Annotated in this window: 45 protein-coding genes and 2 tRNA genes; 25 read left to right on the top strand and 22 right to left on the bottom strand. The window is 71.8% G+C overall.

The features are described from left to right. Positions 1–196: 196 nt before the first annotated feature. Both ABZ312_RS25075 and ABZ312_RS25070 read right to left on the bottom strand, forming a co-directional pair. Positions 197–268, bottom strand: a tRNA-Cys gene (locus ABZ312_RS25075). 91 nt (positions 269–359) lie between these two features. Then, on the bottom strand, positions 360–1,220 hold the full coding sequence (locus ABZ312_RS25070; RefSeq protein WP_500330070.1) for an alpha/beta fold hydrolase: 861 nt from the start codon (positions 1,218–1,220) through the stop codon (positions 360–362). 145 nt (positions 1,221–1,365) lie between these two features. Here ABZ312_RS25070 and ABZ312_RS25065 point away from each other — a divergent pair, with 145 nt between their 5' ends. The 6 genes from ABZ312_RS25065 (at position 1,366) to ABZ312_RS25040 (ending at position 7,537) form a co-directional block, all read left to right on the top strand. Then, the gene (locus tag ABZ312_RS25065) at positions 1,366–2,733 is read left to right on the top strand and encodes an MFS transporter (protein WP_500438839.1); all 1,368 of its coding nucleotides are present in this window, start codon (positions 1,366–1,368) and stop codon (positions 2,731–2,733) included. A 31-nt stretch (positions 2,734–2,764) separates the two neighbouring features. After that, positions 2,765–2,965 carry a hypothetical protein gene (locus ABZ312_RS25060; protein ID WP_500330068.1) on the top strand — a complete coding sequence of 67 codons (201 nt, stop codon included), beginning with the start codon at positions 2,765–2,767 and terminating at the stop codon, positions 2,963–2,965. Between the two features lies 1 nt (position 2,966). Further along, entirely contained in the window at positions 2,967–3,353 is a 387-nt protein-coding gene (locus ABZ312_RS25055) for a type II toxin-antitoxin system death-on-curing family toxin (RefSeq protein ID WP_500438836.1), read from the top strand. 533 nt (positions 3,354–3,886) lie between these two features. Further along, positions 3,887–5,695: a DEAD/DEAH box helicase gene (locus ABZ312_RS25050; protein WP_500330064.1), complete on the top strand. Its 1,809-nt coding sequence runs from the start codon at positions 3,887–3,889 to the stop codon at positions 5,693–5,695. A 328-nt stretch (positions 5,696–6,023) separates the two neighbouring features. Continuing rightward, the gene (locus ABZ312_RS25045) at positions 6,024–6,689 is read left to right on the top strand and encodes an IclR family transcriptional regulator (protein ID WP_500330063.1); all 666 of its coding nucleotides are present in this window, start codon (positions 6,024–6,026) and stop codon (positions 6,687–6,689) included. A gap of 59 nt (positions 6,690–6,748) precedes the next feature. Beyond that, the gene (locus ABZ312_RS25040; RefSeq protein WP_500330061.1) at positions 6,749–7,537 is read left to right on the top strand and encodes a S16 family serine protease; all 789 of its coding nucleotides are present in this window, start codon (positions 6,749–6,751) and stop codon (positions 7,535–7,537) included. A gap of 7 nt (positions 7,538–7,544) precedes the next feature. Here ABZ312_RS25040 and ABZ312_RS25035 read toward each other — a convergent pair whose 3' ends face one another. From ABZ312_RS25035 to ABZ312_RS25005, 7 genes are all read right to left on the bottom strand, one after another. Further along, positions 7,545–8,834 carry an MFS transporter gene (locus ABZ312_RS25035; RefSeq protein WP_500330059.1) on the bottom strand — a complete coding sequence of 430 codons (1,290 nt, stop codon included), beginning with the start codon at positions 8,832–8,834 and terminating at the stop codon, positions 7,545–7,547. Positions 8,835–8,858: 24 nt separating this feature from the next. Next, the gene (locus ABZ312_RS25030) at positions 8,859–9,485 is read right to left on the bottom strand and encodes an ArsR/SmtB family transcription factor (protein WP_500330057.1); all 627 of its coding nucleotides are present in this window, start codon (positions 9,483–9,485) and stop codon (positions 8,859–8,861) included. A gap of 79 nt (positions 9,486–9,564) precedes the next feature. Next, the gene (locus ABZ312_RS25025) at positions 9,565–10,536 is read right to left on the bottom strand and encodes a glycine betaine ABC transporter substrate-binding protein (RefSeq protein ID WP_500330055.1); all 972 of its coding nucleotides are present in this window, start codon (positions 10,534–10,536) and stop codon (positions 9,565–9,567) included. Then, positions 10,536–11,447 (bottom strand): ABC transporter permease, encoded by a 912-nt coding sequence (locus tag ABZ312_RS25020; RefSeq protein WP_500359521.1) that lies wholly within the window; start codon positions 11,445–11,447, stop codon positions 10,536–10,538. Before ABZ312_RS25020 ends, ABZ312_RS25025 begins: the two co-directional genes overlap by 1 nt. Next, on the bottom strand, positions 11,444–12,685 hold the full coding sequence (locus ABZ312_RS25015) for a betaine/proline/choline family ABC transporter ATP-binding protein (RefSeq protein WP_500438835.1): 1,242 nt from the start codon (positions 12,683–12,685) through the stop codon (positions 11,444–11,446). Before ABZ312_RS25015 ends, ABZ312_RS25020 begins: the two co-directional genes overlap by 4 nt. Beyond that, the gene (locus tag ABZ312_RS25010) at positions 12,678–13,325 is read right to left on the bottom strand and encodes an ABC transporter permease (RefSeq protein WP_499512097.1); all 648 of its coding nucleotides are present in this window, start codon (positions 13,323–13,325) and stop codon (positions 12,678–12,680) included. The genes ABZ312_RS25015 and ABZ312_RS25010 overlap by 8 nt, the downstream gene beginning before the upstream one ends. 26 nt (positions 13,326–13,351) lie before the next feature. Next, positions 13,352–13,828 carry an Lrp/AsnC family transcriptional regulator gene (locus ABZ312_RS25005; protein ID WP_499512096.1) on the bottom strand — a complete coding sequence of 159 codons (477 nt, stop codon included), beginning with the start codon at positions 13,826–13,828 and terminating at the stop codon, positions 13,352–13,354. A 133-nt stretch (positions 13,829–13,961) separates the two neighbouring features. Between ABZ312_RS25005 and hppD the strand changes: the two genes are divergently transcribed. Beyond that, entirely contained in the window at positions 13,962–15,107 is a 1,146-nt protein-coding gene (hppD, locus tag ABZ312_RS25000) for a 4-hydroxyphenylpyruvate dioxygenase (RefSeq protein WP_500330049.1), read from the top strand. 71 nt (positions 15,108–15,178) lie between these two features. Here the strand turns inward: hppD and ABZ312_RS24995 are convergent, their stop codons facing one another. Beyond that, positions 15,179–15,505 carry a hypothetical protein gene (locus tag ABZ312_RS24995; RefSeq protein WP_500438834.1) on the bottom strand — a complete coding sequence of 109 codons (327 nt, stop codon included), beginning with the start codon at positions 15,503–15,505 and terminating at the stop codon, positions 15,179–15,181. Between the two features lie 182 nt (positions 15,506–15,687). Here ABZ312_RS24995 and ABZ312_RS24990 point away from each other — a divergent pair, with 182 nt between their 5' ends. Continuing rightward, complete coding sequence (locus ABZ312_RS24990) at positions 15,688–17,055, top strand: FAD-binding oxidoreductase (protein ID WP_500330047.1); 1,368 nt, start codon at positions 15,688–15,690, stop codon at positions 17,053–17,055. Positions 17,056–17,085: 30 nt separating this feature from the next. Here ABZ312_RS24990 and ABZ312_RS24985 read toward each other — a convergent pair whose 3' ends face one another. Further along, entirely contained in the window at positions 17,086–17,571 is a 486-nt protein-coding gene (locus ABZ312_RS24985; RefSeq protein ID WP_500330046.1) for an SsgA family sporulation/cell division regulator, read from the bottom strand. Positions 17,572–18,030: 459 nt separating this feature from the next. On the opposite strand from ABZ312_RS24985, the gene ABZ312_RS24980 reads away from it, so the two are divergent. The 3 genes from ABZ312_RS24980 (at position 18,031) to ABZ312_RS24970 (ending at position 20,788) form a co-directional block, all read left to right on the top strand. Next, positions 18,031–19,332, top strand: a complete 1,302-nt coding sequence (locus tag ABZ312_RS24980) for an RDD family protein (protein ID WP_500438833.1) — start codon at positions 18,031–18,033, stop codon at positions 19,330–19,332. Between the two features lie 56 nt (positions 19,333–19,388). Continuing rightward, positions 19,389–20,072, top strand: a complete 684-nt coding sequence (locus ABZ312_RS24975) for an RDD family protein (protein ID WP_500331276.1) — start codon at positions 19,389–19,391, stop codon at positions 20,070–20,072. Positions 20,073–20,152: 80 nt separating this feature from the next. Continuing rightward, positions 20,153–20,788 (top strand): RDD family protein, encoded by a 636-nt coding sequence (locus ABZ312_RS24970; RefSeq protein WP_499512090.1) that lies wholly within the window; start codon positions 20,153–20,155, stop codon positions 20,786–20,788. 75 nt (positions 20,789–20,863) lie between these two features. On the opposite strand, the gene ABZ312_RS24965 is transcribed toward ABZ312_RS24970, so the two are convergent. Beyond that, a complete protein-coding gene (locus tag ABZ312_RS24965) occupies positions 20,864–21,145 on the bottom strand; it encodes a hypothetical protein (RefSeq protein WP_499512089.1) in 282 nt (93 codons plus the stop codon). 356 nt (positions 21,146–21,501) lie between these two features. Between ABZ312_RS24965 and ABZ312_RS24960 the strand changes: the two genes are divergently transcribed. Both ABZ312_RS24960 and ABZ312_RS24955 read left to right on the top strand, forming a co-directional pair. Further along, the gene (locus ABZ312_RS24960) at positions 21,502–23,823 is read left to right on the top strand and encodes an immune inhibitor A domain-containing protein (RefSeq protein ID WP_500331278.1); all 2,322 of its coding nucleotides are present in this window, start codon (positions 21,502–21,504) and stop codon (positions 23,821–23,823) included. 75 nt (positions 23,824–23,898) lie between these two features. Next, positions 23,899–24,216, top strand: a complete 318-nt coding sequence (locus ABZ312_RS24955) for a hypothetical protein (RefSeq protein WP_499512087.1) — start codon at positions 23,899–23,901, stop codon at positions 24,214–24,216. A gap of 43 nt (positions 24,217–24,259) precedes the next feature. Here the strand turns inward: ABZ312_RS24955 and ABZ312_RS24950 are convergent, their stop codons facing one another. Continuing rightward, entirely contained in the window at positions 24,260–24,856 is a 597-nt protein-coding gene (locus ABZ312_RS24950) for an isochorismatase family protein (protein WP_500331281.1), read from the bottom strand. A gap of 78 nt (positions 24,857–24,934) precedes the next feature. Next, positions 24,935–26,269: a nicotinate phosphoribosyltransferase gene (locus ABZ312_RS24945; protein WP_500438832.1), complete on the bottom strand. Its 1,335-nt coding sequence runs from the start codon at positions 26,267–26,269 to the stop codon at positions 24,935–24,937. An 84-nt stretch (positions 26,270–26,353) separates the two neighbouring features. On the opposite strand from ABZ312_RS24945, the gene clpS reads away from it, so the two are divergent. The 8 genes from clpS (at position 26,354) to ABZ312_RS24905 (ending at position 31,994) form a co-directional block, all read left to right on the top strand. Further along, positions 26,354–26,665, top strand: coding sequence for an ATP-dependent Clp protease adaptor ClpS (gene clpS / locus ABZ312_RS24940; RefSeq protein WP_499512084.1), 312 nt, complete (start codon positions 26,354–26,356; stop codon positions 26,663–26,665). A 55-nt stretch (positions 26,666–26,720) separates the two neighbouring features. Beyond that, complete coding sequence (locus tag ABZ312_RS24935; protein WP_499512083.1) at positions 26,721–27,287, top strand: DUF2017 domain-containing protein; 567 nt, start codon at positions 26,721–26,723, stop codon at positions 27,285–27,287. 303 nt (positions 27,288–27,590) lie between these two features. Next, positions 27,591–29,027: an amino acid permease gene (locus ABZ312_RS24930; protein WP_500331283.1), complete on the top strand. Its 1,437-nt coding sequence runs from the start codon at positions 27,591–27,593 to the stop codon at positions 29,025–29,027. Positions 29,028–29,099: 72 nt separating this feature from the next. Then, positions 29,100–29,525, top strand: a complete 426-nt coding sequence (locus ABZ312_RS24925; protein ID WP_500331285.1) for a M67 family metallopeptidase — start codon at positions 29,100–29,102, stop codon at positions 29,523–29,525. A 66-nt stretch (positions 29,526–29,591) separates the two neighbouring features. After that, the gene (locus ABZ312_RS24920) at positions 29,592–29,696 is read left to right on the top strand and encodes a putative leader peptide (protein ID WP_500359501.1); all 105 of its coding nucleotides are present in this window, start codon (positions 29,592–29,594) and stop codon (positions 29,694–29,696) included. A gap of 61 nt (positions 29,697–29,757) precedes the next feature. Next, complete coding sequence (locus ABZ312_RS24915; RefSeq protein WP_499512079.1) at positions 29,758–30,063, top strand: MoaD/ThiS family protein; 306 nt, start codon at positions 29,758–29,760, stop codon at positions 30,061–30,063. Continuing rightward, positions 30,063–31,013, top strand: coding sequence for a PLP-dependent cysteine synthase family protein (locus tag ABZ312_RS24910; RefSeq protein ID WP_499512078.1), 951 nt, complete (start codon positions 30,063–30,065; stop codon positions 31,011–31,013). The genes ABZ312_RS24915 and ABZ312_RS24910 overlap by 1 nt, the downstream gene beginning before the upstream one ends. 228 nt (positions 31,014–31,241) lie before the next feature. Then, positions 31,242–31,994, top strand: coding sequence for an MBL fold metallo-hydrolase (locus tag ABZ312_RS24905; RefSeq protein ID WP_500331291.1), 753 nt, complete (start codon positions 31,242–31,244; stop codon positions 31,992–31,994). A gap of 79 nt (positions 31,995–32,073) precedes the next feature. Here ABZ312_RS24905 and ABZ312_RS24900 read toward each other — a convergent pair whose 3' ends face one another. Both ABZ312_RS24900 and ABZ312_RS24895 read right to left on the bottom strand, forming a co-directional pair. Continuing rightward, complete coding sequence (locus ABZ312_RS24900) at positions 32,074–33,327, bottom strand: PTS transporter subunit EIIC (protein ID WP_500331293.1); 1,254 nt, start codon at positions 33,325–33,327, stop codon at positions 32,074–32,076. A 119-nt stretch (positions 33,328–33,446) separates the two neighbouring features. Then, a complete protein-coding gene (locus ABZ312_RS24895; protein ID WP_500438831.1) occupies positions 33,447–34,778 on the bottom strand; it encodes a PTS transporter subunit EIIC in 1,332 nt (443 codons plus the stop codon). A 139-nt stretch (positions 34,779–34,917) separates the two neighbouring features. On the opposite strand from ABZ312_RS24895, the gene ABZ312_RS24890 reads away from it, so the two are divergent. From ABZ312_RS24890 to rdgB, 4 genes are all read left to right on the top strand, one after another. Further along, positions 34,918–35,151, top strand: a complete 234-nt coding sequence (locus ABZ312_RS24890; protein ID WP_499512074.1) for a PTS sugar transporter subunit IIB — start codon at positions 34,918–34,920, stop codon at positions 35,149–35,151. A gap of 99 nt (positions 35,152–35,250) precedes the next feature. Then, a complete protein-coding gene (gene rph / locus ABZ312_RS24885) occupies positions 35,251–35,997 on the top strand; it encodes a ribonuclease PH (RefSeq protein ID WP_500331297.1) in 747 nt (248 codons plus the stop codon). Between the two features lie 56 nt (positions 35,998–36,053). Continuing rightward, positions 36,054–36,449 carry a hypothetical protein gene (locus tag ABZ312_RS24880; protein ID WP_500359503.1) on the top strand — a complete coding sequence of 132 codons (396 nt, stop codon included), beginning with the start codon at positions 36,054–36,056 and terminating at the stop codon, positions 36,447–36,449. A gap of 15 nt (positions 36,450–36,464) precedes the next feature. Beyond that, complete coding sequence (gene rdgB / locus ABZ312_RS24875) at positions 36,465–37,073, top strand: RdgB/HAM1 family non-canonical purine NTP pyrophosphatase (protein ID WP_500438830.1); 609 nt, start codon at positions 36,465–36,467, stop codon at positions 37,071–37,073. Between the two features lie 46 nt (positions 37,074–37,119). Here rdgB and ABZ312_RS24870 read toward each other — a convergent pair. The 6 genes from ABZ312_RS24870 to ABZ312_RS24845 all read right to left on the bottom strand — a co-directional run bounded on the left by ABZ312_RS24870 (position 37,120) and on the right by ABZ312_RS24845 (position 40,853). Continuing rightward, positions 37,120–37,195 (bottom strand) — tRNA-Leu (locus tag ABZ312_RS24870). Positions 37,196–37,206: 11 nt separating this feature from the next. Beyond that, positions 37,207–38,085, bottom strand: a complete 879-nt coding sequence (locus tag ABZ312_RS24865; protein WP_500331303.1) for an HNH endonuclease signature motif containing protein — start codon at positions 38,083–38,085, stop codon at positions 37,207–37,209. Further along, positions 38,086–38,718, bottom strand: coding sequence for an HNH endonuclease signature motif containing protein (locus tag ABZ312_RS24860; protein WP_500438829.1), 633 nt, complete (start codon positions 38,716–38,718; stop codon positions 38,086–38,088). It abuts the gene before it with no gap. 134 nt (positions 38,719–38,852) lie between these two features. After that, positions 38,853–39,710: a fumarylacetoacetate hydrolase family protein gene (locus ABZ312_RS24855; protein WP_500359507.1), complete on the bottom strand. Its 858-nt coding sequence runs from the start codon at positions 39,708–39,710 to the stop codon at positions 38,853–38,855. Between the two features lie 55 nt (positions 39,711–39,765). Continuing rightward, a complete protein-coding gene (locus ABZ312_RS24850) occupies positions 39,766–40,437 on the bottom strand; it encodes a YidC/Oxa1 family membrane protein insertase (protein WP_500331308.1) in 672 nt (223 codons plus the stop codon). A 107-nt stretch (positions 40,438–40,544) separates the two neighbouring features. Further along, on the bottom strand, positions 40,545–40,853 hold the full coding sequence (locus tag ABZ312_RS24845; protein WP_500331351.1) for a DUF6412 domain-containing protein: 309 nt from the start codon (positions 40,851–40,853) through the stop codon (positions 40,545–40,547). Positions 40,854–40,894: the final 41 nt, after the last annotated feature.

The following is a 40,894-nucleotide window of genomic DNA, read 5'->3' as shown; positions in this document are numbered from 1 at the left end:
CACCTGTTGGAGGATCCTGACGTGGCGATTCAGGGGAACCGGGTGCTCCACCTGCGCTACCGGGTGCGCCGTTGACGAAGAAGTCCGCCGCGAACCGTGACAGCCGACGCCGATCCGCCCCAGCCCCTCCGGACGGCCATAGGGCGGCGCCTCCATCGAGGCGCCGCCCTATCGTTTTGCCTGGTCGGAAAAGTAGAGGCCGTGGCGGGAATCGAACCCACGTAACTCGATTTGCAGTCGAGCCCCTGAACCACTCGGGCACACGGCCTTGCGTCATCGACGTGACTCGACCATAGGCGCGGCCCCCGGGAGGGGGTCAACGCTTCCCGGGGACCTGCAACAGGACTGCCACACGCCGTTCACGAACCGCCGGGCGACGCGAGGAACTCCTCCACCACCGGGCGGAACAGCCCGGGTTCGTCCACCCACGGGAAGTGCCCGACGGCGTGCAGCGGACGCAGGCGGGCGTGCGGGAAGCAGGCCGCGACGACCTCGCCCGCGCGCATCCCGGTGATGGCGTCACGGTCGCCGGTGAGGACCAGCACCGGGCAGGTCACCTCGCGCAGCCGGGCCAGGACGGCGAGCCGGGCCGGTTCGTCGACGCCCTGCCAGAATCCGGCGCGGGGGACCGGGTGCAACTGGCCGCCCTCGGCGGCGGCGTGGACGCGCTGGGGCTCGTCCCAGTGGCCGTACGCCATCGGCGCGACCTGCAGCAGCAGCGTACGGACCCGGTCGAGGTCGTCGGCGGTCTCCAGCTCGGCGAGGGCGGCGACCGCCTCCGGCCACCAGGACTCGCGCACGCGGCTCTCGAAGATCTCGCGGGCGTCGTCGGGCAGCTCGCCCTGCAGCCGGGAGCCCGGGGTGACCAGCACGAGGTGCGTCAGCCGCTCCGGGTAGGCGGCGGCGTACACCTGCGCGGTCGCGGCGGCCGCGTCGTGCGCGAGCAGCGCGAAGCGCTCCAGGCCCAGGTGCGCGCGGAGCGCCTCCAGGTCCTGGGCGAGCCGAGGGAAGGAGTAGGCGAGCGGGTCGCCGGCCGGCGGGCTGGCGCCGGTGCCCCGGCTGTCCGGGACCACCAGGCGCCGGCCCCGGTCCAGGCCGCCGAGGTCGCCCAGGTAGGCGGCGTCCCGCCCCGGCCCGCCGGCGAGCGCGAGCAGTACGGGCCCCTCGCCCCGGTCCTGGTAGGCGAGCTCGGTTCCGTCGTACGAGGTGTAGTGCGGCATGGCCTACGCCTTCCCGGCCCGGGCCCGCTTCTCCCGGCCCTAGGCCGAAAGGCCGACCCGGGTGCCAGGGGCAACGAGCCGGTTGACCCCTTACCCTGTCGTGGTGACCACCGCAGACACCGAGCCGGTATCCGGCCATGCAGGCATGCCCCTCGCGGGGCCGGACACCGAAGCCGACACCGTCCTGGGCAGCCGCTACCGCGCGCTGACCCTCGCGATGGTCTCCGTCGTTCTGCTCATCGCTTTCGAGGCCACCGCCGTCGGCACCGCCATGCCCATCGCCGCCCGCGAGCTGGACGGGCTGCCGCTGTACGCCTTCGCCTTCTCCGGCTACTTCACCACCTCGCTCTTCGCGATGGTCGTCAGCGGCCAGTGGTGCGACCGCACCGGGCCGCTGGCGCCGCTCGTCACCGGCATCGGCGCCTTCGCGGCCGGCCTGGTCGTCTCCGGCACCGCCCAGTCCATGTGGCCGTTCGTGCTGGGCCGGGCCGTGCAGGGCATCGGCGGCGGGCTCGTCATCGTCGCCCTGTACGTCGTCGTCGGCCTCGCCTACCCCGAACGCCTGCGGCCCGCGGTGATGGCGGCCTTCGCCGCGTCCTGGGTGCTGCCCTCCATCGTCGGCCCGCTCGTGGCCGGCACGGTCACCGAGCAGTTCGGCTGGCGCTGGGTCTTCCTCGCCATCCCCCTGCTCGTCGTGCTCCCGCTCCTCACCGGCCTGCCCGCGCTGCGCCGCGCCTCCCTCCAGCGGCCCCCGGACGACCGCGCGGCCCCCGACGGCCGCCGGCTGCGCCTCGCGCTCGCCGTCTCCGCCGGCGCCGGGCTGCTCCAGTACGCCGGGCAGGACCTGAGGCCGCTGTCGCTGGTTTTCGCCGTGGCGGGCGCCGCGCTCGTCGTCCCGGCCGCGCTGCGGCTGCTGCCCCGCGGCACCTTCCGCGCGGCCCGCGGACTGCCGTCCGTGGTGCTGCTGCGCGGTGTGGCGTCCGGCACGTTCCTCGGCGCCGAGAGCTTCGTCCCGCTCATGCTCGTCACGCAGCGGCACATGTCCCCGACCCTCGCCGGGCTCTCCCTGGCCGGCGGCGGCGTCACCTGGGGCATCGGCTCCTGGATCCAGGGCCGTCCCCGCCTCGAACCCCACCGCGAACGCCTCGTCGTCCTCGGCATGTTCCTCATGGCCGCGGCGATCGCCGGCGCCGCCCTGCCGCTCCTGGACGCCGCCCCCGCCTGGAGCGCCGCCGCCGCGTGGGGCGTGGGCGGCCTCGGCGCGGGCCTGGTCATCTCGTCCCTGAGCGTCATCCTCTTCAAGCTCTCGGCCCCCTCCGAGGCCGGCGCCAACTCCGCCGCCCTCCAGGTCTCCGACGCGCTCTCCAGCGTCGTCCTGGTCGCCGCCGCGGGCACCGTCTTCGCCGCCCTCGGCGGCGCGGCGGGCGCCTTCACGGCCGTCCTCCTCCCCATGTCCGTCCTCGCCCTCGCGGGCGTCGCCGTCGCGGCCCGCCTCCGCCCGAAAACCGGGTGAGACGGGCGCGCCGGGGGGTTACCGTCCCGGTGTGAAAGAGCTGACCCTCGTCTTCACCGACGCCGAGTGGGAGTCCCTGGGCGACCTCGCCGACGCGCACGGCGTGCCCGTCGCGGAGTTCGTGCGCACGGCGGTGCGGGCGTACGAGGCGGCCGAGGCCGCGCGCGTCCTCGCCGCGGGGGAGGCGTACGCCGCCGCCCACGCGGACCTGCTGCGCAGGCTGGGGGAGTGACATGACCGTGCGCCACCTCACGCTCGCCGAGGTCACCGGCCTCGCCCGCCTCGCCTGCGGCGGCCAACCGCCCGCGGTGCGCGAGCCCGGGCTGCTCGCGTCGGCCGTGCACCGGCCGCGGGCGCGGATGTTCGGCGTCGAGGCGTACGGGGACGTGTACGAGCGGGCGGGTGCGCTGCTGCATGCGATCGCGGCGAACCATCCCCTGGTCGACGGGAACAAGCGGACGGCGTGGCTGGCGGCGGCGGTGTTCCTGGGCCTGAACGGGGTCGACCTGCGGTCGGCCGACCAGGACGTGGCGTACGCCCTGGTCGTCTCGGTCGCGGCGGGGGATCTTTCCGCCCCCGCGGCGATCGGGCGCGCCCTGGCGCGGCTCGCCTCCCCTTGACGCGGTCCCTCGCGGCCCGTTGTTGTGTGCGGGTTGTTTGCGCCTGCGGCAGGCATCCCCCGCCCGGGGCACCCCGCCACACCCCCTCCGGTCGTCTAGGCGACTAATGGCCGGACGGGGTTCAGAAGAGCGGTCCGGGGTTGCCGCAGGTGCCTTACTGACCCTCCACCGGGCGTCATGCGCCCACACAGCGGGAGGGGGTGTGGCGGGTGCGCCCATGGGGGTCCCCCCGGCCGAAGGCTGGGGGAGACGAGCGGGGAACCCGGCGCCGAATGACGTGGACCAGCGCCGCGAGCGCTGAGGTGGGGGTCCCCCCGGCCGAAGGCTGGGGGAGTGCGCCGGCGCGGCCCCGACCCAGGCACACGGTGCGCAGGCCCGCACTGACCGCGCCGGGCAATCGGGAGGGAGGGCGGGGGAGAAACCGCAACCGCAACCACCGCGGCGCCGCACACGACAACGGGCCGCAACCACGACCCCCCGCCGCGCGCCAGTAGGCTGTGACGGTTGTCGTACCCGACCCGTCACCGGAGACCGTGACTACCACCGCCCCGCACAGCGCAAGCAGCTCGCACTCGCACCACCTGTCGCCCGCCTTCCCCGGCCGCGCCCCCTGGGGCACGGCCGGCAAGCTGCGCGCCTGGCAGCAAGGTGCCCTGGACCGTTACGTGGCGACGCAGCCGCGTGACTTCCTGGCCGTCGCGACGCCCGGCGCAGGCAAGACGACGTTCGCGCTCACCCTGGCCTCGTACCTGCTCCACAACCACCTCGTGCAGCAGATCACCGTCGTCGCCCCCACCGAGCACCTGAAGAAGCAGTGGGCGGAGGCGGCGGCCCGGATAGGCATCAAGCTCGACCCGGAGTACAGCGCGGGGCCGGTCGGCAAGGAGTACCACGGGGTCGCGGTGACCTACGCGGGCGTCGGCGTGCGCCCGATGCTGCACCGCAACCGCTGTGAGCAGCGCAAGACGCTGGTGATCCTCGACGAGATCCACCACGCGGGCGACAGCCGGTCCTGGGGCGAGGCGTGCCTGGAGGCGTTCGAGCCGGCGGCCAGGCGGCTGGCGCTGACCGGGACGCCGTTCCGGTCGGACACGAACCCGATCCCGTTCGTGACGTACGAGGAGGGCAACGACGGCATCCGCCGGTCCTCCGCCGACTACACCTACGGCTATGGCAACGCGCTCGCCGACCACGTCGTGCGTCCTGTGATCTTCCTCTCCTACAGCGGCAACATGCGCTGGCGCACGAAGGCCGGAGACGAGATCTCCGCACGGCTCGGCGAGCCGATGACCAGGGACGCGATCGGCCAGGCCTGGCGGACCGCGCTGGCGCCGACCGGTGAGTGGATCCCGAACGTGCTGCGCGCCGCCGACCAGCGGCTGACGGAGGTCCGCAAGTCCATCCCGGACGCCGGCGCGCTGGTGATCGCCACCGACCAGGACTCGGCCCGCGCGTACGCCAAGCTGATCCGGGAGATCACCGGGCACAAGGCGACCCTGGTGCTCTCCGACGACGCCGGGGCGTCCTCGCGGATCGAGGAGTTCAGCGCGAGCCAGGACCGCTGGATGGTCGCGGTCCGCATGGTGTCGGAGGGCGTGGACGTCCCGCGGCTGGCCGTCGGGGTCTACGCGACGACCATCTCCACGCCGCTGTTCTTCGCACAGGCGGTGGGCCGTTTCGTGCGGTCCCGCCGCCGCGGTGAGACGGCCTCGGTCTTCCTGCCGACCATCCCCATGCTGCTGGGCTTCGCGGGCGAGATGGAGGTGGAGCGCGACCACGCCCTCGACAAGCCGAAGAAGGAGGGCGAGGAGGACCCGTACGCGGAGTCCGAGAAGGAGCTGGCGGAGGCGGAGAAGCAGCAGGACGAGGACACCGGCGAGCAGGACATGCTGCCCTTCGAGGCGCTGGAGTCCGACGCCGTCTTCGACCGGGTGCTGTACGACGGCGCCGAGTTCGGCATGCAGGCGCACCCGGGCAGCGAGGAGGAGCAGGACTACCTGGGCATTCCGGGCCTCCTCGAGCCGGACCAGGTGGAGTTGCTGCTGCAGAAGCGGCAGGCCCGGCAGATCGCGCACAGCCGGAAGAAGCCGGACAGTGAGGCGGACCTGCTGGAACTGCCCGCCGAGCGGCGGCCGATCGTCACGCACAAGGAGCTGCTGGAGCTGCGGAAGCGGCTGAACACGATGGTCGCCGCGTACAACCACCAGAGCGGCAAGCCGCACGGTGTCATCCACAACGAGCTGCGCCGGGTGTGCGGCGGACCGCCGAGCGCGGAGGCGACGGCGGGGCAGCTCAACGAACGCATCAAGAAGGTCCAGGAGTGGGCGACGCGGATGCGCTGAGCGGCGGCCGTCCGCTCATCCGCGGTGCCCGCGCCGGGTGCTGATGGTACGTCAGTGATGCTGTGAATCTTGCGGTGCGAGAGGTGATTCCGCGGAAGATTTACGTCGTGCGCCCCCGCTACCCCGGTCACGTGACCGGATTGTGGACGAAGTCTTCCGCTGAGCGGTACGCATCGCTACCGTTCCGGTCACGCAACGCGCCGTGGCAGAGCAGCCTCGGGGCGCCAGCCGGTACCGCCAGACCGGTGGCCTCTCCGCGCTCTGCCGCGGGACCGGCAGTGCTCCCGCCGTGAGAGATGAGCCGCCACTCACACGAGAAGGGGGCGTCGTGACCGCGGAGACCTCTCAGACGCTCGATCGGGGCCTGCGGGTCCTGAAGCTGTTGGCTGACACCGATCACGGACTGACCGTCACGGAGCTGGCGGTGAAGCTGGGCGTCAACCGTACGGTGGTCTACCGCCTCCTGGCCACGCTGGAGCAGCACTCCCTGGTCCGCCGCGACCTCGGCGGCCGCGCCCGGGTCGGGCTCGGCGTGCTGCGGCTGGCGCACCAGGTGCACCCGCTGCTGCGCGAGGCCGCGCTCCCCGCCCTGCGCTCCCTCGCCGAGGACATCGGCGCCACCGCCCACCTCACCCTGGTCGACGGTACCGAGGCGCTGGCCGTGGCGGTCGTCGAGCCGAGCTGGACCGACTACCACGTCGCCTACCGCACCGGTTTCCGGCACTCCCTCGACCGCGGCGCCGCGGGCCGGGCGATCCTCGCCGGGCGCAGCGTGCAGCCGTACGAGCCTGATTCACGGTGTTCCGAGGGCCCCGGGTACGTGCTGACGCACGGCGAGCTGGAGGCCGGGGCGAGCGGTGCGGCGGCCCCGCTGGTGGGCGTGCCGGGCATCGAGGGCAGCGTGGGCGTGGTGATGCTCGCCGACGCGATACCCGAACGGGTGGGTCCCCGGGTCGTCGAGGCGGCGCTGGAGGTCGCCGACGCCTTGCGCTAGCGGCCCCGGCGCCCCGGGCCCCGGCACGCCGGGCCGCCGCCGTGAACTACATTCACCCCATGCCTTTCGTCTCCGCCCGGAACCGGATCCTCGCCGTCTGCGCCGCGCTCGTGGCCGCGCTGCTGGCGGTGGCCCTGTTCGCGCCGCTGCCGATCTCGATCGTCGTGCCGGGGCTGACGGCCGACGTCCTCGGCGACGACCAGGGCAAGCCGGTGATCACGATCTCCGGGACCGGGACCCGCGACACCTCGGGGCAGCTGCGGATGACGACCATCGCGGCGACGAACCCGGACGCGGCCGTCCGCTTCGGTGACGTCCTCAAGGCCTGGTTCGCCACGGACCAGGCCGTGATGCCGCGCGACGCGGTCTACCCGACCGGCGGCACCGTCAAGGAGATCGAGCGGCACAACCAGGCGGAGATGACCGAGTCCCAGCAGGACGCCACCGCCGCGGCCCTGCGGCAGCTGCGGCTGTCCCCCTCGGACGTCAAGGTCACCCTCCACCTCGCGGACGTCGGCGGGCCCAGTGCGGGCCTGATGTTCAGCCTGGGCATCATCGACAAGATCGAGGGCAACGGCCGCGGCGGCGACCTCACCGGCGGCCGCAGGATCGCCGGTACGGGGACGATCACCGCCGGCGGCAAGGTGGGTCCGGTCGGCGGCGTCCCGCTCAAGGAGCAGGCCGCCCGGCGTGACGGCGCGACCGTTTTCCTCGTCCCGAAGGCCGAGTGCGCCGACGCCAGGGCCGAACTGCCCAAGGGGCTGCGTCTGGTGCCCGTCACCACCCTGGACGGCGCTATCGACGCCCTGGACGCCCTCGACAGCGGCGGCAAGGTGCCCAGCTGCTAGTGCGAGGTCAGGTGCCCCGCCGGGCGTCCATGTGGCGCCAGGAGGGGAAGACCAGCGGGCACAGCGTCGCGAGGAAGTACGCCCCGCCGGTCAGCAGCAGCGCGCCGGCCAGGCCGATGCCGTCCACCAGGTAGCCCGCGGCGAGGCCGCCCACGGGGGTGGTGAGCAGCACCCCGGCGCCCAGGGTGCCCAGGGCGCGGGTGCGCAGCTCGTCCGGGATGTTCTCGAAGGTCACCGTCGCCAGGATCGGGTTGAGCGCCCCCGCCGCGATGCCGCCGGCCACCATGGTCACCGCCAGGGCACCCCATCCGGGCACCCACGCGGCGACCAGGAACCGGGGCGCGCCGCACAGCAGGAAGCACACCGTGTAGACCGGCCATCGCGGCAGGCGGTGGCCCACCGCGCCGTACAGCAGCGCCCCGGCGAGCGCGCCGGCCCCGAAGAGCCCCGACAGCAGGCCGAGTTGGACGGAGCCGCCGAGCTCCCGGTCGGCGTGCACGGGCAGCAGCACCGAACTCCAGCCCGCGTCGAGGCCGTTGGTGACCATGACCATCAAGGTGATGGCCAGCAGCAGGCGGGTGCGGATCAGGAAGGCGTAGCCCTCGCGCAGTTCGGCCCGGTACGTGCGCAGGGAGACCGGTGCCGTGTCCTTGGCGGGTTCGGCGCCCGGCAGCCCGCGGACGCCGAAGGCGATCAGCAGCGCGGAGACGGCGAAGGTCGCCGCGTCCAGCAGCAGCACCGCCTCCGCGCCCAGGACGGCGATGAGCACACCGCCGGCCGAGGCGCCGAGCATCCGGGCGCCGCGTGAGGCGCCGTCGAAGTAGCCCGCGGCGCGCCCCAGTGGCGTCCCGGCCCGCTCGGCCAGCACGGGCAGCAGGACCTCGCGCGCGGTCTCGCCGGGGCCGTGGAAGAGCCCGCTGACGGCCATCAGCGCGCACAGCTGCCAGAAGCGCAGCACGCCCGCGAAGTGGAGCAGCGGTATCGCCACGACGGCCACCGCGCACACCGCGTCCGACAGGACCGAGGACCTGCGCCGTCCGAAGCGGTCGATGACCGGCCCGCCGACGAGCGCGGAGACCACGACCGGCAGGGTCGCGCAGAAGGCCGCCAGGCCCGCGCGGGCGGCGCTGCCGGTGGTCTGCAGCACGAACCAGGGGACGGCGAGCACGGTGAGCGAATTGCCGCTGATCGACACGACGTTGGCGGCCAGGACCAGCCGCAGCGGCCGAGGATCGGGTGCGGGCACGGGCCCGGTGGCCCGCTCGGTGCCGTCGGATATGCCGGTTCCGGTCTCCATGTGTGTCCCCCGTGGTCGGTGCGGTCAGTCCGCGGTGCGCGGAAAGGTATGCAGGTGGACGCGGACGGGCACGGCGTCCTCGGTGTCCCCTGCGTCCTCGTGGTCCGAGCGGTGCCCGCCTTCCGAGGTGCGGTAGCGCTCCAGCACGGCGTGGAGTTCGTCGCGCAGGGCGCGGGCCCCGGCCGGGGTGAGCCGCAGGGCGAAGTCGCTGAGGTCGAAGCTGCGGCGCCACTCCGCGGGCCAGTCGCCGACGGTGGCGAGCCAGGTCTCCAGCTCCGCGGCGTGGTGCGCGGCGACCTCGCGCCCGAACAGCCCGATGGCGGCGCGCACTTCGGGGTCGGCGTGGCCGAGGAAGCCCCCGGCGTCGAAGTGCGTGCCGCGGTGCGCGGCCCTCCACCAGCGCTCGCGTGCGGTGCCGCGGTCCGGTTCCTCCTCGACGAAGCCGTACGCCGCCAGTTGCCGCAGGTGGTAGCTGGTGGCGCCGCTGGACTCGCCGAGCCGGGCCGCCAGGCCGGAGGCGGTGGCGGGGCCGTGCTCGCGCAGCGCGGCGAGCAGCCGGATGCGCAGCGGGTGCGCGAGGCCGCGCAGGGTGCGCGGGTCGAGGCTGATGACGCCGGGGTCGGTCGCGTCGGCGGTGGGGTCGTCTGGCACGGTCCCACCGTAGAGGTTGCAAAGGCTCCTTTGCAACGCTTTCTTTGCACGCCTCGCCCGACGCGCTCACCCCGCCCGCTCACCCCGCCCTGATGAAGCCCTCCTTCATAAGCCACTCCTTGGCGACCTCGTGCGGGTCCTCGCCCTCCACGTCCACCTTCGCGTTGAGCTCCCGGCCGACGTCGGTGGTCAGCTTCTCCGACAGCGGGTCGAGCAGGGAGCGGATGGCCGGCCAGCGCTCAAGGGCCTCGCTGTTGACGACGGGTGCGGCGTCGTAGTTCGGGAAGAAGCGTTTGTCGTCCTCCATGACCTGCAGGTCCAGGGAGGCGATCCGGCCGTCGGTCGTGTAGACCTCGCCGAGCAGGCAGGAACCGGGCTTGGCGATCTGGGTGTAGATGATCCCGGTGTCCATCTTGCGGATGTTGGCGGAGGGCAGGTCCATGCCGTACGCCTTCTCCATGCCGGGCAGGCCGTCGTCCCGCGAGGCGAACTCGTTCTCCACGCAGAGGGTGACGGCCTTGGGGTCCCTCCGCGACAGGGCTGCCACGTCGGACAGGGTCCGCAGCCCGTACGGGCGGTTCTTGTCCCGGCTGATGGCGAGGGCGTAGGTGTTGTCCAGGGTGGACGGCCGCAGCCAGGTGATGCCGTTGCGCAGGTCGGCGTCGCGGACGGCCCGCCACTGCTCCATGGGGTCGGCGATGGGCTCGTCGTGGCCGAGGTAGGTGATCCAGGCGGTGCCCGTGTACTCGTACATGGCGTCCGCGGCACCGGACTTGACCGCTTCCCGCGCCCCGATGGAGCCCTGGATGTTGGTGCGGTCCAGCACCTCGGCGCCGGCCGCCTTGAAGACCAGGCCGATCATCGAGCCCAGGATGATCTGCTCGCTGAAGCTCTTGGACGTCACCGTCAGCGAGGCGCCCTTGAGCGGGAGCCCCTGTCCCAGGGAGCCGGGGCGCACGTCGTCGACGAGCGGGCTGCCGCTCTTGAGCCCGCAGCCCGGGGCGCAGGTGAGCAGCACCAGGAGGCCCGCGGCCAGGGCCCGGCGGCGCATCAGCCCGTGTCCAGACCGTGCGGCCGCAGCACCTGCTCGGCCAGCGACGCCAGCCAGTCCACCAGCAGGGCCAGCACCACGGTGAGCACCGAACCCAGCACCAGCACCGGCATGCGCTGGGTGACGATCCCGGTCGTGATGATGTCGCCGAGCCCGCCTCCGCCGACGAAGGTGGCGAGCGTGGCGGTGCCCACGTTGAGCACGAGCGCGGTGCGCACGCCGGCCAGGATCAGCGGTACCGCCAGCGGCAGTTCGATCCGGGACAGGGTTCCGGCCGCCGACATCCCGATGCCGCGCGAGGCCTCGATCAGGGTGGGGTCGATGGCCCGCAGCCCCGCCATGGTGTTGGACAGCACCGGCAGCACCGCGTAGACCACCATGCCGATCAGCGCCGTGCGCGGCCCGATGCCCAGCCAGATGACCAGCAGCGCCAGCATCCCGATGGCGGGCGTCGCCTGCCCGATGTTGGCGATCGCCGTGACCACCGGCGCGGCGGGGCGCAGCCGCCGCCGGGTCAGTGCGATGCCGAGCGGGACGGCGATGACCAGCACCCAGAAGGTGGAGATCGCGGTCAGTTTGACGTGCTGCCACAGCCGCACCCTGACGGTGTCGCCGACGAGGGCGTTCTCGGCGATGGAGTCGAGGGTGATGCCGGTGATCCACAGGTAGGTGGCGAGCAGGACGAGGGCGAGCACGACCGGGGTGACCAGCAGTCTCCGCCAGGTCAGCCGCCGGGCCGGCGGTCCGGCCGCGGGCCCGCGGGGCCGGTCGCCGGGGCCCTCGCCGCCCGCGGGTTCCTCCGGACCGGCCGGGCCCTGCCCGGCCCCGGGAGCCGTCGCGGGCCCGCCCGGCCCGCCGGGTCCTCCTGTCCCGTCCGTCCCGCCCGGCGGTGCGCCGGTGGCGGGGCTCATGCCCGCGCCCCCGGTTCGTGGTCGGCGCCCTCCTGCTCGGCCCGGGTCTGCGGGGCGCGCAGCTCCTCCAGTTCGTGACGGTGCTCCAGGGCCGCCAGCCGGTCCTCCTCCAGCAGCTGGTGCACGGAGTTGAGCAGCGTCTCCATGTCCACCACCCCGGTGAACTCGCCGCGCCGGCCGGTCACCGCGACCCGTCCGCTGCTGTCGGTGAGCACCGCCTCCAGGGCGTCGCGCAGGGTCGCGTCCCGGGTCACCGTGTCGCCCACCAGCGTCCCGGCGCGGGCGAGCGAGCCCTTGGCGCGCATCAGGTCGCCGCGCCGCAGCCACTTGTAGGGGCGGCCCCTGCGGTCCAGCAGCAGCAGTTCGTTGGTCGTGGTCACCTCCCGCAGCCGGTCGAAGATCGACTGGAGGGGGTCGTCCAGGCGCACCGTCGGGAAGTCGGCGACGCCCACGTCCCGCACCCGGGTCAGGTTGAGCCGCTTCAGGGCGGCCCCGGCGCCCACGAACCCGGAGACGAAGTCGTCGGCCGGATTGGTCAGGATCGCCTCGGGGGTGTCGAACTGGGCGATGTGCGAGCGTTCCCGCAGCACCGCGATGCGGTCCCCGAGCTTGATCGCCTCGTCGAAGTCATGGGTGACGAAGACGATCGTCTTGTGCAGTTCGTGCTGCAGCCTGATCAGTTCGTCCTGGAGGTGGTCACGGGTGATCGGGTCGACGGCGCCGAAGGGCTCGTCCATCAGCAGCACCGGGGGATCGGCCGCCAGCGCCCGCGCCACCCCGACGCGCTGCTGCTGACCGCCCGACAACTGGCGCGGGTAGCGGCCCCGGAACTCCCTCGGGTCCAGCCCGACCAGGTCCAGCATCTCCTCGACGCGGTCCCGGACCCGCGCCCTGGACCAGCCCACCATCCGGGGGACGAGCCCGATGTTCTCGGCCACCGTCATGTGCGGGAACAGCCCGGAGGACTGGATCGCGTAGCCGATCTTGCGGCGCAGCTTCACCGGGTCCATGTCGGTGACGTCCTCGCCGCCGATGCGGATGCGGCCCGAAGTCGGCTCGATCAGCCGGTTGATCATCTTCAGGGTGGTGGACTTCCCGCACCCGGAGGGACCGACGAAGATCACCGTCTCGCCGGCCCCGATCTCCATGCTCACGCCGTCCACGGCCGGTTCCGCGCTGCCCGGGTACCGCTTGGTCAGCTGCTCCAGCTCGATGATCGCGCCCGACGCCTCAGCCACGGATCCCCCGGGGGACGGTGAGCCGCCCGAGCAGCACGTAGCAGGCGTCGAAGAGCAGCGCCAGGACGACGATGCCGACCGTCCCGGCCAGCACCTGGTTGAGGGCGTTGGCGCCGCCCAGGGAGGCGATCCCGCGGAAGATCTCGTTGCCGAGCCCCGGCCCGGAGGCGTACGCCGCGATCGCCGCGATGCCCATCAGCATCTGCGTCGCCACCCTGATGCCGGTCAGGATCGGCGGCCACGCCAGCGGCAGCTCGACCCGCGCCAGGGCGGCCGTCCGCGACATCCCGATGCCGCGGGCCGCGTCGACCAGCGCAGGGTCGACCCCGCGCAGCCCCACGATCGCGTTGCGGACCACCGGCAGCAGCCCGTACAGCGTCAGGGCCGTCACCGTCGGGGGGACGCCGAGCCCCAGCCAGGGGATCAGCAGGCCGATCAGGGCCAGGGAGGGGATGGTGAGGATCGTCGCGGTGGAGGTGACGGCCAGGGCCGCGGCCCAGTCGCGCCGGTAGGACAGGACCCCGATCGCCACCCCGATCGCGGTCGCCAGCACCATGCACTGGAAGACCAGGCTGGCCTGCTGGTACGCGTCGATCAGCAGCTGCTCGTGACGGCTGGCGAGGTACTCCCAGAAGCTCACCGGGCATCACCCCTGCCGTCCCTCGGCTACGTGTCCGCGTCCTGTGCCGCCTGCTCGACCAGCGGGATGATCCGCAACGGGACCGGGTTCTCCATGACGATCGCCGTGGAGGCCCGCACGATGCCATCAAAGCCCACAACCCGGTCGATCACACGTTGGAGATCGGCGTTCGAGCGGGCCACCAGCCGGCACAGCATGTCCCCCTGCCCGGTCGTGGTGTGCAGCTCCAGGACCTCCGGGACGCCGGCCAAATGCGCCCGCACGTCCGGGCCTTGCCCCTGCTTGATCTCCAGCGTGGCGAAGGCCGTCACCGGGTAGCCCAGCGCGGCCGGGTCGACCTGCGGTCCGAAGCCGCGGATCACCCCATTGGCCTGAAGGCGGTCCAGCCGTGCCTGCACGGTCCCGCGCGCCACTCCCAGGCGCCGCGAGGCCTCCAGCACGCCGATCCGCGGTTCCTCGGCGAGCAGCTTGATCAGCCGTCCGTCCAGCCGGTCGATCCCCATGACACCCCAGTCCCTCCTGTGACGGTGGTCACCGTGCACAGAATGCCGCCTGATTTCCGCCGACCGCTGTACAGGTTGCCCAGTCGTTCTGCAAACTATTGCGCACCTTGAGGTGCCGGGCGAGGCTGCTGCCATGACTGAGACCCTGGATCACACTTCCCCCACCCCCGGCGACGCGGACCCGTTCCCGGTCAAGGGAATGGACGCGGTCGTCTTCGCGGTGGGCAACGCCAAGCAGGCCGCCCACTACTACTCGACCGCGTTCGGCATGAAGCGCGTGGCCTACTCCGGACCGGAGAACGGCAGCCGCGAGACCGCGTCCTACGTCCTGGAGTCCGGCAGCGCCCGCTTCGTCTTCACCTCCGTCGTCAGGGCCGCCACCGACCACGGCCGCTTCCTGGAGGAGCACGTCGCAGCCCACGGCGACGGCGTCGTGGACCTGGCCCTGGAGGTGCCGGACGTCCGCGCCGCCTACGACTACGCCCTCGCCCACGGCGCCACCGGCCTGGAGGAGCCCCACGAGGTCGGCGACGAGTACGGCACCGTGGTGCTGGCCGCCATCGCCACCTACGGCCAGACCCGCCACACCCTGGTCGAGCGCGGCGCCTACAAGGGCCCGTACCTGCCCGGCTACGTCGCCGCCGAGCCGATCGTGGAGCCGCCGGCCAAGCGGTTCTTCCAGGCGATCGACCACTGCGTCGGCAACGTCGAGCTCGGCAAGATGAACGACTGGGTGACCTTCTACAACCGCGTCATGGGCTTCACCAACATGAAGGAGTTCGTCGGTGACGACATCGCCACCGAGTACTCGGCCCTGATGTCCAAGGTCGTCGCGGACGGCACGCTGAAGGTCAAGTTCCCCATCAACGAGCCCGCGATCGCCAAGAAGAAGTCCCAGATCGACGAGTACCTGGAGTTCTACGGCGGCCCGGGCGTCCAGCACATCGCCCTCGCCACGAACGACATCGTCGCCTCGGTCCGCGCCATGCGCGCCGCGGGTGTCGAGTTCCTCGACACGCCCGACTCCTACTACGACACCCTCGGCGAGTGGGTCGGCGACACCCGTGTCCCGATCGACACCCTGCGGGAGTTGAAGATCCTGGCAGACCGGGACGAAGACGGCTACCTGCTGCAGATCTTCACCAAGCCTGTCCAGGATCGCCCGACCGTCTTCTTCGAAATGATCGAGCGGCACGGTTCGATGGGCTTCGGCAAGGGCAACTTCAAGGCGCTCTTCGAAGCGATCGAGCGCGAGCAGGAGCGCCGCGGCAACCTCTGATCGCCACCGCCGCCGACTCCGGCGCCGGACCGTGCCCCCGCGGGGGAGGGCGCGGCCGGCGCCGGTCTCCGTCAGAAGACGATCGTGAGGTGGCGCAAGGCCGTCAGAAACGCGTACGCGCCGAACGCCCACAACGCCAGCGCCCCCAGCACCGCCCCCGTCGCCGCCCACAGCCCCGTGCGCGGCGGCCGCCGCAGCGCCCCGGCGAGGGCACCGATCACCACCCCGGCGGCCGGCAGGCCCGCGGTGAGCAGGGCGGCGTTCTCCAGCGCGACCTTGGCGCGGTGGTTGCCCACCCAGTCCGTGGGGCTCTTGTGCTGCGCCGCGTCCGCCGCGCCCATGACCCACAGCACCACCGGCGGGGCGAGCAGCACGACCGCCCACACGCAGCGCACCACGATCCTCCGCTCGTGGCGTCGCCGCGCCTGCGCCGTGCTCCCCGGGGTCCGTCGTATCCGTCACGGCGGCCATCCTCGCCGCGCCCCCGCCCGCGCCACCATCCGTACGGATACTCAGGAAGCCGTGAACCGCGCGGTGACGTGATCTTCCCCGGGCGGCGGCGCGGTGCGAAGCTGGACGCATGGGCGATCTCATCGACCGGCTGCGCGCCGGACTCCCCGACGAGGCCATCCTCGCCGATCCCGACGTCACCGCCTCGTACGCCAACGACATGGCCAGCTTCTGCCCGGCCGGGGCGCCCGCGGTGGTCGTCCTGCCGCGCACCGTGGAGCAGGTCCAGCACGTCATGCGGACCGCCACGGCGCTGCGGGTGCCCGTCGTGCCGCAGGGGGCCCGCACCGGCCTGTCGGGCGCCGCCAACGCCTCCGACGGCTGCATCGTGCTCTCCCTGACCAGGATGGACCGCATCCTGGAGATCGACCCCGTCGACCGGGTCGCCGTCGTCGAGCCGGGCGTCGTCAACGCCGCCCTCTCCCGCGCCGTCGCCGAGCGGGGCCTGTACTACCCGCCGGACCCCTCCAGCTGGGAGCAGTGCACCATCGGCGGCAACATCGGCACCGGCTCCGGCGGCCTGTGCTGCGTGAAGTACGGGGTCACCGCCGAGTACGTGCTCGGCCTGGAGGTCGTCCTGGCCGACGGACGGCTGCTGCGCACCGGCCGGCGCACCGCCAAGGGCGTCGCCGGCTACGACCTGACCCGGCTGTTCGTCGGCTCCGAGGGCAGCCTCGGCGTCGTCGTGCGGGCCGTGCTGGCACTCAAGCCCGCGCCGCCCGCCCAGTTGGCGCTGGTGGCGGAGTTCGGCTCGGCCGAGGCGGCCTGCGCGGCGGTCTGCGACATCATGACCGGCGGCCACGTGCCCTCGCTGCTGGAGCTGATGGACGGCACGACCGTGCGCGCGGTCAACGACATGACCAGCATGGGGCTGCCCGAGTCGACCGAGGCACTGCTGCTCGCCGCCTTCGACACCCCCGACCCGGCCGCCGACCTGGCCGCGGTGGGGGCGCTGTGCACGGCCGCCGGGGCGACGCAGGTGGTGCCCGCCGAGGACGCGGCGGAGTCCGAAATGCTGCTGCAGGCACGGCGGATGGCACTGCCCGCACTGGAGCGGGTCTCCACGGCCACGATGATCGACGACGTGTGTGTGCCGCGCGGCAGGCTCGCCGCGATGCTCGACGGGGTCGCGGCGATCGCCCGCAAGCACGACCTGACGATCGGCGTGTGCGCGCACGCCGGGGACGGCAACACCCACCCCGTGGTGTGCTTCGACGCCGCCGATCCCGAGGAGTCCGGCCGGGCCCGCGAGTCCTTCGACGAGATCATGGCGCTTGGCCTGGAGCTCGGCGGCACGATCACCGGGGAGCACGGCGTCGGCGTCCTGAAGAAGGAGTGGCTGGCCCGCGAACTCGGCCCGGTCGGCGTGGAGATGCAGCGCGGCGTCAAGGCCGTGTTCGACCCGCTCGGCATCCTCAACCCCGGCAAGGTGTTCTGAGCCCACGGCTCCGGCCCGCGGGCCGCCGCCCTACGCGTCCGGCGGCTCGTCGGCGCCGTGCCAGGGGTCGGGCGTGCGGCGCTCGTCGCGCGCGCCCTCCCCGGCGGCCGGGGCCAGCAGCTCGTCCAGCCGCTCGTCCATGGCCAGGTGGTCCAGCTCCGTCCCCGGCGGCACCGCCCGCAGCGTGCGCTCCAGCCACGCCGCCACCGGGTGCGAGGACGCCTCCAGCAGGGCGGTGCCGTCCGGCGAGCTGAGGGCCATGCAGATCACGCTCCGCCCGTCCGTCTTGGTCGGCCAGATCCGTACGTCACCGTGCCCGCTCGGCCGGAACACCCCCTCGACCAGCAGCTCCCGGGCGAAGGTCCAGTTGACGGGGCAGTCGGAGCCGATGTGGAAGGTGATGTGCACGGCGAAGGGATCCTCCGCCCGGTAGGACAGCTTGGCCGGGACGGCGATGCTGCGCTCGGGCGACAGCACCAGGTGCATCTCCAGTTCCCGTTCGACCACGGTGTGCATCTCGTCGTCCTTTCCTCGGCGCGAAGGCCCCTGGCGGTGCTGCGCGGCGGGTGCTGCGCGGGGCCCGCACCGGGAGAGAGCGCATACGGCATTCACCATTACGCGGGTCCGGGCGATCGGGAAGACTTTTCCCGAACGCCCGGCACGCGTGAGATGGATGCGGTACACACGGAACGTCGCCGTCCGCCCCGCCCTGGGTGCGTCCGGCCGTACGACGGCCCTCCCGTTCCCGCCCCCGCCGCGCCCACGGCTCCGCGGCGCGCACGTCCCCGTCCGTCCGAGGCGGTGTCAGTTCGGAAGCGTATCGGTTCGGTCGACGGGATTTGCCCCGGAATACCGATCCTCGCCCAAGGATCGTTTCTTTCGTCCGCCCGCCGCGTTCTTCGTTAGTGTCGTCCCTTGCACGCCGGGGACGGCGGGCTGGTCCGAGCGTGTCGGTCGTGAGGGGAGTTGTCTCGGATGACCTCCGGTAGCAGCGGCGGGAGTCTGCCCGGTCCCGGGTACTACCCGGACCCGTCCATCCCGGGCTACATCCGGTACTGGAACGGGTCCTCCTGGGTGCCCGGTACGAGCCGCCCCGCCCCGCAGCCCGGGGAGGACCTCGCGCCGCCGTCCGGTGCCGCCGTGGCAGCGGCCGGCCCCGTGCTGGCACCGCCGCCCGCGCCCCCGGTGCCGCAGACCCCGGCGGCGACGCCGTGGACCCCCGCGCTGGAGGAGTCCGGGCCGATGTTCCTGGACGAGGACCCGCTGGCGCCGAGGGCCGAACGCGGACCCGGCACCGGCACCTTCACCGGGCTGCAGGCACAGCCGCAGCCGCAGCCGCAGCCGCAGTCGCGCCCCGCGGAGCAGCCGCGGCAGGAGCCCCGTCCGGATCCCGCCCCGGAGCGGGCGTGGGTCGCCGACCCGGCCCGTCAGGCCCCCGCGCCCCGCGTGTCGTGGGGCACCCCCGAGCGTGCGGAGCAGCCCGCCGCACCCGACCGGGTCCAGGCCCCTTCGCCGGCCCCCCTGCGGACCGCCGCCCCCGCCCCGGCTGCCGCCCCCGCCCCGGCCCCGTCGCCGGCCCCGGCTCCCGCGGCCGCCGCGGGCGCGGCCGGGAGCACGGCGTCCGCGCCGACCGAGAGCGCGGTGCCCGGGCAGCAGCAGCCCGCTCCCGTCCCGTGGGCGCAGCAGGTGCACGACCTGGCCCGTCAGGTCCCGCCGCAGGGCGGGGAGGCCGCCGCCCCCGGGTCATGGCGGCCGGCGGCCGACGACCCGTCGGCCCCCGCGCGGCGGCAGGCGCGCCCCGCGTCGCCGGGGAGGCGCCTGGTGGCCCGGCTGATCGACAGCGCGGTGGTGGGCGCGGTCGTCGCGGCCGCCGCTCTGCCGCTGGGCACGGCGGCGTACGAGCACCTGCGCGACAAGGTGGACGCCGCCCGGCTGACCGGCGAGGAGGTGACGGTCTGGCTGGTCGACGGCACGACGGGGGTGCAACTGGGCATCCTCGCCGCCGTCGCGCTCGTCACCGGAGTGCTGTACGAGGTGCTGCCCACCGCCAAGTGGGGCCGCACCCTGGGCAAGAAGCTGCTCGGCCTGCGCGTGGTGGACGTCGAGAGCCGGTACGAGCCCGGCTTCGGGCAGGCGCTGCTGCGCTGGCTCACCCACACGGTGCTGGACGCGCTCGTGATCGGCCTCCTCGGGCTGGTGTGGTGCCTGTTCGACCGGCCGTGGCGGCAGTGCTGGCACGACAAGGCGGCACGCACCTTCGTGGCCCGCGACAGCTGACACCCGAACGGCCCCCGCCGGAGGCGCGGCCGAATCGTCCGGGTTTCACTCGGGGCATGAGCACCGACCAGCCCGAGGACCCGTTCGCCAAGCCGCCCCGGGAGCCGTCCGGGCCCGCGCAGCCGCCGCCCGGGCAGTCACCGCCGCCTGCGGAGCAGCAGCCGCCGCCCGGGCAGCAGCCTTACCCGCCGCCCCCGTACCAGCCCCCGCCCGGCGGCTCGCCCTACGACCAGCCGCCCCCGGGCTACGGCGGCGACCCCTACGCCAGTGGCCCGTACGGAGCGGGCGAGCCCGATCCCCTGGCCGGGATGCCCCCGCTGGCGCACCGGGGGCGCAGGCTGCTCGCGCGCATCGTCGACGGGCTGATCATCGGCATCCCGGTCTACGGCCTCACCGGGCTGATCTGGGACTACGACTACAACGCCACCGGCGCGGTGTTCTCCCAGGGCGTCATCTACGCCGTGATCTACCTGGCCTACCAGGTGTTCATGCTCACCCGTTCCGGGCAGAGCCTCGGCAAGAAGCTGCTCAAGGTGCGCGTCGGCATGCTCGCCGACGGCACCAATCCGACGGCCCCGGCGGCGCTGAAGCGGGAGTCGGTCTACTCCCTGGTGCCGATCATCCCGTGCTGTGGTGAGATCTTCTGGATCATCGAAGTGCTCTGGTGCACCTGGGACAAGCCGTACCGTCAGTGCCTGCACGACAAAGCGGGGCAAACCGTGGTGGTTTCGGTGGAGTAAGGCACGCTGTGGGGTGATCGTCGCAGGGCCGTGACCATCACCGTCTATGCGCCGTCATGCCCGGCTGATTTACTCACTCCATGAGTTCGAATCAACCGCCCGGCTACGGTTACCCGCAGGGCGGCTCGGGGGGCCAGGACCCGTACGGGCAGAACCCGTACGGACAGCAGCCGCACCCCCAGGGCCAGAACCCTTACGACCAGCAGCCGTTCCCGCAGCAGCAGTCGCCCTACGCCTATCCGCAGCAGGGGCCCGGTTACGGCCAGATGCCGACGGACCCGGCCCTGGCGGGCATGCCCCCGCTGGCCGGCAGCGGCCAGCGCTTCCTCGCCCGGCTCATCGACGGCGGCATCTTCCTCGTCGCGCTCATCATCCTGATGGTCGCCACGAGCACCTCCTTCACGGACACCGGCGCGTTCCTCGGCATCGAGCTGCTCGTCTTCGCGGGCGCGTTCGCGTACGAGGGCCTGATGCTCCAGTCGACGGGTCAGACCATCGGCAAGAAGGTCATGAAGATCCGCGTCGCCAAGCTGGCCGACGGCAGCCCGCCCGGCAGTGCCGCCTGGGGCCGCGCGGCGGTCTACTCCTTCATCGGCATCGTGCCGTGCGTGGGCTCCATCCTGTCGCTGCTCAACGTCCTGTGGCACCTGTGGGACAAGCCGTACCGCCAGTGCTGGCACGACAAGGCGGCCAAGACCGTCGTCGTCCAGGCCTGACACCCGCACTGACGAAGACGACGGCCCCGGAGCGGATGCTCCGGGGCCGTCGGCGTGATCTGCGGGGGTGCGGGTTCAGCGCCGCAGCGAGTGCTCCCCCAGCCGGGGTTCGGCGGCGCCGCGGACGCGGGGTCGTGGCACCGGCTGCTGTACGGCGGGCAGTTCGCGCCTCGTGCGGCGCGTGCCGGCCGGGATCGCCGCCGTCACGGCGACCAGGACACCGAGCGTCAGTCCTGCCGCGGCGATGACCGCCACCGCGACGCCCGATCTCGCCTCGGAGAGCAGCAGCATCGCGAGGGTGGAGAGCACCACGGTCGCGGAACCGTAGGTCAGCTGGGCGGGGGTGGGACGTGGCATGGCTGATCCGTCCTCATATACGACGATTGTGGCGGAGCGTCGGCCAGGGCCGTCTTCCCGGTGGTTCAGACGTGGCACGCCAACCACCGACTCTACGGTGCGAGATGCCCGCACGGAACGCCCGGTAAGCGTGACCTAACCCACGGTGCGGAAGCACGGGGGGCGCACGGGGTCGCATCGCGATCTTCCCCGGGACGCAACGAACCTGCGGCGAAATGGAGTTGCGCAGACCGATGTGTCCGCTATGTGCAACGGATCGGTCGCTCACCGTACTTGTCGGTCATGGCCAAGTCAAGATCTGTCTTTTCATCCGTCACTCCGGTGCAATGGCTTCACCCTAGGGAGGTCAATACATCGTGATAAGCCAACGACGGACCATCAGATCCGCCGCTCTGGCCGTGGCGATCGCCGCAATAGGCGCCACCGCCTTCCCCGTCGCGGCAGCCCAGGCCGACCCGCAGGCCGGTCGCGTCGTGCGGCACGACCCGGCGAAGGCGGAGCGCGTCGAGCACGATCTGAAGGGCCCGCTGAGCGAGCGCCAGTCCGCCCAGCGCCAGCAGGCGATCGAGCAGGTCATCTCGGGCAAGTCCAAGGTCGAGGACCGCGGTGCCTCGGACGTGGTCAAGCTCGGCAAGAACAAGTACGTCGAACTCGGGCGCGAGAAGACCGACAAGATCTTCGTGATCCTCGCCGAGTTCGGGACCAAGACCGACCCGCAGTACGGCGGTACGGCCGGTCCCGCGCACAACCAGATAGCCAAGCCCGACCGCCGCAAGGACAACAGCACGGCGTGGCAGGCGGACTACAACAAGCAGCACTTCCAGGACCTGTACTTCTCCAAGGCCTCCGGCAAGGAGTCGATGGCGAAGTACTACGAGAAGCAGTCCTCCGGCCGCTACTCGGTCGCCGGCGAGGTCGCCGACTGGGTCAAGGTCGACTGGAACGAGGCCCGGTACGGCAGCAACAAGTGCGACACCTGCACCTGGAACCTCGTCGCGGACGCGGTGAACAAGTGGGTCGACGCGCGCAAGGCCGCCGGTGACTCCGCCGCCACGATCAAGGCGAAGCTGGCCGAGTACGACCAGTGGGACCGCTACGACTACGACGGCGACGGCAATTTCAACGAGTCCGACGGCTACATCGACCACTTCCAGATCGTGCACGCCGGTGAGGACGAGTCCGCCGGCGGCGGCGCCCAGGGCGAGGACGCGATCTGGGCCCACCGCTGGTACGCGTTCGGCACGGACGCCGGCGCCACCGGCCCGGCGGGCAACCTGCTCGGTGGCACCCAGATCGGCGACACCGGCGTCTGGGTCGGCGACTACACCGTCCAGCCGGAGAACGGCGGCCTCGGGGTCTTCGCCCACGAGTTCGGTCACGACCTCGGTCTGCCGGACCACTACGACACCACCAACACCGCCGAGAACTCCACCGGCTTCTGGACGCTGATGTCGTCCGGTTCCTGGCTCGGCACCGGCAAGGACACCATCGGCGACCTGCCCGGCGACATGACCGCCTGGGACAAGCTGCAGCTGGGCTGGCTGAACTACAGCACCGCCAAGGCCGGCAAGGTCGGGATCAGCACCCTCGGCGTCGCGGAGTACAACACCGCGAGGAAGCAGGGCCTGGTCGTCACGCTGCCGAAGAAGACCGTGACCACCGAGCTGGCGACCCCGGCCGAGGGCGCGAAGCAGTGGTGGAGCGGCAGCGGTGACAACCTGAGCAACACCCTCACCCGTGACGTCGACCTCACGGGCAAGACCTCGGCGAGCCTGTCCCTCAAGGGCTGGTACGACATCGAGGAGAACTACGACTACCTCTACACCGAGGTGTCCACCGACGGCGGCGCCAACTGGACCGCGATCGACGGCACCATCGGCGGCGCCCCGCTCCCGCGCGACGCCAGCGACAAGCCGGCCCTGACCGGCACCGCGGCCTCCTACCAGGACATGGTGCTCCCGCTGGACGCCTACGCGGGCACGTCGGTCAAGCTCCGCTTCCGCTACCAGTCCGACGGTGGCGTGGCCCAGAAGGGCTTCCTCGCCGACGCGATCACCCTGACCGCCGACGGGGCGACCCTGCTCAGCGACGGCGCCGAAGCCGGTGACAACGGCTGGACCGCGAACGGCTTCACGGTCAAGGGCTCCACGTTCTCCGAGGACTACGCGCAGTACTACATCGCGGAGAACCGGCAGTACGTCTCGTACGACACGACCCTGAAGGTCGGCCCCTACAACTTCGGCTGGGGTACCACCAAGGAGAACTGGGTCGAGCACTACGCGTACCAGAACGGCCTGCTGATCTGGCTGTGGGACACCTCGATGAACGACAACAACGTCAGCGCGCACCCGGGCGCCGGTCGGATCCTGCCGATCGACGCCCACCCCAAGGCGCTGAAGTGGAGCGACGGCACGCTGCAGCGCAACCGCGTGCAGTCCTACGACTCCACGTTCACCAAGGCCCGCACCGACGCCATCACCCTGCACAAGAACGGCGTCGCCACCAAGCTCCCGAGCCTGCCCGGCAACACGGTCTTCGACGACAAGAACTCCTACTGGTCCTCGGAGAACCCCACGGGCAGCGTGAAGGTGGCCCCGAGCAACACCAGCATCACGATCCTCCACGAGGCCCGGGACGGCAGCACCATCACCGTCCGGGTGGGTCCCTCCAAGAAGTGATCACGCTCCGCACGAAGTGACCTGATCGGCCCCCGTCCCCTGGTGGACGGGGGCCGATCTGCCGATCATGTGCTTATGGCCAGCGGCGGTTTCACCAGGCTTCCGAGCGGCGACGTCGTCGTGGCCCTCCGGTTGCCCTCGCCCGGCGGGGCCCCGGACGAGTACATCAGGGTCCTCGTCGTCTCGGCCAACCGCCAGCGCGCACTGACCCGCCTGCGGAACCTGGGCTTCCGGACCGTCCGTCTCGTCGGCAACATGGAGCCCCCCACGTCCGACGAGATCAACGCCGTCCTCCACCACCCCGACGGCCTCGTCTGGCGCCGCATCCCCTCGGCCCCCGCCGCCCCCTGGCAGTCCATCGCGGCGCTGCTGGGCCCGACGGTGCGCCGCTGAACCCGGGGTGCGGCCCCGGGGGCCGTCCTCCCGCCACCGGCCGTCAGGCCTGTCCGCGGACGACCGGCTTTCCGGACAGTTCGGCGCCGGCGGCGCGCAGCTCGTCCAGCGCCGACTCGGTCGTCCTCGCCATGACGCCCGCCGTCAGGTCGAGCAGCACCCGGGTGCGGAACCCCTCCCGCACGGCGTCCAGTGCGGTCGCCCGCACGCAGTGGTCGGTGGCGATGCCGACCACGTCGACCTCCGCCACCCCGCGCTCGCGCAGCCACCGGGCCAGCCCGGTGCCGTTCTCGTCGGCACCCTCGAAGCCGCTGTAAGCACCCGCGTACGCGCCCTTGTCGAAGACCGCCTCCACCGCGCCCGAGGCGACCGCCGGAGCGAAGTTGGGGTGGAAGCCGACGCCCTCGGTGCCGGCGGCGCAGTGCACCGGCCAGGTGTGGACGTAGTCGGGGTGGTCGGAGAAGTGGTCGCCGGGGGAGACGTGGTGGTCGCGGGTGGCCACGACGTGCCGGTAGCCGGCCGTGGCGTCCCCGATGAGGTCGGTGATGGCGGCGGCGACCTCGGAGCCGCCGGCGACCGCCAGGCTGCCGCCCTCGCAGAAGTCGTTCTGCACGTCCACGACGATCAGTGCGCGGTGCATGGTGGTCGGTCCCTTCCGGTCGCTGTCGCTTCGACTGTAGTGATCGGCGGCCCTGCCGCGGCAGGGTGCCCCGGCCGATCAGTGGGTGATGTACTCGGTGTGCAGCGCCGGCTCGCCGCGCGACAGCTGGGTCGCGGACAGCGGCAGGGCGGCGCGCGCCTCGATGTGGCGGGTGCGGGCCGCGTCCAGCGGCTCCCGGTGCACGGTCTCGCCGCCCAGCACCAGCGGCACCAGCAACTGCCGGTCCGCCAGCGGTCCCGGGACCGGTCCGGTGCCGATCACCTCGGCCTCGGCGACCCCGTCGGCGTCCAGCCGCCGGGCCGCCCACTTGCGTCCGCCGATGCTGGTCTTGCCGCCCATGGACTTCTTGGCGACGGGCACCAGGGGCGCGCCCGGGTCGTCGGAGGTGGCCCGGGCGACCAGCTTGTAGACCATCGAGCAGGTCGGCTGCCCGCTGCCGGTCACCAGGGAGGTGCCGACCCCGTACGCGTCGACCGGCGCCGCGGCCAGCGAGGCGATCGCGTACTCGTCCAGGTCCGAGGTCACCACGATCCGGGTGTTCTTCGCCCCCAGGTCGTCCAGCTGCTGCCGCACCCGGTGGGCGAGCAGCAGCAGGTCCCCGGAGTCGATGCGCACCGCGCCGAGCTCGGGCCCGGCGATCTCCACGGCGGCCCGGACGGCCGTCGCCACGTCGAAGGTGTCCACCAGCAAGGTGGTGCCCCGGCCGAGCGACTCGACCTGGGCGGTGAAGGCGTCCCGCTCGTCGTCGTGGAGCAGGGTGAAGGCGTGCGCGCTGGTGCCGATGGTCGGCAGGCCGTAGCGGAACCCTGCGGCGAGGTTGCTGGAGGAGGCGAAGCCGCCGACGTAGGCGGCGCGGGAGGCCGCCACCGCCGCCAGTTCGTGGGTGCGGCGGGCACCCATCTCCATCAGCGGGCGGCCCCCGGCGGCCACGGCCATCCGGGAGGCGGCGGCCGCGATCGCGGAGTCGTGGTTGAGGATCGACAGCACCACCGTCTCCAGCAGAACCGCCTCGGCGAAGGTGCCCTCGATCCGCATGACCGGCGAGCCGGGGAAGTACACCTCGCCCTCGGGGTAGCCGAGGACGTCGCCGCGGAAGCGGTAGCCGGCCAGCCATTCCAGGGTGGGCGCGTCCACGACGCGCTCCCGTTCCAGGAAGGCCAGGATGCGGTCGTCGAAGCGGAAGTTCTCCACGGCGTCCAGTACCCGTCCGGTGCCGCACACCACCCCGTACCGGCGCCCCTCGGGCAGCCGGCGGGTGAACACCTCGAACACCGAACGACGGTGGGCGGCGCCGCTGCGCAGCGCGGCCTGCAGCATGGTCAGCTCGTACCGGTCGGTGAACAGCGCGGTGGAGGGGACGGTGACGGGCAGCCCCAGGTCTGCAGTGCTCATGTCCGAGGATGCTACCCCCAACTCTCGTCAGAGTGACGATTTCTCGGAGGGCCGGTTTCCCTGTCGGCACGGTCTGGTGACAGCATGGGTCCCGTGAGTGTCGCCCCCGCAGAGATCGAACGGACCGAGTCGAGCGAGGCCCCCTTCGAGGTGCCGTCCCCGGACGTTCCCTGGGTGACTGTCGTCCACAACGACCCGGTCAATCTGATGAGCTACGTGACCTACGTCTTCCAGGCGTACTTCGGTTATCCGAAGGACAAGGCCACCAAACTCATGCTCGACGTGCACCACAAGGGCCGCGCCGTGGTCTCCAGCGGCACCCGCGAGGAGATGGAGCGCGACGTGCAGGCCATGCACGGCTACGGGCTGTGGGCCACCCTGACGCAGGACCGCTGAGGCCGCGAGACCACCGAGAAGACCACCGAGCCCCTGAGGGACGGCTGATACCGACATGCCCGGCTACTTCCAGACCGCCGCCGCAGGCGGCGCCGCCGTCGCGCTCGACGAGGTCGAGATCTCCATCCTGCGCAGCCTGGCCGTGCAGCTCCTGGAGCTGATCGGCCCCGGCGACGCCGCCGACGGCGCCGAACCGGCCGACCCGCTGGCCGAGCTGTTCGCCGAGGGCCCCACCCGGCCCCCGCAGGACCCGGCGCTCGCCCGGCTCTTCCCCGACGCCTACGAGGAGGAGGCGGACTCCTCGGACTTCCGCCGCTACACCGAGAACGACCTGCGCACCCGCAAGCGCGGCGACGCGCTCGCCGTCGTCCGCAGCCTCGACGCGCTGACCCCCGGCGGCGACGGGGGAGCGGTGCTCAGCCTCGACGCGGAGCAGGCGCGCCGGTGGCTCGGCACCCTCAACGACCTGCGGCTGACCATGGGGACCCGGCTGGAGGTCAGCGAGGACGAGGACAGCGAGCTGTACCGGCTGCCGGACTCCGACCCGCGCAAACCGCTCGTCATGGCCTACCTCTGGCTCGGGGCGCTCCAGGAGAGCCTCGTGGAGACCCTCATGCCGTGATCCGGGGGGCGTCCGTTCGCTCAGACGACGCTCAATTCCAGATAACGATCACGTCACCGCAGCGGACCGCATTCCCATTCGGCGCACCTTTTGTCCGCTTCTTCCTGTGCCATGTGCCACATTTGCGCTGCGTGCCCGGCGCACACCCCGTGATACGAATCCTCGACCACCGGCCGTGACGCCACCCCTGTCCCGGTCGGTCGCGTGGCCGGCTGACCCCGGCGTGCACCTCCACCATCCGGGGGGATCGGAACCCGATCCGGGCCGTCGCGGCCGGACGGGCATGGAGAAAGGCACAGCACCATGACCTCGACGCAGGTCGAGCAGTACGAATCCGGCGACGGCGCCACGGGGGCCGCGCCGGAAGAGGGCTACAAGCGGGGACTCAGCGCCCGTCAGGTCCAGATGATCGCCATCGGCGGCGCCATCGGCACCGGCCTGTTCTACGGGTCCAGCAAGGGCATCGCCGCCATCGGGCCCAGCCTGATCGCCTGTTACACGGCCGCCGGCATCGTGATCTTCTTCATCATGCGGGCCCTCGGCGAGCTCCTCACCTACCGCCCCACCTCCGGCAGCTTCGCCGACTACGCCCGTGAGTTCTTCGGGCCGTTCGCCGGCTTCGCCACCGGCTGGTCGTACTGGGCCCTATGGGTCACCGCCTGCATGTCCGAGGTCACCGTCGCGGGTGCCTACATCAACTTCTGGTGGCCGTCGGTCCCCGTCTGGTCCACCGCCGCGGTCGCCCTCGTGGTGCTCTTCGTCGGCAACCTCGTCTCGGTCAAGATCTTCGGCGAGCTGGAGTTCTGGTTCTCCACGATCAAGGTCACCGCGATCGTCGCGATGATCGTCATCGGCGTCGGCATCCTGACCTTCGGCTTCTCCTCCGCCGGCGACACCGCATCCGTCACCCACCTGTGGGCCGACGGCGGCTTCGCCCCCAACGGCGCCTGGCAGGCCATGCTCGCCATGCAGGGCGTGATCTTCGCCTACCTCGGCGTCGAACTGGTCGGCATCACCGCGGGCGAGGCCGAGAACCCCAAGCAGACCCTGCGCAAGGCGATCAACACCCTGCCGGTCCGCATCGGCATCTTCTACGTCGGCACGCTGATCGTCCTGCTGTCGGTCTTCTCCTGGACCAAGTACACCGCGGGCGTCAGCCCCTTCGTCCAGGTCTTCGCCCAGGTCGGCATCCCCGGCGCCGCCGGGATCATGAACTTCGTGGTCCTCACCGCCGCCCTGTCCTCCTGCAACTCCGGCATCTACTCCACCGGCCGCATGCTGCGCGGCCTGGCCGTCAACGGCGAGGCGCCCAAGGCCGTGGCCAAGCTCAGCGACCGGCAACTCCCGCTGCCCGCGCTCGTCATGTCCACCCTCTTCATGGGCATCGGCGTCATCGTCAACGTCGTCTCCCCGGACAAGGCGTTCGTCTACATCACCTCCGTCGCCACCTGCGCCGGCCTGTGGACCTGGATCGTGATCCTCGCCGCGCACCTGCGCTACCGCGCCAAGGTCCGCGCCGGGCTGCTGCCCGCCGCCGACTTCCGGATGCCGGGCGCCCCGGTCACCAACTGGATCGCCATCGTGGCGCTGCTCTCCGTCGTCGTCCTCATGGCGACCGACGCAGACACCCGCCTCGGCCTGTACGTCTGGCTCGTCTGGTCGGCCCTGCTCGGCATCGGCTACGCGGTCCTCAAGCGGCGCACCCCCGGCGACCCCGCCCTGGCCCTCGCCCAGGAGTAGTCCCGGGCCCGGCGTCTCAGCAGGTGACCGCCGTACAGCCGTACGGCGGTCACCTTCTCTATCCTGACGACCATGCTGACCATCACCCGTGCCCTGCACGACGCCCTCGTCGCCCACGCCCGCGCCGACCACCCGGACGAGGCCTGCGGCGTGATCGCGGGTCCGGCCGGCAGCGGCCGGCCCGAGCGGCACATCCCGATGCTCAACGCGGCCCGCTCGCCCACGTTCTACGAGTTCGACTCCACCGACCTGCTCAAGCTCTACCGGGAACTCGACGACCGCGACGAGGAGCCGGTGGTCATCTACCACTCGCACACCGCCACCGAGGCCTACCCCTCGCGCACCGACATCTCCTACGCCAACGAGCCCGGCGCCCACTACGTACTGGTCTCCACCGCCGACACCGACGGCGCCGGCCCCTTCCAGTTCCGCTCGTTCCGCATCGTGGACGGCGAGGTCACCGAGGAGCCGGTGGAGGTCGTCGACCCGTCCATCTGAGACGCGACGGTCCGTATCCTGGGACGACCGTCTCTGGGGCCCGGGGGGAATCGATACGATGAGCCCATGGTTTCCCACGACGTGAGCGACAGGGCGCCGGGCACGCTGCTCGTGGCGCGGCTGCACGTCGACCTGTGCCGCCTCGCCAGCGCGGCATGTACGTGCGCCTGAGCACCGTCAGCCCGCGCAACCCCGCTTCCCGCCGTACTCACGCACCCACTGGAGCCGACGCATGGCCATCGAGGTCCGCATCCCGACCATCCTCCGCACGTACACCGACGGCGCCAAGGCCGTCGAAGGCAGCGGCAGCACTGTCGACGAACTCCTCGCCGACCTCGACACCCGCCACACCGGCATCCGCGAGCGCATCGTCGACGGCGGCGAGCTGCGGCGCTTCGTCAACGTCTACCTCAACGACGAGGACGTCCGCTTCCTGGACGGCATCGCCACCAAGCTCACCGACGGCGACAGCGTGACGATCCTCCCCGCGGTCGCCGGCGGCAGCGGCCTGCCGGCCGACCGCGTCGGCGGGCGCTGATGCGGTACGACAGCCCGCTGGCAGCCGTCGGCAACACCCCGCTGGTACGGCTGCCGCGCCTGTCACCCTCCGGCGAGGTGTCCGTCTGGGCCAAGCTGGAGGACCGCAACCCCACCGGCTCGGTCAAGGACCGCCCGGCGCTGCACATGATCGAGCAGGCCGAGCGCGCCGGCCGGCTCACCCCCGGCTGCACGATCCTCGAACCCACCTCCGGCAACACCGGCATCTCGCTCGCCATGGCGGCCCGGCTCAAGGGCTACCGCATGGTCTGCGTCATGCCCGAGAACACCTCGTCCGAGCGGCGCGAACTGCTCACGATGTGGGGCGCCGAGATCATCCCCTCCCCGGCCGCCGGCGGCTCCAACACCGCCGTCCGCGTCGCCAAGGAACTGGCCGCCGAGCACCCCGACTGGGTGATGCTCTACCAGTACGGCAACCCGGACAACGCCGGCGCCCACTACGCCACGACCGGCCCGGAGATCCTGACCGACCTCCCCTCCGTCACCCACTTCGTCGCCGGGCTCGGCACCACCGGCACCCTCATGGGCGTCGGCCGCTACCTGCGCGAGAAGGTCCCCGGCGTGCAGATCGTCGCCGCCGAGCCCCGCTACGACGACCTCGTCTACGGACTGCGCAACCTCGACGAGGGCTTCATCCCCGAGCTCTACGACGAGTCCGTCCTCACCACCCGCTTTTCCGTCGGCTCCGAGGACGCCGTCCGCCGCACCCGCGAACTGCTCCAGCAGGAGGGCATCTTCGCCGGTGTCTCCACCGGAGCCGCCCTCCACGCCGCCCTCGGCGTGGCCCGCAAGGCCGAACGCGCCGGGGAGCGCGCCGACATCGTGTTCGTCGTCGCCGACGGCGGCTGGAAGTACCTGTCGACCGGCATCTACACCGCCGCGTCCACCGAGGCGGCCGTCGCCGCCCTGCACGGCCAGCTCTGGGCCTGATCCTCCCCCCACGGCGCCCTCGCCCCGCCGGACTTCCGGCGACGAGGGCGCCGTACTGGTGATTCCGCCCACAACGGGGCTCCGCAGAGGAGCACGCGCACGCCGTGCGCCTTACGCTCAAGAGCACATGGCGGGTCGCTCCCGCCCCTCCCCCCTCCCCCTGCGGAGCGGGGGCGTCGTGGCGCGCCAACGCAAGACCCCCGGAACAATCCACGGAGGTTTCTGCACATGAAGCTCACCGTCGTCGGCTGCTCGGGGTCGTTCCCGTCCGCGGAATCGGCCTGCTCGAGCTACCTCATCGAGGCCGACGACTTCCGGCTGCTCCTCGACATGGGCAACGGCGCCCTCGGCGAGCTGCAGCGCCACTGCGGTCTGTACGACCTCGACGCCATCCTGCTGAGCCATCTGCACGCCGACCACTGCATCGACATGTGCGCCTACTTCGTCGCGCGCTACTACCGCCACGAGGGCGGCCCCGCCCACGCCATCCCCGTCTACGGGCCCGAGGGCACCGAACGGCGGCTGGCCAGCGCGTACGGGGACGTGCCCGACGAGAAGTGCATGAGCGAGGTCTTCGACTTCCGCACCCTCGAACCCGGCACCTTCCGCCTCGGCCCCTTCACCATCACCGCGGACGTCGTCAGCCACCCCGTCGAGGCGTACGGCTTCCGTGTCGAGCACGCCGGTCGCGCCATCACCTATTCGGGGGACACCGGTCCCTGCGACGCGCTGCTGACGCTCACCGAGGGCACCGACCTCTTCCTGTGCGAGGCCTCCTTCACGCACGGCAAGGAGGACATCCCCGACCTGCACCTCAACGGCCGCGAGGCCGGCCAGTACGCGGACCGCGCGGGCGCCGGGCGGCTGCTGCTCACCCACATCCCGCCGTGGACCGACCCGCGGACCAACCTCGAGCACGCCCGCGAGGTCTACGACGGCCCGGTCGAGGTGGCGAAGGCCGGCGCGGTCTACGAGGTCTGAGCGCCCCCGCCCGAAGCAGCACGAAGCCCCCGGAACCAGACCTTCGGTTCCGGGGGCTTCGTCGTGTGCCGCGCCGGCGCTACGCCTTGACGAGGTCCTCGTTCTCCTCCTCGGGCTCGCGGCCCGGGGTGGGGAGGTTGAACTTGGTGATCGCGAAGCGGAAGACCACGTAGTAGATCACCGAGAAGACGAGCCCGATCGGGATGATCAGCCACGGCTTGGTCGACAGGTTCCAGTTGAGCAGGTAGTCGATGGCGCCGGCCGAGAACGTGAAGCCCGCATGGACGCCGAAGGCCCAGGTCACGGCCATGGACAGCGCGGTGAGCACCGCGTGGATCGCGTAGAGCAGCGGCGCGATGAACATGAACGAGAACTCGATCGGCTCGGTGACACCGGTGACGAAGGAGGTCAGCGCGAGCGAGATCATCATGCCCATGACGGCCTTACGGCGCTCCGGACGGGCCGTGTGGGCGATGGCCAGGGCGGCGGCCGGGAGGCCGAACATCATGATCGGGAAGAAGCCGGTCATGAACTGCCCGGCACCCGGGTCGCCGGCGAAGAAGCGGGTCAGGTCGCCGTGGACGACGGTGCCCGCGGAGTTGGTGAAGTCACCCAGCTGGAACCAGGCCACCGAGTTCACGAACTGGTGCATGCCGATCGGGATCAGCGCACGGTTGATCAGACCGAACAGCGCGGCGCCGACAGAGCCGAGACCGGTCATCCACTCGCCGAAGTTGCTGATGACCTCGCCGATGGGCTCCCAGACCAGACCGAAGAACACGCCGACCAGGACGCCGACGAAGGCCATGATGATCGGCACGAGGCGGCGGCCGTTGAAGAAGCCGAGCCAGTCCACCAGCTTCTTGCGGTGGTAGCGCTGCCACAGGACGGCGGCGAGCAGACCCATGATGATGCCGCCGAGCACACCGGGGTTGTTGTAGGTGGCGGGGATGTCCGCGCCGGCCTGGATCTTGGCCTCGGTGACCGGGAAGGCCTTCAGGACGTTGCTGTAGACCAGGAAGCCGACCAGTGCGGCGAGGGCCGTCGAGCCGTCGGCCTTCTTGGCGAAGCCGATGGCGACGCCGATGCAGAACAGCAGCGGCAGGTTGTCGAACACGGCGCCGCCGGCGGTGGCGAACACCGAGGCGACCTTGTCCCAGCCGAGGCCGTCCGCGCCGAAGACGTCGGGCTGGCCGAGACGGAGCAGAATGCCCGCCGCCGGCAGGACGGCGATCGGCAGCTGCAGGCTGCGGCCGACCTTCTGCAGGCCTTGGAAAAGGCCGGAGCCCCGCTTCTTCGCTGCGGGGGCCGCCGATGCGGTGGCGGTTGTCATGGGGGGTCCTCCTGGTCTAAACCACCGAGTGGTGTAGACCAGTATTAAATGTAAGCGACGCGTCAAGGAAAGGCTCCTCCGGTGTGGTCTAGACCACACTCCTGAGCGTGGCGCCCCCGCTACGCCTTGACGTTGCCCCGCTCCATCTCCTCCGCGACCTCCTCCGGCTCGCGCCCCGGCGTCGCCAGGTCGAACCTGGTGATCACGAAGCGGAAGAGCACGTAGTACACCGCCGCGAAGACCAGCCCGATCGGGACGATCAACCAGGGCTTCGTCGCCAGGTGCCAGTTGATGACGTAGTCGATCAGCCCCGCCGAGAAGCTGAAGCCGTCGTGCACGCCCAGCGCCCACGTCACCGCCATCGACACCCCCGTCAGCACCGCGTGGATCGCGTACAGCGCCGGCGCGATGAAGAGGAACGAGTACTCGATCGGCTCGGTGATGCCCGTCACGAACGAGGTCAGCGCCACCGACAGCATCAGGCCCCCGACCTCCTTGCGGCGGCCCGGGCGGGCGCAGTGCGTGATCGCCAGCGCGGCGGCCGGCAGGGCGAACATCATGATCGGGAAGAAGCCCGAGGTGAACTGCCCGGCCGTCGGGTCACCCGCCAGGAAACGCGTGATGTCCCCGTGCACCACCGTCCCGTCCGGCTCGGTGAAACTGCCGAACTGGAACCACACGAAGACGTTGAGGAACTGGTGCAGCCCCACCGTCAGCAGCGCCCGGTTCGCCACGCCGAAGATCCCCGCCCCGTACGAGCCCAGGTCCGTGAGCCACTGGCTGAAGGCGGTGAGCCCGGCACCGACCGGCGGCCAGACGAACACGCACAGCACCGCGAAGACGATCGCGACGAACGCCATGACGATCGGCACCAGCCGGCGCCCGTTGAAGAAGCCCAGCCAGTCCACCAGCCTCGTGCGGTGGTAGCGCTGCCAGAAGAACGCCGTCAGCAGCCCGATCACGATCCCGCCGAACACCCCCGGGTTCTGGTACGCCGCCGGAGCCGCCGCCGACGGCGTCCCCGGGGGGATGCACGCCCCGCTGATGGTGCTCGTCGCCAGGAACTCCGTCCCCGGCGGGCAGTCCTGCGGGAACTGGTGCAGCACCCCGTAGTAGACGAGGAAACCCGCGACCGCCGCCAGCGCCGTCGAACCGTCCGACTTCTTCGCCATCCCGATCGCGACACCCACCGCGAACAGCAGCGGCAGCCCCAGCGAACCGTCCAGCAGCGCCCCGCCCGCGCCGTCGAAGACCCTCGCCACGTTGTCCCAGCCCAGGCCCTTCGGGCCGAAGACGTCGTCCTGGCCCAGCCGGTTCAGGATGCCCGCCGCCGGCAGCACCGCGATCGGCAGCTGCAGACTCCGTCCCATCTTCTGCAGGCCCTGGAACAGGACACCGCTCCACTTCCGGCTCGGACGCGGGGCGGCTGCGGCGGCGGCGTCCGGACCCATGGGACTACCTCCCGGCAGGTAATGTGGTGTAGACCAGTTGCGGCACGGCTGCGTCACCCATGCATCCCCGCAAAAGCGGTCCGCCACTGCATTACGGTGTGAAATCGGACCGAACGGCCGAGACCAACCAGGAGTACAGATGGCCAGCAAGGCAGAGAAGATCGTCGCCGGGCTCGGCGGACTCGACAACATCGAAGAAGTCGAGGGCTGCATCACCCGTCTCCGCACCGAGGTCAAGGACGCCTCGCTCGTCGACGACGCCGCGCTCAAGGCCGCCGGAGCGCACGGCGTCGTCAAGATGGGCAACGCGATCCAGGTCGTCATCGGCACCGACGCCGACCCCATCGCCGCCGACATCGAGGACATGATGTGACCCGGCGCTGACCGCCGGGGCCACCCCCACCTCACCCGCAAGGGGCCCGTTCCCGGACCGGCACGGGCCCCGGGCCGCGCTACGACTAGGCTCGACGCCATGTCTCGTATCGACGGCCGCACCCCCGAAGAGCTCCGCCCCGTCACCATCCAGCGCGGCTGGAGCAAGCACGCCGAAGGATCCGTCCTCGTCTCCTTCGGCGACACCAAGGTCCTCTGCACCGCATCCGTCACCGAGGGCGTCCCCCGCTGGCGCAAGGGCAGCGGCGAAGGCTGGGTCACCGCCGAGTACGCCATGCTGCCCCGCGCCACCAACACCCGAGGCGACCGCGAGTCCGTCCGCGGCAAGATCGGCGGCCGCACCCACGAGATCTCCCGCCTCATCGGCCGATCCCTGCGCGCCGTCATCGACTACAAGGCGCTCGGGGAGAACACCGTCGTCCTCGACTGCGACGTCCTCCAGGCCGACGGCGGCACCCGCACCGCCGCCATCACCGGCGCCTACGTCGCCCTCGCCGACGCCGTCACCTGGATGCACGGCCGCAAGCTCGTCCGCGCCAAGGCCCAGCCCCTCAGCGGCACCGTCAGCGCCGTCAGCGTCGGCATCATCGACGGCGTCCCCATGCTCGACCTCTGCTACGAGGAGGACGTCCGCGCGGAGACCGACATGAACGTCGTCTGCACCGGCGACGGCCGCTTCGTCGAGGTCCAGGGCACCGCCGAGGGCCAGCCCTTCGACCGCAAGGAACTCAACAGCCTCCTCGACCTCGCCGTCGCCGGCTGCGCCGAACTCGACGCGCTCCAGCGCGCCGCCCTCACCGACCTCGAACAGATCACCAAGAACTGACAAAGAGCACGTCTGCAAAACGCAACCCGAGGACGGCGCGGTGCGTATGTAAAGGTATGCACCCACGCACCCGCCGCCTCGCGGCGCTCGCCACCGCGGCCGCCCTCGGCACCACCGTCCTCATCGGCTGCAGCGCCGTCGACGCCGTCGACAAGGCCCTCGACTGCGCCAACGTCGCCGCCCAGGTGGCCACCGACGTCCAGAACCTGCAGAACGCCGTCAGCAACGCCGGCAACAGCCCGCAGGACGCCGCCAACGCCCTCGACCAGATCGCCGCCGACCTCGCCGACCTCGGCGACAAGACCGGCAACGCCGACGTCAACACCGCCGTCGGCGACCTCCAGCAGGCCGTCGAGAACGCACAGAAGGCCGCCGAGAACGGAGACGTCCCCGACATCACCCCCGTCGCCGACGCCGCATCCGAACTCTCCAAGGTCTGCACCCCCGGCTGACGGGATAATCGGACCATGCCGCACACCCGCCTGGTCCTCGCCACCCGCAACGCCCACAAGGTCGCCGAACTCCACGCCATCCTGGCCGACGCCGGACTCGGCGTGGAGCTCGTCGGCGCCGACGCCTACCCCGAGATCCCCGACGTCCGCGAAACCGGCGTCACCTTCGCCGAGAACGCCCTCCTCAAGGCCCACGCCCTCGCCCAGGCCACCGGCCTCCCCGCCGTCGCCGACGACTCCGGCCTCTGCGTCGACGTCCTCGGCGGCGCCCCCGGCATCTTCTCCGCCCGCTGGGCCGGCAAGCACGGCGACGACCGCGCCAACCTCGAACTCCTCCTCGCCCAGCTCTCCGACATCGACACCCCCCACCGCGCCGCCCACTTCATGTGCGCCGCCGCCCTCGCCCTCCCCGACGGCACCGAACGCGTCGTCGAGGGCCGCCTCCTCGGCACGCTGCGCTTCGAGCCCCACGGCGCGAACGGCTTCGGCTACGACCCGATCCTCCAGCCGCTCGGCGAGTCCCGGACCTGCGCCGAACTCACCGCGGAGGAGAAGAACGCCATCAGCCACCGCGGCCTGGCCTTCCGGGGCCTGGTGCCGGTGGTGCGGGACCTGGTGGGGTGACATGACGAAGGGGCGCGGCATCTTGGAGATGCCGCGCCCCCGGCGGTGGGCCCGGTGGGACTCGAACCCACGACACACCGGATCTAAACCGGCGTCCTCTTGGCCAGCTGGGATACGGGCCCGCGGCGCCACTCTACTTGGTGGGGGAGCCCACCTGCGCGGGTACGGTGCCGGAGACTGCGCGGCCCGCGAAGCCGGCGGTCTGGCTGTGGCACGAGGGGCACAGATATCGGAGGTTGCCGATCCGGTTGTCCAGTCGGTCGCCGTTGACGTGATCGATCTCGAGCGTGATCGTCAGCCCCTGCCATGCCGGGCCCGTGCCGCAGGCACCGCATTCATAGGGCACGCCCTTCTCCTGGAGCGCGCGGTGCAGCATGCGCCGACCGGTACGCGGGCTGCCGGGGGCGAGCAGCCGCAGGATCTGCTTTGCCGATTTGCGGCGCGTGGAGGGGACGCCGCGAGCGTGCGCCTGACCCGTGAAGTGCGCCGTCGACAGCCCCCGCTCCGAGATGAGGCTCTTGAGCCGCCTCCTGGTCGTCCCGTTGTCCGGCAGGTCCAGGAGGCGAACGACGCCCGCGAGGCTCGTCGACCCGGCGACGGCCGCACACAGCCGGTGCACGTCGATGGGCCGTTGTTCCTTGGCGACCGGTCGCGCGAAATGGGAGGTGTCGATCCCGAAGTGGGCGAGTCGGCGCTCGATGTGCCGGTAGGCACTGTCGTACGGAGGCACGTCAAGGTGTTCCAGGATTTCGCGGATGGACCGGCAGCGGGCCGCGGCATCCTCCAGGACCGACCTCGTGTACCTGCGGGCTGGTCTGCTGGGCAGCGCTTCGTCGACGAAGTGTTCCGTGTCGATGCCGTAGTGCCGGAGTCGCTCCTTCAGGTAACCCAGCGGGCCGCTGCCGAGGGGTTGGCCGAGGCGCGTGAGCATGTCCACGAGACTGCGGGACCGGGCAGCGCAGGCCGTGAGCGAGGTGCGGGTGTAGCCCGGACTGTCGTAGAGACGGGACATCTAGCGCACCGCCCCACGGCGCTTGCGGCCCCGGTAAGTGTCGGTGGCCGCGTGGCAGTTCGGGCAGAGCAACCGCAGGTTCTCAGGCCGGTTGTCCCACCAGTCCCCGTTGATGTGGTCGACCTCCAGGCGCAGTGGCGCACCGTTCCACACCGGTCCGGTGCCGCACATAGCGCACAGGTCCTTGAGCCCTTGGCGGAGCAGGTGTCTGCGCAGACGGTCGCTCTGGATCCGCCCGTCGTTCGGTGTGCCGAGTACCAGTCGGTCGCTCAGTGACCGCCTCGGGCGGCGGGCACCGCTGTTCGGCGTGAAATGTGAGGTGTCGATTCCCAACCGCGCGATGCGGCGCCCGATGTGCGCCTGATTGCCGCCGACCGGACTGACGCCCAGGCGTCTCACGACCTCGGCGATGCTGGTCGACTCGCCAACGATGGCGCGCAACCGGCGTTCGGTGTGGCGGATTCCCTCGGGCTCGAAGTGCGAGCAGTCGACGTCCCAGGCGCTGATGAGCTTGCGCAGGTAGGCGCGGCTGCCGTTGGTGGGCGTTCCCCCGAGCCTGGTGATCACGTCGGAGAGCGACCTGCATTGGGCGGCGGCCTCTTCGAGGAGTTCGCGTGTGTATCTCGCAGTCACATATCCCCCATGCGATCGTGTGTTGCACTTTCGCACGTTTTAACGACCCGTTCGTACGACGGTTACGCCGACCGGGATACGCCGAAGGGCGCCCGGAACGACACACCGGGCGCCCTTCGGCGGGGGAGGTTGGGCTACGCGTCCTTGAGGACCTGGCGCTGGTGGCCGAGGCCTTCGATCTCGAGCTCGACGACGTCGCCGGCCCGGAGGTAGGGCTTGGGCTCGGGGCGGCCGAGGGCGACGCCGGCAGGGGTGCCGGTGTTGATGACGTCGCCGGGGTAGAGGGTCATGAACTGGCTGACGTAGCGGACGACTTCGGCGACCGGGAAGATCTGGTCGGCGGTGCTGCCGTCCTGCTTGAGGTCGCCGTTGACCCACAGCCGCAGGCCCAGGGCCTGGGGGTCGGGGATCTCGTCGGCGGTGACGAGCCAGGGGCCGAGGGGGTTGAAGGTCTCGCAGTTCTTGCCCTTGTCCCACTGGCCGCCGCGTTCGATCTGGAAGGCGCGTTCGGAGACGTCGTGGGCGACGGCGTAGCCCGCGACGGCGGCGAGGGCCTCGGTCCCGTCGGCCGCGTAGCGCAGTTCGCGGCCGATGACGACGGCGAGTTCGACCTCCCAGTCGGTCTTGAGGCTGCCGCGGGGGACGAGGACGGTGTCGTCGGGGCCGACGACGGTGTCGGGGGCCTTCATGAACAGGATGGGCTCGTCGGGGACGGCGGCGCCGGTCTCGCGGGCGTGGTCGTGGTAGTTGAGGCCGATGCAGACGATCTTGCCGATGCGGCTGAGCGGGGGGCCGACGCGCAGGTCCTCGGGGTCGAGGGCGGGGAGGGTGCCGTCGGCGGCCGCGGTGCGGATGCGGGCGAGGGCGTCCGCGTCGGCGAGCAGGGGGCCGTCGATGTCGGGGGTGAGGGAGGACAGGTCGCGCAGGGTGCCGTCCTGGTCGAGCAGGGCCGGGCGTTCGGCTCCGGCGGGGCCGACTCGCAGCAGCTTCACAAGACTCTCCGGGTGTGGTCGGGGGTGGTGGTCGTGGCCGAGGTCATGTCCGGGGTCATGTCCGATGGGGGCGGTCATCGGAGGTCTTGGTTGATCCTCCAGCGGCGGGGGTGGCGTCCGCAACCCCTTGACCATGGTGTGGACGGTGCAGCCAGGCGCGTTCGGCGGCGGTCCAGGCGGTCGAGGTGGCGATGTAGAGCCCGGCGGCCGGGGGGACGATCGCGGCGGTGACGAGGGTGCCGAAGGAGAGCAGCGGCAGGTGCTTGGCGAGGCCCTGGGCGTCGGGGGCGGCCTTGCGGGCGCGGCGGTAGGACCAGAAGGCGACGGCGGCGACCACGACGAGGATCGCGACGTGGAGGGCTCCGGCGCGCTCGTCGCCGATCCGGGCGGCGGAGGAGGCCTGGTAGAGCACGAAGAAGGCGGGGAGTTGGAGGAGCGTGGGGAGCATGCCGGCGAAGGGGGAGGAGCCCTCGTCCGCGTAGAGGTCGGTCAGTGCGCGCTGGAGTTTCTGCGGGTCGCGCCCGTGCTTGCGGCGCAGTTCGGCGACGCGCGGGGCGAGGGCGGCGCGGGTCTTCTCGCCGCGGGCGGCGGCGCGGGCGAGCGGGTGGAGGGCGAGCCTGACGAGGACGGTGAACAGGACGATCGCGGCGGCTGGCGCGGCGGCGGGTCCGGTGAGGGGGGTGAGGGCGTGGGTGAGGGTGAGCAGGAGGTGCGTGAACACGGACATGGGGGTGGGACCCTCCGCGGGTGTCGTCGTGCCGGTGGGGGTGGGCGCGGCGTGACGGGGCGCGGTGGGGCAGCGGGTGCCGGGGTGCGGTGGCGGTGGCGTTGCCCCTAGGCGGCCGTCGGGAGGGGGCGGCCGGGGGCCCTGGGGCGTGGGCGGCCGGAGGCGTCGGGGTCGCGCTGGGGGAGGAAGGCGGTGCGGCGTTGCCGGTCGCGCAGCGCGGTGCGGACGCGTCCGCGGGGTACGGGTGGTGCCGTGGCCGTGAGGCGGAGGGCGCTGCCGAGCAGGAGGGCGACGGCGGCGGTGGTCGCGGCGGCGGCGACGGCGGTGGTGAGGCCGGTGTGGGTGAGCAGCAGTGCGGTGAGGAGGAGCAGGAGTGCGGCGCCGTGCAGGCGTGCGGCCGCGGCGGTCCTGCGGATCACGTGGGCTGCTCCTTCCGTTCGTTTCGCAGGGGATGACG

This window comes from Streptomyces sp. NPDC006207 (genome assembly GCF_040613835.1).
In the GTDB taxonomy this organism is placed as follows: Bacteria; Actinomycetota; Actinomycetes; order Streptomycetales; family Streptomycetaceae; genus Actinacidiphila.
The sequence above is the reverse complement of the archived record's forward strand: the minus strand, read 5'-3'. Positions and strand labels throughout refer to the sequence as shown.

Bases quoted from the DNA above. Each gene is read 5' to 3' on its own strand.
- clpS (WP_499512084.1), top strand. From the start codon at position 26,354: ATGGGTCCCGTGAGTGTCGCCCCCGCAGAGATCGAACGGACCGAGTCG.
- ABZ312_RS24935 (WP_499512083.1), top strand. From the start codon at position 26,721: ATGCCCGGCTACTTCCAGACCGCCGCCGCAGGCGGCGCCGCCGTCGCG.
- ABZ312_RS24990 (WP_500330047.1), top strand. From the start codon at position 15,688: ATGGGCGATCTCATCGACCGGCTGCGCGCCGGACTCCCCGACGAGGCC.
- ABZ312_RS25040 (WP_500330061.1), top strand. From the start codon at position 6,749: ATGCCTTTCGTCTCCGCCCGGAACCGGATCCTCGCCGTCTGCGCCGCG.
- ABZ312_RS24930 (WP_500331283.1), top strand. From the start codon at position 27,591: ATGACCTCGACGCAGGTCGAGCAGTACGAATCCGGCGACGGCGCCACG.
- ABZ312_RS24950 (WP_500331281.1), bottom strand. From the start codon at position 24,856: ATGCACCGCGCACTGATCGTCGTGGACGTGCAGAACGACTTCTGCGAG.
- ABZ312_RS24965 (WP_499512089.1), bottom strand. From the start codon at position 21,145: ATGCCACGTCCCACCCCCGCCCAGCTGACCTACGGTTCCGCGACCGTG.
- ABZ312_RS25065 (WP_500438839.1), top strand. From the start codon at position 1,366: ATGCCCCTCGCGGGGCCGGACACCGAAGCCGACACCGTCCTGGGCAGC.
- ABZ312_RS24920 (WP_500359501.1), top strand. From the start codon at position 29,592: ATGGTTTCCCACGACGTGAGCGACAGGGCGCCGGGCACGCTGCTCGTG.
- ABZ312_RS24985 (WP_500330046.1), bottom strand. From the start codon at position 17,571: ATGCACACCGTGGTCGAACGGGAACTGGAGATGCACCTGGTGCTGTCG.
- ABZ312_RS24970 (WP_499512090.1), top strand. From the start codon at position 20,153: ATGAGTTCGAATCAACCGCCCGGCTACGGTTACCCGCAGGGCGGCTCG.
- ABZ312_RS24945 (WP_500438832.1), bottom strand. From the start codon at position 26,269: ATGAGCACTGCAGACCTGGGGCTGCCCGTCACCGTCCCCTCCACCGCG.
- hppD (WP_500330049.1), top strand. From the start codon at position 13,962: ATGACTGAGACCCTGGATCACACTTCCCCCACCCCCGGCGACGCGGAC.
- ABZ312_RS24880 (WP_500359503.1), top strand. From the start codon at position 36,054: ATGCACCCACGCACCCGCCGCCTCGCGGCGCTCGCCACCGCGGCCGCC.
- ABZ312_RS24890 (WP_499512074.1), top strand. From the start codon at position 34,918: ATGGCCAGCAAGGCAGAGAAGATCGTCGCCGGGCTCGGCGGACTCGAC.
- ABZ312_RS25025 (WP_500330055.1), bottom strand. From the start codon at position 10,536: ATGCGCCGCCGGGCCCTGGCCGCGGGCCTCCTGGTGCTGCTCACCTGC.
- ABZ312_RS24925 (WP_500331285.1), top strand. From the start codon at position 29,100: ATGCTGACCATCACCCGTGCCCTGCACGACGCCCTCGTCGCCCACGCC.
- ABZ312_RS24915 (WP_499512079.1), top strand. From the start codon at position 29,758: ATGGCCATCGAGGTCCGCATCCCGACCATCCTCCGCACGTACACCGAC.
- ABZ312_RS24975 (WP_500331276.1), top strand. From the start codon at position 19,389: ATGAGCACCGACCAGCCCGAGGACCCGTTCGCCAAGCCGCCCCGGGAG.
- ABZ312_RS24980 (WP_500438833.1), top strand. From the start codon at position 18,031: ATGACCTCCGGTAGCAGCGGCGGGAGTCTGCCCGGTCCCGGGTACTAC.
- ABZ312_RS25020 (WP_500359521.1), bottom strand. From the start codon at position 11,447: ATGAGCCCCGCCACCGGCGCACCGCCGGGCGGGACGGACGGGACAGGA.
- ABZ312_RS24900 (WP_500331293.1), bottom strand. From the start codon at position 33,327: ATGACAACCGCCACCGCATCGGCGGCCCCCGCAGCGAAGAAGCGGGGC.
- rph (WP_500331297.1), top strand. From the start codon at position 35,251: ATGTCTCGTATCGACGGCCGCACCCCCGAAGAGCTCCGCCCCGTCACC.
- ABZ312_RS24910 (WP_499512078.1), top strand. From the start codon at position 30,063: ATGCGGTACGACAGCCCGCTGGCAGCCGTCGGCAACACCCCGCTGGTA.
- ABZ312_RS24955 (WP_499512087.1), top strand. From the start codon at position 23,899: ATGGCCAGCGGCGGTTTCACCAGGCTTCCGAGCGGCGACGTCGTCGTG.
- ABZ312_RS25070 (WP_500330070.1), bottom strand. From the start codon at position 1,220: ATGCCGCACTACACCTCGTACGACGGAACCGAGCTCGCCTACCAGGAC.
- ABZ312_RS24895 (WP_500438831.1), bottom strand. From the start codon at position 34,778: ATGGGTCCGGACGCCGCCGCCGCAGCCGCCCCGCGTCCGAGCCGGAAG.
- rdgB (WP_500438830.1), top strand. From the start codon at position 36,465: ATGCCGCACACCCGCCTGGTCCTCGCCACCCGCAACGCCCACAAGGTC.
- ABZ312_RS24850 (WP_500331308.1), bottom strand. From the start codon at position 40,437: ATGTCCGTGTTCACGCACCTCCTGCTCACCCTCACCCACGCCCTCACC.
- ABZ312_RS24905 (WP_500331291.1), top strand. From the start codon at position 31,242: ATGAAGCTCACCGTCGTCGGCTGCTCGGGGTCGTTCCCGTCCGCGGAA.
- ABZ312_RS24865 (WP_500331303.1), bottom strand. From the start codon at position 38,085: ATGTCCCGTCTCTACGACAGTCCGGGCTACACCCGCACCTCGCTCACG.
- ABZ312_RS25035 (WP_500330059.1), bottom strand. From the start codon at position 8,834: ATGGAGACCGGAACCGGCATATCCGACGGCACCGAGCGGGCCACCGGG.
- ABZ312_RS25005 (WP_499512096.1), bottom strand. From the start codon at position 13,828: ATGGGGATCGACCGGCTGGACGGACGGCTGATCAAGCTGCTCGCCGAG.
- ABZ312_RS25055 (WP_500438836.1), top strand. From the start codon at position 2,967: ATGACCGTGCGCCACCTCACGCTCGCCGAGGTCACCGGCCTCGCCCGC.